The sequence below is a fragment of the Tenacibaculum sp. 1_MG-2023 genome (assembly GCF_030547425.1).
Taxonomy (GTDB): domain Bacteria; phylum Bacteroidota; class Bacteroidia; order Flavobacteriales; family Flavobacteriaceae; genus Polaribacter.
Window position 1 is genome coordinate 1 of record NZ_JAUORH010000022.1, and the last position, 46,690, is coordinate 46,690.

Genomic DNA, 46,690 nt, shown 5'->3' on the forward strand with positions numbered 1-46,690 from the left:
TATTATTAGAATGATTAATAATGAGCCTATGACCTGGAAACAAATAAAACAGAACGTAACTTAATAACTCAATAAAAAGTAATAATAAATTAAAGCTTATTAAAGTATAAGCTCTTGATTATTCCGTCAGAAAGCCCAATTTTAGGAACGTATATTTTTCTTGCACCACTCCACTTCATGGCAGATAAGTATATTTTTGTAGCAGGAATAATTACATCGGCCCTATCAGGGTTTAAACTTAATTCTGAAATTCGCTCCTGATAACTCATTTTTTTTAAGAATTGATACTGAGCATTAAGATAGATGTATGAAATAGGCTTGCCACTATCTCTACCAGACATTTTAAACAATTTATTAATGTTTCCACCTGAACCAATTAAAGAAATACGCTTGTAACTACTTGTGTTTTCTTCAATCCATTTTTGAACCTTTTTAAAAAGAGCTTTGTTTTCTGGTTTTGTATTGTTAAGTAAACGTACAGTACCTATTTTAAACGATTTAGAGTTAATAATTTTTCCTTTAGAAAATAAGGTAAATTCTGTACTCCCTCCACCAACATCAACATATAAGTAAGTAGCATCAGATTCTATTAATTGATTTAAATCAGTAGATGAAATTATTGCAGCTTCTTTTTTACCATCAATAATATCAATTTTCACGTCAGTATTTTCTAAAATAGTAGCGGCAACCTCTTCACCATTTTCTGCCTCTCGCATCGCTGAAGTTGCACAAGCCTTGTATTTTTCAACACCATGAATTTTCATGATTAACTTAAAGGCTTGCATAGCATCAAGCATTCGTTGTGTATTGGCTTCTGAAATTTTTCCAGAAACAAAAGCATCAGCTCCTAAACGAATGGGTACGCGAACTAAGGATGATTTTTTAAACTGTGGTTCTTTATTTTTTTCTTCAATAACGTTGGCTACTAATAACCTTACTGCATTAGATCCAATATCAATAGCGCCGTACTTTTTTATCTTCAAAATGTATTGATTTATCTATGGTTTTTAGGAAACTCTACTAAAATAGTATTTCCTTTTTTAATGTCTTTCCAATGTTTAGTATCAAACTCTATTCCAATAACTCCACAAGTACTTACGTGAGCAATAGGCCTATTCCCAAATTTATTAACAAAACTATTAATACCGTGATCGTGACTAAATACAATAGCACTATTAAAGCTATCATCAAGAGCCTTTACAGTTTTTACCAAATACCCATCACTAAAGCTATATAACTGACGTTTTATTTTAAGATTGGATAAAGGATACCCAAAGTTCTCACAAAAAATAACAGCCGTATGAAGCGCTCTGTTGGCACTACTGGAAAGAAATACATCGGGTCTTTTTATTTCTTCTGCTAGGTACTTAGATAAAAGATGGGCATCGTTAATACCACGTTCTTTTAAAGGTCTGTCAATATCTTTAACACTATCATAATTCCATGATGATTTTGCGTGACGAACGATATAAAGTGTTTTCATTTAATTGTAAAATACTATGTAAATATAAAACTAAGGGGCTAAACGTTCAAGTTTCCAAGAAAAATCTTTTTGTAAAGTGTATCTAATGCGATCGTGCATACGGTTAGGACGTCCTTGCCAAAACTCAACAGAAACAGGTTTTACTAAAAAACCACCCCAATGTTTAGGTCTAGGGATTTCTTGATTCTCAAACTTTTTTTCAAAAGAAGCAAGGATGTTATCCAGCTCATTACGAGAGGTAACTACCTCACTTTGATTAGAAGCCCAAGCACCTAATTTACTTCCATCTGGTCTCGATTCGAAATATCCGTCAGACAAATTATCAGCAAGTTTCTCTGCTTTTCCTTTAATAATTATTTGTTGTTCTAAGCCAGCCCAAAAAAAGGATAAACACACATGGTTGTTATTTAAAATAGCCTTTCCTTTTTCTGAATTGTAATTGGTATAAAAAATAAAACCTTCCCAAGTGTATTTTTTTAATAAAACAACCCTGCTTTTCGGATAACCATCTAACCCAATAGAAGCAATGGTCATAGCATTTGCTTCATCTACCATTTCAGATTCATCTGCAGCAAGAAACCAGTCTCTAAACAATTCAATAGGATTCTCAGGACAGTTATTCTCTAGTAATTCTCTTTTTTCGTAAGATTTTCTATAGTCACTTAAATCGTGTGCCATTGTTGTTAATTTATACTATGTAAAAGTACAACTTTATCAAAAGTATTGTAGGTCTTACGTATTAAAATTTAGCAAGATTTGAATAATCAAAAGCAAGAAAGGTAAAATAAAGGTAGTTAAGTAATCTTAGTTTTAGTGTGCAAAACAATTCATCCGTAAAATTATACAGTTGAGTATTTCTTTTTGTGTTAAAGTTTGAAAAGAAAGCAGTTTTGTGATGTCAAAAACGAACAAAATGAAACATTTATTACTTGTTGTATGTTTTTTAACGCATACATTATTAATTGCACAAACTACTATTGCAGGAAAAGTAACTGATACTAAAGGGAATCCTATTGAAGGAGCAAATGTATATTTAGCGGGGACTTATGACGGAGCTTCGTCTGACGAAAAAGGAGACTTCTTTTTTACAACTTCAGAAGAAGGACAACAAACATTAACAGTGTCTTTTATTTCTTTTGAAACGTATATAAAAACAGCCGAAGTATCAACGTTTAAGAATTTAAAAATAATACTTCGTGAAGATGTAAATACGTTGGATGCAGTAACCATAAATGCAGGAACTTTTGAAGCCGGAGATAATGCCAAAGTAACAGCGTTAAAGCCTTTAGATGTAGTAACCACCGCAAATGCTTTAGGAGATTTTGTTGGAGCCTTGCAAACTTTACCTGGAACCTCTTCGGTAAGTGAAGATGGGCGTTTATTTGTTCGTGGGGGAGAAGCGGATGAAACACAAATTTTTATTGATGGAATTCGAGTATTTACTCCGTATAGTCCTTCTGCACCTAACATTCCCACACGTGGGCGATTTTCTCCGTTTTTATTTAAAGGAATTACGTTTTCAACAGGAGGATATTCTGCGGAATACGGTCAAGCACTATCGAGTGTTTTATTACTAAATACGAATGACGAAGCAATAAAAGAGAAGACAGATATCTCACTAATGACAGTTGGTTTAGGAGTAGGAAACACGCAGGTATTTGGAAAAAACTCACTAAGTGTGAACGCTTCGTATATCAATTTAGCACCTTATCAAAAATTATTTCCCGATAGGAATACTTGGAATAAACCAGTGCAATCATTAAATGGAGAAGCTGTATACCGTTTTAGATTTAAAAATGAGTCTTTGTTGAAGTTGTATGGAGCTTATAGTTATGCTGATTTTGATATGATTCAAGAGGATATTAATTATGAAGATGGATTTCGTTTTGGATTGAAAAATAGAAACTTGTACTTCAACGGGTCTTATAAACAACATCTAGCTAATAACTGGACAGTTACAGGAGGAGTATCGTTTACTAACGATAATTCAAAAATGAATATACTAGATGATAAGGTTGTAGATAATGAAAACTCAGCTCATGTTAAAGCAACATTGAAAAAAAGATTTTCAAACCGATTTAAACTGAATTTTGGTGCAGAATATTTTATAACTGATTTTTCTGAAGATTATAACAGTGAAACAAATGGTAATGCTACGTACGGATTTGACAGTAATATTTTGGGAAGTTTTATTGAAGCAGATATCTTTTTTAGTAAAAAGTTAGCAACGAAAGTAGGAGTACGTATGGAAAACTCTGAACTGTTAGATGAATTTACCATTTCACCAAGAGCTTCTATAGCTTATAAACTAGGAGAAAATGCACAGTTTTCTTTGGCTTACGGTCGCTTTTATCAAAATCCGAAAAATGAATATTTAAAATTCAATACGGAGTTTAAAGCAGAGAATACATCACACTTTATAGCGAATTATCAGTATGTGAAAAATAAACAAATATTGCGTGTAGAAGGGTATTATAAAAAGTATAAAGATTTAGTTAAGTACGATACCTATACAGCTTTACCATATTCAAACTATTCAAATTTAGGAAAAGGCTTTTCTAAAGGAATTGATGTTTTCTGGAGAGATAATAAAAATATAAAAAACACAGATTATTGGGTGTCGTATTCGTTTTTAGATACTGAGAGAAATTATAAAAACTATGCTATAAAAGCGACTCCTAATTTTGCGTCAAAACATAACTTGTCGGTAGTTGCTAAGCATTGGATTGCAGATTGGAAAAGCCAAGTAGGAATGAGTTATAATTTTGCTTCAGGTAGAAGTTATACCAACCCTAATAAAGGTGGATTTTTAAATCAAAAAACAAAGAATTATAATTCTGTAAGCTTGAATTGGGCGTATTTAATTAGCCAACAAAAAATATTGTATTTCTCGGTAAATAATGTGTTGGGTACACAAAACGTATTTGGATATAATTATAAAAACACACCAAACTCAGCAGGTACTTTTAATCGACAAGCTATAATACCATCAGCGGATAGTTTCTTCTTTGTTGGATTCTTTTGGACGATAAGTGATAATAAAAAAGATAACCAGTTAAATAACCTTTAAACAATGACAATTCAGTTATAAAAAGCAACAACTCAGTATAGTATTTTATATAAATAACACCAATAAAAAGATATTTGAAGTATTAATTAAAATCAATTAACATGAAGAAAATTATTACAGTTTTAGTATTAGTATTTACAGTAAGTATATCAGCACAAAATAAATACGAAAAAGGAATGGAAAAAGCTTTTGAGCTTTGGAAAGGGAATAAAACAACGGAGGCAGCTCAATTATTCGAGCGAATTTCTAAAGCTGAAAAAGACAACTGGTTGCCGTCTTATTATGCAGGGATGATTAATATCTTAGAGAGTTTTCAAATAAAAGAAGAAGCATCGTTAATTGCCAAATTAAATAAGGCACAAGAGTTTTTAGATACTGCAAAATCTATTTCACCAGAAAATCCGGAAATATTAATTACACAGGCATTATTACATGTTTCATATATGGCTTTTGATGGACAGAAGTACGGGATGACTATGTCGATGAAAAATGCAGCGTTGTATGAAAAAGCATTGAAAATAGCTCCTAATAATCCGAGAGTTATTTTAAGTAAAGCTGAATCGGATATGGGAGCAGCTCGTTTTTTTGGACAATCTACAGAACCTTTTTGTAATAATGTAAAAAGAGCTATTGAGTTAGGAAAGGAAGAAAAAATAAAAGAAAAATTTTACCCTAAGTTTAATGTACAAAGAGCAGAACAGGTATTGAAAAAATGTATGAAGTCCTAATACTTTTGTACTAACTGAACTAACAAGTTAAAAGAATCTTCATCAGTTACCCATTTTTTATATTTTTTAAAAGGGAGTTGTTGAAGGTTTTTTGTTGGATATAATTGATGAAAAATAGTAAGAGCAGCTACAAAACTTCCAGCAGTTGAAGGATGGAAGTTATCTAGACTGTATAAAGACTCTTTTCCTTTATAGGTATTGTATTCTTTCCATATATTTCCCACAGGAAATAAATAAGCATTGTTCTGTTTTGCGGCAGATTTGTGGTTCTCTATTACTTTGTTAAAAGTATGGTAATATCTAACAGATGGCCATACCATAAAGTAACCAAGTTTGGTGTTATATTGCTCACAAAGTGCTTGTATAGTAGCTCCGTCTTGTATTAGCATTCTTTTTCCTGCTGTTTGTGAGGAAGGGCCTTGTTGAATAATAACGTAATCAAACTGTTTTTTTGCTAATAGTTTTTGAAGTTTTCCGTCATTAATATGATCAATAATAGCATAATTAGGAAAACACAAGCTTTTGGTATTTATAGTTATTCTGTGTTGTTTACCAATATATTCCAACATTTTAGGCATGTTATTCGTATAGGTTAAACTGTTTCCAACAAACAAAATTTGTTGTGCTTGCGCTGAAATTTGCAGAAAGAGAAGTAAGTAAAGTAGTTTTTTCAAAGAAGTTGATATTATATATTTACACCTCTAAATTTAACCTATTTTTTAATTCTATTCTTCCAATAGAGGTAATAATTACTTCTCTAGAGTTTGGTTTTTTACGTAACCAATCTTTTTTTACCATTATTTCAAGAAGAGACGCACCTAATGCTCCTGCAATATGGTGCTTTCTTTCACTCCAATCTAAACATTGATGAGCAAAAGAACGTTTTTTGTGTTGGATAGCATGAATATCTACCCCAATTTCATCAAACCATTCTTTACCTGATTTCGTAACTATGTAATCTTTTCCAGAAATTTTAATGATTTCATTATCTAATAAAGACATTGTTATTTTTACCCCAAGGCTACCTGCCAAATGGTCATAACAGGTTCTGGCATACGTAAAATCACTTAATTTGGGAGCTTTAATTTTCTTGTAGTCTTTATCGATAGAAATTAAACTTGCCATTGATTCTATAACCCATGCAACTTCTTCGTTAGCAAATTTAAAGTAGCGATGTCTTCCTTGTTTTTCAACTGATAAGATGTTTACTGAAACCAATTTTTTTAAATGATTACTTGCCGATTGCAACGATATATTTGCGCTTGCTGCCAATTCTGTAGCAGTGTAGGCTCTACCGTCTAGTAAATTCCATAAGATGATAGCGCGGGACTTATCTCCTAAAATAGCAGCAATTTTACTAAATTGATGTTCTAACTCTTCGATAGTAGTAACTTTTGTATTGTTTTAATCCCATATTTGAGGATATTTAACGCTAAGTGTTCTTAAATACCCTAATATTTGACCTGTATGAACAGCTTCGTGATATACCATTCTATTTAAATAATCTCCTAATGTTTTACTCTGACCTACCTCTTTTCGCTCTATTCGTATGTTCTCTAAATCAGCTTCATTAAATGTCTTGATCATCTCCATAAAACTATTGTGATATTGTTCAGCAAAGCTAAGTTCATTTTTTAAATTTGAGTAGGCCAAATCTACCCAAGGAGATTTATAATTACTTAAATCACCTCTGTTTTTAATAATTGTATGAAACAAATGTTCCCCTTCAAGCGTATGTCTTATCATTTCGATAATCGAAAAGGCATCTGAATCAGGTTTCCAATTTAAAAACTCATCAGGAATACCTTTCCACAGTTTTATACTTCGTCTTCTTGTTTCTGAAAAGTTTAATAATATATTCTCTATAGCGTTCATAGTTACTTATTGTTTATTTGAGTGTAAAAGTACATGACGATTTTATATCTTATTTCATTTTAAAATGAAACATGAAATTTTATCTATTGAAAATATTCTAAAAAAACTAAATGCTTTTCTATAAACAGACAAAGCTGTAAGAAAAGCATTTAGTTGAGTTAGTGTTTATTGCTGTACTATTTTACATCAATTACGAATTCATTTCTAGGAATTCTAACTTTTTTCATTGGTTTAATCCAATCTTTTTCATCGTCAGCATAACCAATGTACATCAATGATACACTTTTTAAGCCCATTTTATCTAATTCTAAAACTTCGTCAACCACTTTATTGTCAAATCCTTCAGCAGGGCAAGTGTCTATTTTTAACTCTGCTGCTTGTGCTAAAGCTAATCCTAAAGCAATATAAGTTTGTCTTGATGTGTGTGCAAAGTTAACTTCATTAGGAAGGTTTAAGTAAGCTTTTTTAAGCATATCAGTATAACTGCTAAATCTACCTCTTGGTAACCCTCTTTCGTCTGTAGTATAGTCGAACATTTTGTCTATTCTTTCAGCCGTATAGTTATCCCAAGCAGCAAAAACTAACACATGTGAACAGTCTTTCATAGAATCAGGGTTTAAAGCTCCTTGTACTAACTTTTCTTTAACCTCCTGATTTGATATTGAAATAACTCTAAATTGTTGTAACCCCGATGAGGTTGGTGCTAATCTAGCAGCTTCAATAATTTTTTCAATATTTTCTTCACTTACTTTTTTATTTGGATCAAAAGCTTTTACAGCATGTCTCCAGTTAAGATTTTCTATTAATGACATTATATTAATATTTAATTATTTGTTGTATTTAATTTTACTTCAATGTTTCCTCTTGTAGCATTTGAGTAAGGACAAACTTGATGAGCTTTTTCGGTTAAGGCTTTTGCTTCTTCTAAAGAAACATCAGGAATATTTACATCTAATGCTACTGCAAGTCCAAAACCACCATTTTCTATCTGACCAATACTTACTGTTGTTTTGACAGTAGTTGTACCAGTATTAATTTTAGATTTTTTGATGACTAAGTTTAATGCACTATCAAAACAAGCTGAATATCCTGCTGCAAAAAGCATTTCAGGATTTGGATAATCGTCATTAGCTCCTCCCAGTGCTTTAGGATGCCTAACATCAAGTTCTAAAACTTCGTTTTCACTTTTTACATGTCCGTTTCTTCCGCCAGTTGCTTTGGCGCTGATATTATAAATTGGTTTTATTTTTTCCATTAACCTGATTTAATATATGTTCTATTATATTTTTGAGTTCTGTTAATTTGTCAACAGAAATATTTAGAGAAGTCATAATTTGACCAGGAACACATTCTGCTTTTTCTTGGATATTTTCTCCCAGTTCTGTTAAATTAATTTTCACAACGCGTTCGTCCGTTATCTCTCTTTTTCTTTCTATAAGTTTTTTGTGCTCTAACCTTTTAAGCAAAGGAGTAAGGGTACCACTGTCTAAATTAAGTTTAGAACCTATTTCTGAGACATTTTGATCTCCTTCTTCCCATAAAACTAACATTACTAAATATTGAGGGTATGTTAAATCTAGCTTTTTTAGTATGGGACGGTATAAACTAATTACTTCTTTCGCTAGCGTATAAACCGGAAAGCATACTTGATTGGTTAATTTTAATTGTTCTGACATAATTGACTTATAAATAACGGCACAAATATATCACGCAATTAAATTGTGTGCAATTTAATTGTTGTAAAGTTATGTGAAAATTATTTTAAGAATGTTAATTGGGGGTATAGATTGATGAATAAAATGACATCGCTTTATTTCGTTACTCTATTTACTTGACAGTTGTAGCATCCGGATATTGCGTTATGTATTTGTATATAAGATACTTCAAGATTGTTTAAAAATAATTGAATCTTATTTCTTAAATCATCACCCCTACAAGTATCCATTTCCTGTATCATTCCATCATTATCATATCCTCTCAAAGAAAGATATCTATGATTGAGAAATTTTGGAATCTCATTAACTTCTAATTTTGGGTTTTTAGCATTTTTTCTCACAAAATAGGTCCACTTGATTGATAAGGTGAATTAGTTTTGTGATGTTTAAAAGGTAATAATATAACTTCTTCTCCTATTTCTGCATCGATGAAAAAGCAGTAAGTCGAGTATCTTTAAAGATTACTAAAAAATAAATATTAACTTTGGAAAATTAGGCTAGTACTTTTCATAGGATAGTGTCTTAATTATTAGTTTTTGTCTTTCTAAGCTCAATTTCCATTGCTCTTTTATAAAAGTCAGCAAATTTTTTTTCGTTGTACTTAACTCTCATAGCAACTAAAACATCTGGTAAACCTAAACTAAACCAATCCCAAAGCATGGTGTCAAAATTGTATTTATACATTTGTTTTCCTACTTCGTTTCTTATTTGTGCTATTTCAGCAGTTGAAACACCATGCCTATTTAGTAATTGTGTTGTCTTAATGTCTTCTTCTGGAGTAAAAGCTGTATCTAGGTATGGTTCTAATAACCAGTTCCAGTTTTTTGTTTCTTTAAAAGTAGCTATGTTGTTTCTCTTTGCAAACTCTTTAAGTGACTCGGTGTGTTCTCTTGAAATAAGTATAACTTCATTATCAATTTTAATTAATGGAGGATAGGATTGATAACAGATAGCTGTTATTTCACTAGCTTTAATCTTTTTATTAGGAAATACAAATGAAGGTTTAAAAGGGTATGCTAAAATTTCAACTTCAGTTTCTAAGATTCTGGCTTTACCAACTCCACAAATCATGTTGTCCGTTTCATAACTTGTAGCTCCAAAAAAGGTTTCTTTTTTACTAAATATTTTCTTTAAAAACTTCAGCATTTTTGATTGGTTGAGTTTTACTCATTTAAGTCATTGATTAATTTTCTAGAAATAACTGTGTCATAAATTATTTTTAGCTCTGTTATTTTGTTTTCAGAATCAAGCTCAATAATATCAACAACATCGAATTCTACTTTTTCATTGTTTTTTAAAGTCCACTTATAGGTAAAGTAAAGAGCTAAATTATTTGAGTCATTCTGTTCAAAAATTCCTTTTAGGAAAAGTTCAGAATTAGAAGTATCATTATTTAATTCACGATAAAATACGTCTGCTTTTTTAATTCCATAGATAGGAGACTCAACAATTCCGTTACTACTAAACAGATCAATTACCTTTTCTATATTTCCGTTTTCGAGATGCTTTAGATATTTTTTTGCGATTTCACTTTTATTCATTGATTCAATATTTACTTACAGTTATATACACAGTCATTCTAAAGGTAAGGTTTCTATTTTTATATAGTATAGTGACTTTTACAAACTTGGTCAGTGTAACTACGAATATAAAAACAATCACTACGAAAACAAACTACTTTTTATACAGTACTATCTACCGTATACATTTGACACTTGTAATTAATAATAAAACATTATATCAAGCAAAGATGGAAGAACAAGTTGCTATTTTAAAAAATAAAGAGTATTCTTTTAGAGAATTCAAAGGAGGCATTGCAATTTTAGATTATATAGGAAAGTCAACTAGTGTTGTGATACCCGACTATATAAACAATAAACCTGTAACGTATATACTAAGGGAAGCTTTTGATGATAAAGGACTCAAAACAGTAACCTTACCAAAATTTTTAGAGTATATAGATGAGGATGCTTTTTATAAGAATGAAATTAAAGAATTGGTAATTCCCTCAAAAGTAACGGAAATAAGAGGAGGGGCTTTTGGGAGAAATAAGATTGAAAAACTTGTTATTGAAGCATCAATTACAACGATTCATATGTTTTGCTTTGTGGGTAATGCGCTTACGAGTATAGATTTACCAGAGTCAGTAACTACATTGTATAACGATTGTTTTGCTGAGAATGATTTTGAAGAACTTACAATCCCAGAGCATATAACAATCTTAGGAAGAGATTCTTTTAAAGATAGTAAGAAGTTAAAAAAGGTGATTTTACCTCAAAAATTAGAAGGTAGTATTACTGGAGCTTTTAGAGGATCAGATATTGAGAATATTGATTTTGCGTTGTACTAGGTAGTATTAATTAGGGCTAACAAAAAGCAGTCACTTTATTAAGTTAAGGTGACTATTTTTTATGCTCAAAATTAAAACTATTCTGTTTCAATAACCAATTCTTTAATCTCTCCTATGTTTTTATTATTATTTGTCTTTATATACATGGCATTAAAGTCTTCAATGGCTTTCATAAAATCTTGTTTTGAAAAATTATTGTCATAAGGAGAAAAGTAAAAATGATATTCCTTATTATTTAAATCAATAATAGGAGATAAAATTCTTTTAAATCCATTATTTATTTTTCTATCTGTAAGCTCTTTACTAGTAAGCACTATTTTTTCGGAGTTAAATACAGTATCTCTACGTCTATTTAAAATATCCATGTATTTCGTTCTTCGCTGTTTTTTGATTTCAATTTCTTCCTTACTCATTTTATAATCGACAACGAGACTGTATTTTTTTATAGAAGCGTCAGTGTAAATAGAATCAAATAAAGTAGCTTGAATAAGTCTTACACGGTTATTGTTTACTATAACTTTATAACCTAGGCTTTTGTCTTGTAAGAATTTTTTAAGCGCATCTGTTTTTGCTTGTATATTTGAATAAGAAGAAACATAATGGTTTGTATAGGGCTCCAAATTAGGATAAAAAGTTGCTTTTAACTTGGAAGTGTCGTTGGTGTAAACATAAAAAGTACTGTTGTTTTTTAGTATACTATCACGATTTTTTTTATAAAGAGTAAAAATGGTATTATACTCACTATATGCTTTTTTTGTAGCTTTTACTATAGGATCTTCAGTATCTAATATCTTAGGAAGAAGAATAAAAAGTACAGGAATAATTATTATAGTTATAAAAATAAAAAACACCGTAAAGCTACTCTTATCAACGTCTTTTTGTATTGTATTTTGTGATGTTTTTTTTTCTTTATTATAGACTAAAACTTCTTCTTCCAGTTCTGAATCATCAATTTCAGGGAATAAACTTTTTATTTGTCTTTTGGTAGTTTCATTATATGGATTTCCGTTAAACCATACCTCCAAACGCTCGATATTTAAACTCGAAAATGATTTAGGCAAAGAAGTTATTTGATTATAACTAAGGTCTAGGTTTGTCAATTGATTAAGCTTTCCTATATTATGAGGTAATTCTCTAATATCATTTTCGCTAATACTTAAAAACTCTAATCGTTTTAAATTGCAAATTGACTTAGGAAGGTATTTAAAGTTATTAAAAGAAAAATTAACTCTTTCTAATTGGTGTAGGTTACCAAAACTTTCGGGTAAATATTCAAAGCAATTTCCTTCTGCCCACAATTCTTTTAAATACCTTAGATTATCAATAGAATTTGGTAAGGTAACGAGGTTATTGTCATCTAAAGAAATAGTTTCTAAATATTTTATCCGTAAAACTACCTCAGGTAAATGATCTAAATTAAGACTGTAGATTCCCAGATCTTTTAAAACATATAATTTGTCAATCCATTTTGGAAATTCAACCAATGGATTAGCACCAATATCAAATTTCTCTAAATTTAGTAGTCTACTAAATGACTCAGGAATAACTTCGATTTGATTTTCAGAAAGTGATAAGCTTTTTAAATTTTTTAATTGTAATACTAGTTCTGGGGCTGTTTTAAAGTTATTATTTCTAAGCTTAAGAACTTCTAAACGCCTTAACTCTGTAATGAAATCTGGTAATTCAGTAAGTTGATTGTTACTTAAATTAAGTTCTCTTAGGTTAGGGTTGTTTAGAATACTTTTTGGTACTTTTTTTAAAGATTTGTGTGATAAATCTAAAATATCTTTTTTTTGATAAGGCATAGCTATTTATGGTGTAAGGTATATACACTTTGTCTACATATTAATATGTATAGGTTTTTTACAATTTTATTGCTTCAAAGATAAAAAATAAACACAAGAAAAAGTGATCTTTTTATAGAGGCGCTACGCTAATTCAGATGAAAAAAACTAGTGGGTTTAAAGAGTTTATAAAACATATTTTATGTTTTGGAATATTTAAATGTTCTGGTATGTAGTCTTTTATATTGTTTTTTGCTTATTTTTAGAATAATTTTTCGCGGAGAATTGGCATATGCTGTGAGTGCCATTAAATGTTCACAGATTAAAATAATTGTTAAAATTTTTAGTATGAAAAATTTAGTAACCTTAGGAAAAGCTCTAAATAAGTTTGAACAAAAACAAATTAAAGGAAGTAACGGTAGTGAATGCTATGAATGTCTACCAGATGCTCCTCCAGAAAGTGGTTTTGCATGTGCGGGAACTGATGTATGTCAGGTTATGCCTGATGGTTGTCATATATGCGTATAAGAAAGATTTAAAAACTAGCGAACCGAAGTTCGCTTTTTTTTTACTTAATCATTGTAAAACATTGACCGCTTCCTGAACAAGACCCAGCACATGTTCTTAAACAGTTGAAATAATTTGGATTATTAAATGGTTGACAGTCATAACCATTTGTAGAGTAACAATCATCACCTTTTCCGTTAATAGATTTCTGTTCAGACTTGTTTAGGACAGTACCTAAGTTTGAAATGTTTGTTAACATAATTTAAGTTGTTTTAAAATTTATCAAACTTATAAATAAATAAAAATTAAGAAGTGGAAAAAAACATAAAAAAAGTAAGGTAAAACCTTATTTATCAGTTTTTAGTGAGTTTTTTGACACAAAAATGTTTTTGTTTTAGCTAGTTCAAAATTTAGTTGGTTTGAAGATTCTTAAAACGAATAAGAATCACTACCTAATAAAAAAAGAATAATTTTAAGAGGCGTTTAATTAATTGCATTATCTTTTGTATAACATAATATCACTTTAAGTGTTGGTTTTTCCATAATACTTTTTCTTTAGCCAAAAGGAAACCCTTACCAACAAAATCAAAGCAGGCACTTCAACCAAAGGACCTATAACTCCAGTAAATGCTTGCCCTGAATTCAATCCAAAAACAGCGATGGCTACTGCAATAGCTAATTCAAAATTATTTCCCGCGGCTGTAAATGCAACAGAAGCTGTTTTGTCATAGTCAGCTCCCATGGCTTTAGTAAAGAAAAAGCCAATAATAAACATTAAAGTAAAGTATATTAAAAGAGGAATTGCAATGATTAAAACGTCCATTGGAATTTGCACAATCAATTCGCCTTTTAAAGAGAACATCACCACAATAGTAAATAATAAAGCTATTAATGTTATTGGTGAAATTGTAGGAATGAATTTATTTGTGTACCATTTTTCCCCTTTTAGTTTCACTAATATAAATCTGCTTAATACTCCCATAAGAAAAGGAATGCCTAAATAAATAGCAACACTTTCAGCAATTGTTTCAATTGAAATGTCTATTATGGCTCCTTCAAAACCAAAATATGGAGGAAGAACTGTTATAAAAATCCAAGCATAAAAACTGTAAGCAAACACTTGAAAAATACTATTTAATGCGACTAAACCTGCTCCGTATTCACTGTTTCCTTCTGCAAGGTCATTCCATACTAATACCATGGCAATACAACGGGCTAATCCAATTAAAATCAACCCAACCATGTATTCTGGATAGTCTCGTAAAAATGTAATAGCTAAAATAAACATTAAAATAGGGCCAATTATCCAATTAAGAATAAGTGAAATCGAAAGAATTTTCGTGTTTTTAAAAACTTTTGGTAATAATGAATAATTAACCTTTGCTAAAGGTGGGTACATCATTAAAATTAGACCGATTGCAATTGGAATATTTGTAGTTCCGCTACTTAATGAATTTATAATATTAGGGAAGCTTGGTATAAAATATCCAAGTCCAACTCCAAAAGCCATTGCAACAAATATCCACAATGTTAGATTTCTGTCTAAAAAGCTTAATTTTTTTGTTGTCATTCTTTATGATTTTATTTGTGAAAAAACGTAAAATAATTCAGTAGCAATTTGAATACTTCTTTCTTTATATTTTTCAGCTTGTTGGGGGGTGTTGTCAAATACTTTAGGATCTTCAAAAGTTATTGGGATACGTTTTTCTGCACCTGCAATGAATGGGCATCCTCCATCAGCTTGTGAGCAAGTCATAACAGCTGCAAATTCAGACTTAGGATTAAATTCATCATCTAATTTTTTTGAAAACCCTATTATTGGATGCTCATTGTCAGCATATTTAATACTGTAAACAGGATTTTCATTTTTAGAAATAATGTTTACCTGAAAACCAGAGTTTTTCAAAGTTTCAGCAACCATAGGAAAAAGTGCTGTAGCCTCGGTTCCGCCAGAATAACAAAAAACGTTTTTGATATTAAAATAATTAGCCATTGTTTGTGCCCAAATTTGTGATAAATGACTTCTACGTGAATTATGAGTACAGATAAAGTTGATACGGATTTCTTTGTTTTTAGAAACCTTTGACTGAATAAAATCAGTTAGGGGTTGTAAAACTACTTTACGTTCGGTTGAAATAGTTAGCGGATTTAATTCTTTGATTTCTTGCTCTATTTCTGAAAATAGGGTTGGTTTTGTTGTTGTCATTTTCTTAATATTTAGTTAGCAACAGTTTTCACCAGGTGAACAACAAGATTCATTATTTATGGTAGATACTTTTTCCATAGGAATCCCACATTTATCTTTTGCCAAACAGTCAGTTTGTTTAGTAGTAAGTAAAAAATTATTACCGTCAAAATCAAGCCCAAACTTTTGGATAGTATCACCTTGGTATTCTACTTCTATTTCTGCATCTTTAAGTTGTAATACTTTTTCAGAAAGCTCAATAATATTCAACAGTTTTTCTGGATGTAATCTGTGGTCATAGTCATTTGCATTCCAAAGTTGGAAATTTATAACTTCTTCGTTTCTTTCAGTTCCACCACAATCAATAAAGTGCTTTGTTATTTTACCAACTTCTGTAACATGAAAATGGTTTGGTACTAATTCTCCATTAGGTAATTGAAAACCAATAGTTCTTAATTCTTTTAATACTGATTTTGTTTGTGATAGTTTCATTGTTATATATGTTTATTGCGATTATACGATTAATTAAGATAAATTTTTTTAACAGCAATTTTCTTTTGTGGTTATATCTTGATTTAAAAACTCTATCATTATAGCTTTCATAGCTATCCAGTTTTCTTTATGAATACAGTAACAAACACTTGTTCCTTCTACATTTCCTTTAATTAAACCTAAATGTTTTAGTTCTTTTAAATGTTGTGAAATTGTAGGTTGAGCTAATCCAATTTCGTTAACTAAGTCTCCACAAACACAAGAATTAATTTTGAATAGGTGCTGTAAAATTGCAACTCTAGCAGGGTGTCCAAAGACTTTAGCAAAAAGAGATATTTCATTTTGCTTATCAGTAAACATTTCAGTTTTTGCTAATCCCATTTTATTTTCTTTATTAATGTATTGCAATATTACGATTAATGTTTTAAAACACAAATTTTATTTACACTTATTACTATCAATTCTACTTGTTAAGTAGTAAGTTTTATTTCTGTTGTTTCTATTTTAATTCTTTTTTATCAGGATTATTTATTCGAGGCGAGAATAAGTATGTTTAATCATTATGTTAATGCTCTTCTTGTAATGAGTTCTGTATTGTTCTTCTACAAAATATCTAATAACTTTTTATTAGTCATATTTTTAGCCAGACGTATAAACCTTTAGAATAACTATAAAATCTATTCAGTTTTGTTTAGGTGTAATTAATGATAAATTAAAAATAAAACTCATCTTATATATCAAGATAACTTTCTGCAAGCATTTTTTCTATATCAGCTATATAGAAAAGTTAAGTTAGTAACTATGTTAAAGTTTCTCTGTTTTTTAAGGGGTATATTTCTAATTCAAGTCGGAAATTTCTTTTTTAAATTAGTAACAATGCCATCTTTTTTAGCTTAAAACTTTTTTTGAGACGATTAGTTAAATATTTATTTAATAGCATGTTTTTTCATTCTCTTCTTCAGTTCTTAGCCAGCGGTTAGTAAAAAGTTAAGACCATTGTTTTGCTTTATATATTTATAACAATTTAGAGGTTTTATATATTTATTATTTAAGGTACTTTGATAAAATACTTTTCAGTTAAAGCTTTATTTTGCCAAAAAGCAAGCTTAAAAGTCCAATATGGTTCATCCTCATATAAAATATGATAATCTCCCCAAGAATATTCAAAGGCATATTCTTTTTGATTTTTCTTACTATATATTGTTCCAAACAAATATGAAGAAGTAGTACCACTTACACGCCCTGTATGTAGTTCTGCTTTATCTATCATAACTTCTGTTCCGATAGGTATTTTTGCAGCTATTTCTAGTCCTGAATCCATCCCATAACCATTTCCATCTTCCAAGTGATATGTATATTTTTCAGAAGCAGGAATATCAGGATTTTTTATAATTAAAATTAACCTTTTAGTTATAAGTTTTTTATTTATAACTGCTGAAAAAGGTTTGTCTTTAGAGCTATTTCTGTATTTGGGTAAAGTAAGTGTATAAAATATTAAACAGATTAAGCTAAAGCCTAATATTAAAAGGATGCTACAACCCAATATTATTTTTTTCATTTTTTATTCGGTTTATTTTTTAATGTTAACTACTGCGCTTAGCTATTAAGAGCAATATAAATTGGTGCTTAACAAGTACAGACTAAACTGAAAACCATGAAAATTTAAGAAATAAACTAGAATAAGCAACTTTTATTACCAGTATTTATTTTTTCAATATCCAGTTTATTAGGTCTTTTTTGTCTACAATAGCCCAACTATGAGGGTGTCGTTCACCATTTGCTCTATATCCTTTGTTTGTGGTTAGTATATACTCAACATTATTAAAACCTTTAGTTTTTAAACTCTCATATAGTTTTTTGATATAGAAAGCATTCATTTGGTCATAATCAGCCATTCTATTCTTTTTCCACCATAAAGTATCAGGTTCTGTATAAAGTCTAATCTTAGTGTTTTTTAATTTCTCTATGTTAGAAATATTGTCTGTACTAGAGGTAAATACAGCTTTTTCCTCGTATTTTTTAATACTGTCTCTAGGATTACCAAAGTTATTACCTAATGTTTCTAATAGCCAAGTACTTTCAAGAATTGAAGGCTCTGAAAAGTTTCGTTCTATATTTTTCTCTGAAGATTTATACAAAGCAACCAAGTCTATTGGAGAATCTACTATAAATACTCCTTTTGGGTCAATATAAAATTGTTTCTTACCAACAATATAATTGCTTATTAAAAGACTTACAACCCCACCGCTAGAAAAGCCTCCAATAAAGATATTGTCAGTAGGCAATTGGTTTTCTGTAATTATAGTTTGTAAACTTTTGGCAAGTTGTTGTTGTTCGTTTTCTTCAAGCCATAGTTTTTGATTAAGATTAGAAAGTATAACTGCAATATTATTTTTTCTAGCAATATCAAGAATTTTAAACTCTCTTTTAATGTCTTTAGCAACTTCTGGGTAACCTCCAAACAGAATTAAAACCGCTTTAATTTCTTTTGTTGGCTTATAAAGTTCGTAATCTTCTTTTATAAGTTCAGTAAACTCAGACTTTTCAGGAGTTACTTGTTGTTTTTCTTGTTTACTCTGCCTACAGGAAACAAATACAGTAAAAGCTAGAATTAAAATTATTGTAAGTTTTTTCATTTGTAATAAATGTTTTGCTAGGGGTAGTAATTTTGGTTAAGAGGTAGGCAAGAGTAAGTAATTACTTGTAACTATTGATATGAGGAGTATTATTTTATAAGTGCTCCTACAAGAACACCAATTAAACCACTTATAGAGCTAATCACTGGCACAACCCACCATCTACTATCTTTCTTATTTTCAAAAGCTCTTGTGTGCAAGTCAATTGCAACGGCTATTAAAGATTGGACTTCTGAACTGTTTAAAGGTGACCTCGAAATTTTTTCTTTCGCCTCAGTAGCTGGTAAATTATTTATTTGGTCTAAAGTTATTTCTTTATTTAGATCAACATGAAACCTTCTTTGTTTACTTCTCCTCCAAGCTAAAGAAACTTTTCCTTCATCACTATTAAATCTGAAAAATTCAGGATGCTCTTCAAAAACCTTTTTCCAATAAGCAAAATTAGATTCATCACCAGAAATCCTCATAGACCAACTTTTAAAATCTAATTTATAAAACTTATAGATAGACATTACTTGAATAGCGGCTAGAACATCAGCTAAACGATTTTCATATTTAATGTATGGAGATTCATTTTTTGAGTGGAACATTTTATTGTTGTTTTAATAAAGGTTATTAATTAGAAAGTTATAGCTAACGGTTTCATAAATAATTATAAGTAATGGGAGTAAATCTAATATTTTTTGACATTAGTAGTTTCAAGCTAACTCAGATACGGTCAAAACTGTCGTAATTACGGTTATAGTTATTCTACAAATTTTAGAATTAACCTACCAATTGAATTAACACAATCTCTGGTGAATTCAGCTAGCCATTTATCAGAATCTTTATCAAAATGAGATTCACTAAAATTATTTCTTGCATTAGATATTGCGTTAGTAATGGTTCCAATTAAATTTAGCATTGGTTCTGGGAATTTTTTGTCAGTTTCAAGAAAACGAGCCTTTAAATCCTCTCTTACAATTTTAGAAATTTTTGATAATTCAGTTTCATCTTTTTGTGAAGGAACTTTTAAGAAAATATACGTCTTGAAAATTCCTTCTAAAGATGAATATGCATAGGTCAAAGTTAGATTAAACTCTTCGTTTCGGATTGACTCGTCCATCTTTCTTAGACATTCTTCAAGCTTGTCAGAATTGTCAATTATATTTGGTATTTCGAGTTTTGGAACGGCAGTTTTGTTTGTACTATCTAATTTTTTAATATCCTCTATTATTGTAGTTGGACAGTTTAAAAGCTCTAAATCTTCTATTATTTCTATTGTATCAAAAGGTTCATTAAGCCAAGTTGAAAATGTTCTTAAAAAATCTCTAATAAATAGATAAAACCGATCGTTGGCTTTTTCTAAGAGATCATTCATTAATATGTTCAAAGTATTAATTGAATCATATTTTTCATAATCCATTTCAAGAGAAATTACTCTACGTGAATTCTTGACATGATTATAGGTGTTTCTCCAATATTCTTCTAGTCCAGCTTGAATTCTTAATCTTTTAAAATCTCTAGATTTAAGAAAGGGACCAACGTTTAATTTTTTTAAGCTGTCAGCAAAGGGCTCAAGTATTGGTAGAGGGTCATTCATTTATTTGATAGTTTTTACTAATTACGCACAACTCGTTATATACTAAATTTTAGTTCTTTTACCCCGATACAAACATGGGATATTATTAAGATATAGCAATTTTATTAACACTCTCAAATATAAAAAAAGTAAGATAAAAAAGTGCAACTTTTTTATCGGGTCGATACCCCAAGCCTAATCGGGTCGATACCCCAAGCCTAATCGGGTCGATACCCCAAGCCTAATCGGGTCGACACCCCAAGCCTAATCGGGTCGACACTCCTTGCCTAAGGGGAGTGTTATTCACTGCCTAAGGGGAGTAACACCAAACAAGTAAAAAGGTAAAATATTCGTATTGTGTAGAAAAATGTTTGTTAGGTGCTGTGGTGTATAAAGAAACCATTTTAAAAACAAATACACCCCAAAGAGAGGTGTATTTAAATGTAAAGTTTAATAAACAGTTAACTTAACAGCTTACAAAAGCACAGATGCTCTTGTTTGTTTCAATTTGTAGCGTAAGTGAGAATTGTGTAATTGTTTTTATACTAAAGGTTCTGCTTTAAAACCTTTACTTTTTACGATAGCAATTACTTCATCCGCAGTAATTCCTTTAGAACTTACGGTAAGAACTTTATCATCAAAATTAGTATCTACATTCCAATGGCAAACACCTTCAGCATTATCTAAATCAGCTTGTACTTTTGATACACATCCTCCGCAGTTAAGGTTTGTTTTGAATTTTAACTCTTTATTATTTTCCATGATATTAAAAATTTATTTGTTATTGAATACTGCAAATTTCAGCACAACAGGTGTGTTTGTTGTTGTACAATTTTAAGATTGATTTGTGAGATTTACAGATTTACTTATTAAGTGAGATTTAAAACATTCCGACACTTGCTAGTGCCGAAACACTTGTTACTTTTTCCATTTTAATCGTAAGCTATTGCTAACCACACTAACACTACTCATAGCCATAGCTGCACCGGCAATCATAGGGTTTAATAAGAAACCATTAAAAGGGTATAAAATACCAGCAGCAATAGGTATACCAATAAGGTTGTAAATAAATGCCCAAAATAGGTTTTGTTTAATGGTAGCTACCGTTTGTTTTGAAAGCTTTATAGCTTGTGGTATTTTACTTAGGTCAGATGATATAATGGTCATTTTAGCAACATCCATCGCAATATCACTACCTTTTCCCATGGCAATACTTACATCGGCAGTAGCTAAGGCAGTACTGTCGTTAATACCATCACCCACCATAGCAACGGTTTTTCCTTGTTGCTGTAACTCTTTTACAAAATCGGCTTTATGTTGTGGTAATACTTCAGCTTTGTAATGTTGAATACCTGTTTCTTCAGCAATAGATTTTGCGGTAGCTTTGTTGTCACCCGTAAGCATGTATAGTTCAATATCCATAGCCTGTAGTTCCTTAATAGCTTGTACTGAGGTTTCTTTTATTTTGTCTGAAATAGCAAGTACTGAAAGTGCTTCTTTACTATTAGCAAACCAAATAACAGTTTTAGCCTGTTTGCTCCATTCTTCCGTCTGTTTTAAAAGTTCGTCCGCTATGGTAACCTTATTTTCAGCCAACAACTTTTTATTACCCACAAAAAAGGTTTCTTCGTTATAATCAGCCTTAGCACCCTTACCTGTAATACTGTCGAAATTTGTTAGTGGGGTAGTGGCAGTATCTCCTAAAAACTTTACAACAGCTTCTGCTAATGGGTGTTCAGATTTCTTCTCAATACTTAAAAGAATATTCTTAGCAGTATCATTATTCTGTAACCAAAATATACCAGTAACTTCAGGTTTTCCTTCGGTAATAGTTCCTGTTTTATCTAAAATAATGGCGTTTACTTTTTTAGCCAATTCAAGGCTTTCAGCATCTTTAATTAAAATACCGTTTTCGGCACCTTTACCCACGCCCACCATAATAGCGGTAGGAGTAGCAAGACCTAAAGCACAAGGACATGCAATAACCAGTACCGTAATACCAGCTAATAACCCTTGAACCACTCCGTTATCTCCACCTAAAATAAACCATATAATAAATGTAATAACAGCAATACTCATAACTACAGGTACAAAAATACTGGCGATTTTGTCAACCAATTTCTGTACAGGAGCTTTACTACCTTGTGCATCTTGCACCATTTTAATAATTTGAGCTAGCATGGTTTCTTTTCCAACCTTAACGGCTTTGAATTGGAAACTTCCTTTCTGATTAATGGTTCCCGCAAACACTTTTTCATTTTCTTCTTTTAGTACCGGAACAGGTTCACCACTTAACATGCTTTCATCTACATACGAGCTTCCTGTGGTAACCATACCATCTACCGCAATTTTTTCTCCTGGTTTAACAAGAATAGTATCACCTACGTTCACATTTTCAATAGCAGTTTGCTTTTCCGTTCCGTCAGGTTGTATCACTACAACGGTTTTAGGCTGTAACCCCATCAATTTCTTAATGGCAGATGAGGTGTTTCCTTTGGCTTTTTCTTCTAATAGTTTTCCTAACAGAATAAATGCAATGATAACTGAAGCTGCCTCAAAATATACATGTGCTTCTAATCCTCTAGACTCCCAAAACTTAGGAAATAACATGTTAAATACACTAAAAATATATGCTATACCTGTACTTAAAGCTACTAGGGTATCCATATTTGCAGAACGATGTTTGGCTTGTTTCCATGCATTGATAAAAAAGTCTTTACCAAACCATAACAACACAGGGGTAGAGAAGGCCCACATAATAGGGTTGGCGTAAGGCATGTTCATAAAAAACATACCAATAATAACAACAGGTAACGAAAGTAGTACCGACCAAATGGTTTTAGTTTTTAATTGCTTGAACTTCTTTTCATGAATAGCCTCGAGGGTTTCTTGTTGTTTGGTTTCGTCTTCAATTAACAAATCATAACCCGCACCTTGTACAGCTTTTTGCAGTTTTGTAGCATTGGTCATATTAGGAAGGTATTCTACCGTTAAGTTTCCACTAGCAAAATTAACCGAAGCACTTACTACACCTGGTTCGTAGCTAACAATACTTTCAGCACTTCCTGCACAAGAGGCGCAAGTCATACCCAATACTGGAAAAACTTTTTTAACAGTGGTTACACCGTAGCCCAAATCTTTTATAGCGGTAACGGCGTTTGCAAGAATTTCTTCGTTAGTAACTGTAATAGTAGCTCTTTGGTTGTTTAGTTCTACTTTGTGGGCTTCAATTCCCTCAACATGTGCTAATCCTTTTTCAACGATTAAAGCACAGTGTTCACTTTCCACACCTTCTAAGGGGAGGTAAATGATATCTTTATTGTTATTTGTTGCCATTTTTTACTGTATTAATTGTACAATACAAAGTTGGCATTAAGTTAGAGAAAATTTATTGTGGAATTTTGGAATCGATTTATAAGATTTACACCTCGTCTAATGGTGTACGTTTGTCTTTACGAATTTTTTTGAAGTGACTCGGCGTTAATCCTGTAACTTTTTTAAACTGATTGCTTAAATATGCTACGCTTGAATAGTGCAAACGGAAAGCAATTTCACTCAACGATAATTCATCGTAAACCAATAATTCTTTTACCTTTTCTATTTTTTGAGCAATAAAATACTTTTCTATGGTAGTACCTTCTACTTCAGAAAAAAGATTGGATAAGTAATTATAATCGTGATGAAGTTCGTTGCTTAATAGTTCAGATAGATTGACTTTTGTTTCACTGTCTTGATGGTGTACCAAATTGATAATTAGATTTTTTATCTTTTCAATAATGCGCCTTTTTTTATCATCAATAATCTCGAATCCTAAGCTAAGTAAGGTTTTGTCTAAATATTCTCTTTCTTGGGTAGTAAGCTCTTTTTCAAGTGTAACTTCACCTAATTTAATATTTTTTACACCCACACCTAGTTTGTCTAATTCATTTTGAATGACTAGGATACAGCGGTTACAAACCATGTTTTTAATAGTGAGCGTCATAGTGTTTTTAGTATAGTTTGTTAGGTTTACAAAGATAGGAATAAGTGATTGCTATAAATCAAAAACAGTTTCAATTTTATAGCTATAAATACTAAGACAGTATTATTAAAATAGAGGATAAAAAAATCCCAAGCATTTTGCTTGGGATTTTTGTCTTATTGGTCTTCGTCTATTTCGGTACGAGACTCTTTTGGTTTTTCACCTTTTTCTATTTTTATAATGAGTTTTTTGTCTTTCTCATTTAAATCCATAAAAATGGTGTCACCTTCATCAAGTTTTGAGTTAACAATTTCTTCAGCTAATGCATCTTCAATATACTTCTGAATGGCTCTTTTTAATGGGCGAGCACCATATTGTTTGTCAAAGCCTTTATCAGCAATATAATCCTTGGCTTTTTCGCTTAAGTTAAGTTTGTAGCCTAGATCATCAATACGGCTTAGTAACTTATCTAATTCAATATCAATAATCTTATGAATATCTTCACGCTCTAATGAATTGAATATTACAACATCATCAATACGGTTTAAAAATTCAGGAGCAAACGATTTCTTTAAAGCACCTTCAATAATACTTTTTGCATGGGCGTCTTCTTGCTCTTTTTTAGAGGAAGTTCCAAAACCTACACCACCACCAAAATCTTTTAATTTACGAACTCCAATGTTTGAAGTCATAATAATAATGGTGTTTCTAAAATCTATTTTGCGACCTAAACTATCAGTTATATGTCCGTCATCTAACACTTGTAATAGCATGTTAAATACATCAGGATGCGCTTTTTCAATCTCGTCTAATAAGATTACTGAGTAAGGCTTACGACGTACTTTTTCAGTTAATTGCCCACCTTCTTCGTAACCAACGTATCCTGGAGGTGCACCTATTAAACGAGAAATGGCGAATTTCTCCATGTACTCACTCATATCAATTCTAATTAAAGAATCGTCAGAGTCAAACAACTCACGAGCTAATACTTTAGCTAACTGTGTTTTACCAACACCAGTTGAACCTAAGAAGATAAAAGAACCAATTGGTTTGTTAGGATCTTTTAATCCAACACGGTTACGCTGTATAGCTTTAACAACTTTGGTAACAGCTTCATCTTGACCAATTACTTTACCTTTTATTAATTGAGGTAATTCTGCTAAACGGCTACTTTCTGCTTCGGCAACACGATTTACAGGAATTCCTGTCATCATCGATACTACTTCAGCTACATTGTCTTCAGTAACAGTTTCTCTATGTAATTTAGAGTCTTCTTCCCATTGCTGTTGTGCAGATTCTAAAGCTGTTTCTATATTTTTTTCGTCATCACGAAGCTTTGCAGCCTCTTCATACTTTTGTCCGCTTACAGCTTTGGTTTTGCGTCCTCTAATTTCTTCTAATTTAGCTTCTAATTCTAAAATTTGTTGAGGAACAACAATGTTAGTAATATGAATTCTAGATCCAGCTTCATCTAAAGCATCAATAGCTTTGTCTGGTAAAAAACGGTCAGTCATATAACGATTTGTCAATTTTACACAGGCATCAATAGCCTCATCGGTAAAAGTTACATGATGATGTGATTCGTATTTACCTTTAATATTGTGTAAAATTTGTATCGTTTCTTCAACCGTAGTAGGATCTACAATTATCTTTTGAAAACGACGCTCTAATGCACCATCTTTTTCAATATTAGTTCTGTATTCATCTAAGGTTGTGGCTCCAATACATTGAATTTCTCCTCTTGCTAAAGCAGGCTTTAACATGTTAGAAGCATCTAATGAACCTGTAGCGCCACCAGCACCAACAATTGTATGAATTTCATCAATGAAAAGAATAATATCGTCATTTTTTTCTAGCTCGTTCATCAGCGCTTTCATACGCTCTTCAAACTGACCTCTATACTTTGTTCCAGCAACTAAGCTAGCTAAGTCTAAAGAAACAATACGTTTGTCAAATAAAATTCGAGATACTTTTCTTTCAATAATACGTAAAGCCAAGCCTTCTGCAATGGCAGATTTACCAACACCTGGCTCACCAATAAGCATCGGGTTGTTCTTTTTTCGTCTACTTAAAATTTGAGAAACACGTTCAATTTCTTTTAAACGACCTACAACAGGGTCTAGTTTTCCTGCTATTGCTAAAGCTGTTAAATCACGTCCAAAATTATCTAAAACAGGAGTTTTAGATTTTTTAACTTGCTTTCCTTTTTGAGACTGTTGCCCGTAAGGGTTTGACTTTTCGTCAGCAAATTCATCATCAGATGGTGTTTCTCCTATTGGTGAAATAAAAGTGTCATCATCTACGTGTAGTTCTTTGTACAAGTTTTTGGTTTGTTCATAATCTACATCATATTTTTGAAGTAGTTTTGTGGTAGGGTCATTTTCGTTACGTAAAATACATAGCAACAAGTGTGCGGTGTCTATTGCGTTACTTTGATATAGTTTAGCTTCTAAAAACGTGGTTTTTATAGCTTTCTCTGCTTGTCTGGTAAGATGTAAACTCTTTCTTTGAGGGCTTGTTATAGATGGAGTTGTAGGATTTAACTTTTCTAGTTTATTGCGCACTAAATCTAAATCAACATCAAAAGTTGTTAATATTTCAATGGCTTTTCCATCCCCTTTCCTAATCAAACCTAACAAAAGATGTTCAGTCCCAATAAAGTCATGTCCTAGTCGTAAGGCTTCCTCTTTACTGAAAGTAATCACATCTCTAACCTGTGGTGAAAAATTATCGTCCATAAATTTATTTTCTGTCTCTGTAAAGTTAGTAAGTTTTTTTCTTAAAAATTACAAAAAAGATGCCAATAGTTTTTTACTGACATTCTGACGAGTAAAATAAGGTGTTTTAAAGTTTTTTTATCTTATAAAATTGTTAATAAATAACGATAAAACAGTTTATATATTTTTTGTGTAAAACTGAGGGTTGTAGTATCTTGCAATGTTTTAGAAAGTGCAGAGAACTAGAAAGCATTTTAAAAGTGAGTTTTATCGAGTGTAAAATTCACTTTTTTGACGAAAATAAATACTAATATTTTAAAAGAAAATATATGGCAGATGGCGAAAAGTTGATCCCTATCAACATTGAAGAGCAAATGAAGTCCGCATACATCGATTATTCAATGTCGGTGATAGTATCAAGAGCATTACCAGATGTAAGAGATGGTTTAAAACCAGTACATAGAAGAGTTTTGTTTGGTATGCATGAATTAGGAATTAAAGCTACTGGTGCATATAAAAAGTCTGCAAGAATTGTAGGAGAGGTATTAGGTAAGTATCACCCACACGGAGATACTTCGGTGTACGATTCTATGGTGCGTATGGCACAAGACTGGAGTGTACGTTATATGATGGTTGATGGACAAGGGAACTTTGGTTCTGTAGATGGTGATAGTCCAGCAGCAATGCGTTATACTGAGGTACGTATGCAAAAAATATCAGAAGAAATGTTATCTGATATAGAAAAAGATACAGTAGATCATAAATTAAACTTTGATGATACGTTGCACGAGCCAACCGTATTACCAACACGAGTTCCTAACTTATTAGTAAATGGAGCATCAGGTATTGCAGTAGGTATGGCAACTAATATGGCACCACATAACTTAACAGAAGTTATTAATGGTACTATTGCGTATATAGCTAATCGTGATATTGAAATTGATGAGTTAATGCAACACATCAAAGCACCTGATTTTCCAACTGGAGGAATTATTTACGGATATGATGGTGTAAGAGATGCTTTTCATACAGGTCGTGGACGTATTGTAATGCGTGCCAAAGCTACGATTGAAGAAGTAAAAGGTCGTGAGTGTATTGTTGTAACTGAGATACCTTATCAAGTAAACAAAGCAGAAATGATTAAGAAAACTGCTGACTTGGTAAATGATAAGAAATTAGAAGGTATTGCTAGTATTCGTGATGAATCTGACCGTAAAGGAATGCGCATCGTTTATGTGTTAAAGCGTGATGCAATTCCTAATATTGTTTTAAATAAATTATTTAAGTACACACAATTACAAACATCTTTTAGTGTAAATAATATTGCACTGGTAAAAGGTCGTCCAGAGCAATTAAACTTAAAAGAGTTAATTCATTATTTTGTAGAACATAGACATGAAGTTGTTGTTCGTAGAACAGAGTTTGAATTAAAGAAAGCCGAAGCTCGAGCACATATTTTAGAAGGGTTAATTATTGCATCAGATAATATTGATGAGGTGATTGCAATCATCAGAGGTTCTTCAAATGCTGATGAAGCTCGTGAAAAATTAATTGAACGTTTTGAACTGTCAGAAATTCAAGCACGTGCAATTGTTGAGATGCGTTTACGTCAGTTAACAGGACTAGAGCAAGATAAATTACGTGCGGAGTATGATGAGATTATCAAAACTATAGCAGATTTAAAAGATATTCTTGCAAACGAGCCAAGGCGTTATGATATAATCAAAGAAGAATTACTTTATATTAAAGAGAAGTATGGAGATGAGCGTCGTTCAGTAATTGAATATGCAGGAGGAGATATGAGAATCGAAGATATGATTCCTAACTCTAAAGTAGTAGTAACTATTTCGCATGCAGGGTATGTGAAGCGTACAAACTTAGATGAATATAAAGTTCAGAATAGAGGAGGGCGCGGACAAAAAGGAGCGACGACTCGTAACGAAGATTTCCTAGAGCATTTATTTGTAGGTACTAACCACCAATACATGTTGTTCTTTACTCAGAAAGGAAAGGTATTCTGGATGCGTGTATACGAAGTTCCAGAAGGAGGAAAGAATACGAAAGGAAGAGCGATTCAGAACTTAATAAACATTGAACAAGACGATAAAGTAAAAGCATTCTTAGTAACAGGAGATTTAAAAGATGAAGATTACATCAATAATCACTTTGTTATTATGGCTACAAAGCGAGGTCAGGTTAAGAAAACACCTTTAGAACAATATTCACGTCCAAGAGCTAATGGTATTAATGCTATTACTATTAAAGAAGGAGATGAGTTGTTAGAAGCGAAATTAACTACTGGAGATAGCCAAGTAATGTTAGCGCTTAAGTCAGGAAAATCAATTCGCTTCGAAGAGGCTAAAACACGTCCAATGGGAAGAACAGCATCTGGGGTTCGTGGTATTACATTATCACACGAGAAAGACGAGGTAATTGGTATGGTAGCTGTAAATGATATGGAAAGTAATATCTTAGTAGTTTCAGAGAAGGGATATGGAAAACGCTCTAAGTTAGAAGATTATCGTATAACAAACCGTGGAGGTAAAGGAGTTAAAACATTGAATATATCAGAAAAAACTGGTAATTTAGTAGCTATTAAAAATGTAGATGACTCTAATGATTTGATGATTATTAACAAATCGGGTTTAACTATCCGAATGGCTGTAGAAGACTTGAGAGTTATGGGTAGAGCAACTCAAGGTGTTAAGTTAATCAATATTAAAGATAATGATGATATTGCTGCGGTAGCAAAAGTTATGCATGAAAAAGACGAAGAAGAAAATGGCACAGAAATTGAAAATGAAACGAATGAAAGTCAAGAACAACAATAAATAAACCATAACAAAAATGAAAAAACAAATCTTAGCCCTTTCTTTAGGATTAATGTCGTTGGGGGCAATCGCTCAAAAATCAGAACTTAAAGCTGCTGAGAAGGCTATAAAAAAACAAGATTTTACTACAGCATTAAGTACCCTTAACGCTATTGAGGGTTCTTTAATGATGAACGGTGAAGATAAATATAAGTCTAAATTTTACTTTTTAAAAGGAAAAGCATTAGCAGCTAAAAAAGATTATAAAGAGGCAGGAGAAGCTTTGAATGCTTTATTAGCAATGAAAGAGAATAAGTATACTGATGAAGCTAAGCCTATCTTAAACCAATTGATTCAAGAGGTTTCAAAAAAAGCGGTTGATTTATATAATAATAAGAAAGACTATAAAAATGCAGCAGAAGATTTTTATTTAACATATGTATTAAGTCCTACGGATACTTCTTTTGCTTTTAATGCAGCGGTTTCAGCTACTCAGGCTAAAGACTATGATAAGGCTATTGAATATTATAGAGAATTGCAAAAAATAGGTTATACAGGTGTTGAAAAACAATATTTAGCTACAGATAAAGCTACAGGTAAAGTAGAAAGTTTTGGTAATGACAAAGCAAGAAGAGATTTAATGGTAAAAACAGGGAATTATGTAAAGCCTGAAGTTAAATCTTCTGATTCTAAATCAGCAACAATTGTTAAAAATGTAGCTTTAATTTTAAAAGAGCAAGGAAAAACAGATGAAGCTATTGCAGCTTTTAAAGATGCTCGTGCTTCTAACCCTAAAGATTTAAATTTAATTTTAAATGAAGCTCAGTTATATGTTGAGATGGGTAAAATGGATAAGTTTGGAGAGCTGATGAATGAGGCAGTAGCTTTAGATCCAGAAAACCCAACTTTATACTATAATTTAGGCGTTGTAAACTTTAACGAAGGTAGAATGGATGATGCTAAGAAGTATTATACTAAGGCAGTTGAGTTAAAACCAGATTATGCTGATGCTTATATGAATTTAGCAGTAGTAGTTTTAGATAAAGAAAAAGCTATTGTTGAGGAAATGAATAAAAACTTATCAAATTTCAAGAAGTATGATGAGTTAGCAGCTAAGCAAAAAGAGGTTTACAAAGAAGCTATTCCATTCTTAGAAAAAGCTGATAGTTTAAACAGAAATGCAGAAACAGTTAAAACTTTAATGAATTTATATGAAGTTTTAGAGATGAGCGATAAAGCTTCTGAATACAGAGATTTATATCAATCAATGAAATAAGAAATTCTTAAAGAATAAAAAAACCGAAACTTTAAAAGTTTCGGTTTTTTTATGTTATAAAGTTAAATAGACTAATCAACTAAACGTTTAATAACTCTAAGTTTATGAGTGTGTTGTTGTGTATCAACATTATAAATACCGCTATGGTCTAATTTGTCAATACGAACTTTACCATGAGCATGTATAATGTTGTAGTCATTCATAATAATTCCAACATGGGTAATTATACCTTCTTCATTATCAAAAAAAGCTAAGTCTCCAGGCTCACTTTCTTCAATAAAACTCAAAACTTCTCCCTGTGTAGCTTGTTGTTTAGCATCACGAAGTAAGTTGTATCCACATAATTTATATACAGTTTGGGTAAAACCAGAGCAATCGATTCCAAAAGGAGATTTACCACCCCATAAATACGGAACATTTAAGAATAAAAAAGCAGCTTCAACTATAGCAGATTTTGCTAATTTATTATTACACACTCTGCCCTCATATAAAAAAGAGGTGTTATTAATATTGATTTTGTTATTTTTAAATAATGGAAGACGAGCCCCCATGGGAATAGTTGTTAAATTACTATTATTATCGGTAATAAAATCGATTAATTCACCAGCATAGTGTTTTTTCTCTTTTGATAAAAGGATGTGTATTTCTTCTGAAATTTCTTCGTATTGTTTATTATCTATATACCCTTCATAGTTATCAAAAGCTAAACGGATTTTACTCCATTTCTTAGTTTTTTCTATAACCTCGAAGTGCTCACCAAAAACAACTTGATTTACCATTTCTGAAGCATCAGAAGGTTCTAATCGAAGAGGAACAATACTTAAATTACAAATACCAAAGGACATCTGCTAGTAGGGGCTTTAAAAAATTAAACTCTTTCAATTACCATTGCACTAGCACCACCACCACCGTTACAAATTCCAGCAGCACCAATTTTAGCATTGTTTTGTTTTAAAATAGAAGTTAAAGCAATAATAATTCTAGCTCCAGAAACCCCTAATGGGTGCCCTAATGAAACCGCACCACCATTGACATTTACCTTATCTGCTGATAAGCCTAAAATTTTCATATTAGCTAAACCAACTACAGAGAATGCTTCGTTTAACTCAAAATAATCAACATCATTAATAGAAACTCCAGCTTTAGCTAGGGCTTTTGGTAACGCTTTTGCAGGAGCTGTAGTAAACCATTTAGGCGCATTTGCAGCATCTGCATACCCTTTAATTTTTGCTAATGGAGTTAATCCTAATTCAGCAGCCTTTTCAGCAGACATTAATACTAACGCAGCCCCACCATCATTAATGGTAGAAGCATTGGCAGCAGTAATAGTTCCTTCTTTTGTAAATGCAGGACGTAAAGCAGGAATTTTTTCCATTTTCACGTTTTTATATTCTTCATCTTCAGAAAAAATAATTGGCTCACCACGACGTTGAGGTATTTCTACAGGAACAATTTCATCTGCAAATTTACCTTCACTCCAAGCTTTTGAAGAACGGTTGTATGATTCTACAGCAAAATTATCTTGATCTTCTCTAGAGAATTCATATTCTACAGCACATTCATCAGCACAAACTCCCATAGCAACTTGCTCATAAGCATCTACTAATCCGTCTTTTTGCATTCCGTCTTCCATTTTAATAGGACCGAATTTAGAACCTGTTCTAGCATGTTGGTAATGAGGAATCATACTCATATTCTCCATACCACCAGCCACTACAATTTCAGCATCTCCTAAAGCAATTGTCTGAGCCGCTAACATGATAGACTTCATTCCTGATGAACAAACTTTATTTACAGTAGTACATGGTACAGTATCTGGAATTCCAGCAAAAATGGCAGCTTGACGAGCCGGTGCTTGACCTAAACCTGCTGAAACTACATTTCCCATAAAAACCTCTTCAACCATTTCTGGTTTTAGGTTAATTTTATCTAAAGCTCCTTTAATGGCTACAGCACCTAATTTTGGTGCAGGTGTAGTTGATAATGTTCCTAAAAAACTACCAATTGGAGTTCTTGCAACCGATACTATTACTACTTCTTTCATGTGCTACTATTTGTTAAATTTTATTTATCCCAAAACTACAAACTAACCAAAATAATAAAGTTGTTAAGTGCTTAATAATTATTTTACGACTATTGTTTTCGTGTATTGGGTGAATTGTATTAAGATTTGTTTTGCGAAAATAACCATTTTATAATAAGTACTCAAATTATAGAGAAAGGTTATATTTACATTTTATAAACATCAAAAATGAACGATTTAATCAATAGACTGTATAAGAATAACACGATAATTTACAAAGTATTGTTGTTTCTAATTACAGTTACTGCCATAGTGTATTTGTTTCCTAAAGGAGGACAGTTTAAATACGATTTTCCGCAAGGAAAACCTTGGCAATATGATAATTTATATGCTCCTTTTGATTTTGCTATTCAAAAAACTTCTGAAGAAATAACCGAAGAAAAAAAGGAGCTTGAAAATGGTTCAAAAAAATATTTTGTAGTTGATACATCGGTAAAAGCTGAGGTATTAAGTTTATTTACTAATGAAGTTACAAACCTTGACTCTTTATCAACTAGTACGATTAGAAATTTAATTAAAAAAGGAGAGAAGCTTATTGATAAAATATACTTGTATGGCTTTTTAGACGATGCAAGTAATGATAAAGCAAGCAGAGGAGATGTAGTAGTGTTACGAAAAGGAAACTCTATTGATGATGTTCCGTTTTCAAGGTTAATACAAACCAAAGATGTGTTAAGTTTTTTGCGAACTAATACAGAAGATCTTCAATATTACAAACAACGCTTACTTATAAACTACCTATCTAGCAATTTACGCCCTAATGTAACTTATGATTATAAATACAGTGAAAAGGAATTAAATGAACGTTTGCAAAGTATTTCTTATGCAAAAGGAAAAGTCTCAAAAGGAGAATTGATAATTTTAAAAGGAGATATTGTTGAAGGAAGAAAGTACAATGTCTTAAAATCGTACGAAGTAGCATCGAGTTCTAGAATTTGGACAAAGTCTAATTATAACTGGATAGTTTTTGGGTATACCATTTTAGTGGCTTTAGCATTACTAATGTTATTGCTCTTTCTTGAAAGATATCGATTTGAAATATTCAACGATAACAATAAAGTAACGTTTATATTCTTTAATGTTTTTTTGATGATTTTTGTGCAGACGATGGTGGTAAAGTATAATTCAGATTATTTGTATGTTGTTCCATTGAGTATCTTGCCAATTGTACTCAAAGCTTTTTTTGATGCTCGATTAGGATTGTTTACTCACGTACTTACAGTGTTGTTGTTGGGTTTTATTGTACCAAATAGTTTTGAGTTTATTTACTTACATATCATTGCAGGAATTGTAACTATTTTAACTGTTTCAGAATTATACAAACGAGCGAGTTTGTTTATGTCAATAGGACAAATTACGCTAATTTATATGGTAACTTATTTAGCCTTTTCTATTTTAAAAGAAGGAAATGCAGATAAAATAAATTGGATGTATTTTGGGTTATTTGCTGCCAACGGACTTTTATCATTTTTAGCAGTATTTTTTATTTATTTTTATGAAAAGCTCTTCGGATTGGTTTCTGATGTAACTTTATTGGAACTTTCCAATACGAATTCAAAACTATTAAGAGATTTGAATGAAAAAGCACCAGGAACATTTCAGCATTCTATGCAAGTGGCTAATTTAGCAGAAGCAGCAGCAAATGAAATAGGGGCAAATTCTATGTTAGTACGAACAGGAGCATTGTATCACGATATAGGTAAAATGGTAAATCCGATGTATTTTACCGAAAATCAATCCACAGGAGTAAATCCGCACAACGATTTGTTACCAGAAGATAGTGCACGCATAATTTTAGATCATGTAATTAACGGAATTGAATTAGCGAAAAAAAATAAATTACCTGATAGGATCATAGATTTTATTAGAACACACCATGGTACAAGTGTTACCTATTATTTTTACAAAAAAGAGCAAGAAGAGAATCCTGAGGTTGATATAAAAAAATTTCAATACCAAGGCCCAATTCCATTCTCAAAAGAAACAGCTATTTTAATGATGTGTGATGCAGCTGAGGCAGCTTCTAAGAGTTTAAAAAATCCAACAGCACAATCTATTGATGATTTAATTGATCGTATTGTAGACAAGCAAAAAAACGATAATCAGTTCATAAATTCTGATATTACTTTTAGAGAAATAGAAAAAATTAAAAAAATTATTAAGAATAAGTTAATGAATATCTATCACTTACGAGTTGAGTATCCAGAATAGCAAATTTTTTTATTAAAAAAGTTTGTAGAAACGTATATATAGTTATACATTTGCACTCGCAATTTTTAGTTCGCGTTTCGACAAGAATTAAAGGAGAGGTGGCAGAGTGGTAATGCAGCAGCCTGCTAAGCTGTCATCCTTCGGGATGCCCGGGTTCGAATCCCGGTCTCTCCGCAATAAATTGCAGATGACCTAATCGGGGTGTAGCGTAGCCCGGTCATCGCGCCTGCTTTGGGAGCAGGAGGTCGCAGGTTCGAATCCTGCCACCCCGACACTGTTTTCGTAGAAACATAAAAACTACGGGCTCGTAGCTCAGCTGGATAGAGCACCTCCCTTCTAAGGAGGCGGTCATAGGTTCGAATCCTATCGGGCTCACTTAAAGCTTCACTAGAAATAGTGAGGCTTTTTTGTTTTTATAGGTTTTATAGTAGCTTAGAGCCCTTTTTAAGGGCTTTCTCTCTATATACTTATATTATATTAGTCTTTTAAAAAGTATACCTTTCTAGGTATCAATTTTTACTTTGAGGTATCAATTTTTGAATAGTGGTATTTAATCAGTAAATATGGACTCTATTAATAATTAACTTTAACATTTGGTGAGCTAAAAATAAAAGTTTACACATGTAAATTGTTTGTAGGTTCTAATTAGTTATTTTCAAAGTGAAAAACAAAAGGTAAAATATAATTTTTCTCATAATACTGTCTAAAGTTAAGATTATTATTCTAATTTTAAACAGTTCGGTTTTGGGGAAGCTTACATAGGAGTTATGCCAAAGCTTAAAACTCTATATACTGGAATTATGACAAGCGAAGATGATTTAGATATATCGGTTCCTGTTTATGGTTATTTCGGGTATCGATTTTTTACCAATCGATTTGAAGAGGTTATGATTAAGCCAAGTATTTTTTTAAAATATGAAGGAGGTGCGCCTTTACAGGTCGATTTGAACATGGCTGTTAATTATAAAAATAAACTTGAAATAGGTACCGGTTATCGAAGAAGTTCATCAATTAATTTCTTAGCAGGTATTTATGCCATAAAGAACTTTAAGTTTGTGTACTTCTATAATGTAGGTTTTAATACTTCTGTGTTAGGAAACAACCATGGGGTTGTTCTTTCGTATACTTTTGATAAAAAGCGTAGAAATTAACATAATCAGATCAAGTTCAAACTAGAGACTTCTTAACCTCTTTCAGATTTTATTATTATAACTTGTATATTTCTGTCAGAATTAACGTTGAATAAGTATGAGTGTAATATGACTGTCATTATTGAGTTATCTTAAGAGATATACATATTTATAACCAACAGTACCTATCTGGTCTAAGATACTGATTGATGGTAAAGTATAGGTAAGCTTAAACACTTAATTCGATTTTTATCAGTTATTGATTGGGACTTGATTTATTCCAAAGTAACCGCCAATAATATTGACCATTATAATAACCCTAAATAAATAGCATGTTTTGTAAGCCCTGCAAGGTTTTTAGCATCTAACTTTAAAAGCAAATTTTTCCGGTAGGTTTCAACGGTGTGTTTACTTATAAAGAGTTTATCAGCAATTTCTATAGTGGTATGTTCGCGTGCTATCAATTCTAAAACCTGCAGTTCTCTTGAACTTAAAGGTGTTTGTTTACTTTCTTGTGTTGAAAATAAACTTTCTTTGTAGGTTTTAAAGATTTTATCAGAAAAATAATTTTCACCTGCTAGAATCACTTCTACGGCTTTTAATAACTCAGCTTTAGAAGCATTTTTATGAACATAACCATTGACTCCGTTTTGTTTTAACTGATGAAACATATTTGGGTTGTTATGCATACTCACCATAAGCATCTTTACTAGAGGAAAATCTTTTTTTATATATTTACTCAAAGTAATACCATCTATTTCGGGCATAGATATATCCGAAATAATTAATGCTATGTCGTTTGTGTGTTTTAAAAACGGTAAGACGGTCTTGGGTTTGTCAGTTTTTAAAATAACATCAATCTCTGGCATATCTTCAAAAATACTCATTAAACCATCTACAAACATTTTATGGTCATCTACTATAATTAGTTTATATATCATTTTATTTCGGTATTAAGGGTAAAGTAATATTTATTAGTGCGCCATGGTTGGGGCTAGTGTCAACAATCAAAGTTCCATTTAAAGTCGTTATGCGTTCATTTATATTTTTTAAGCCAATACCTTCTACTTTTTCATTGTAAACAAATCCTTTGCCATTATCTTCAAAAAGCAGGTTCATCATGTCTGTATGTGCATTGAGTTGAATTTCAATAGTTGATGCGTTTGCGTGTTTTATGGTGTTATTTATGAGTTCTTGTAATATTTTAAATAAATGTGTTTGAATGGTGTTGTTTGTTTTGTTGATAAGTGTTTCGTCAAAGAAAGACATTTCAATTTTTAGATGTGTTGAAGTGACTATTTTTTCTATATGATTTTTAATAAGTTGCGTAAACTCTTTGTCTGCAATTTTTTTTGAAAGCAAATCGTGAGAAATATGACGCACCTGGTTATAGGTCTCATCTAGATGACTAATAATGCTCGATAATCGAGGCTCTTTAGAAGACAGATGGTCTAACTGTAGTTTTATTCCGGCCAAACTTCCGCCAACAGCGTCATGTAATTCTTGGGCTATACGTTTTCGTTCCTTTTCTTGACCCTCAACAGAGGCTTTAATATTTTTTAACTCTTGCTCTTTTTTAAGGTTTAAAATTTGTTTTACGTTTAACTCCTCTTGTTTTTTTGCCAGCGCTTTTTGGGTTTTTAGTTTTTGATAATAAACAAATAATAAGACACTTAATGGAATACTAAAAACAATAAAACCAATGAGATAAGCATTTTTTAATTGTTGCGATTTGCTTGCTTCGGTTTTGGCAAGTTCTCTACTTTTTTTTAGTAGAACGATTTTATTTTTGTTTTCGCTACGGTCTTTTTGTAATTGAAGAATGGTATTTTGATGTTGTGATGCTTCAAGCTCCTTTTCTAGGTTTAGTGTTTTTAAAGCTTTTTCTTTTTGAGAGAGTTCTAATTCGTTCTTTTTCCTTTGAAGTTTTAAAAGGGTGATTTCTTGTTGTTTCTTTTTGGTTTCGTAAGCTATTTTTAATTCTTCAAATTGCTTGTTTTTTTCTGTGTTAAAAAGGCTGTCTTTAACGGTTGCTACTTTTTTTAAATAATAGATACTGCTTTCATAATTTCCAACGTTTTCATACACCGAAGCGTATATTTCATATAAGCTTAACTGATAGTTTAGTGAGGGTTCTTTATTTAAAAAAACAGCTGCTTTATCTAGATAAGTTAAGGCTTTAAATGATTGTTTTGTTTCATGATAGGCGATAGCTAAGTGTAATAATGACGATGTAGTAAGCAATTGTGCACCTACATTTTTTGAAAGTGTGATTACTTTTTCATAATAATCAATGGATTTACTGTAGTTTTTATTTTCAAAAAACAAATTAGCATACCCAATATAAATATGACATAGAGCAACCTGATTATTGTGTTCTAAAGCCATTTTTTTTGCTTTGTCATACTGCGTTTTTGCTTTGTTTTTTCGGTTTGTTTTTGAATATACTTCTCCTAGGTTTAGATGGATTCCCAACTTTAAACCTGGAGTCAAATTTGCATCTAATGTTTTTATAAAATAATTTTCAGCTCCATAATAATCTTCTTTTTCTAGCAACAAAACACCTATTTGGTGTAATATTAAGGAACTACTTTTTTTAGAGTATTGTTCAGAGAATTTTAATGCTTTTTGATAATTTTTCATAGCAATTAAGTGCTTCCCTTTACTTTTATATACATCACCTAGAGCGCGGTAATTGTTTGCGTGAAACTTAACTCTTTTTGTACTGTCACAACGGTTTATAAGTGGGATGTTTTTTAGTAAAATCGATGTGGCTTTGGTAAAGTGTCCCTGACTATTTAAAGCTACAGCCTTTGCATATTTGACTTGGATGAGTAGTGGTAAAGGAGGATTTAATAAAGCTGCTGAATCTAGTGCTTTTATGCCTTCTTGGTAGTTTTGTTTTTGATCAATAAGAGTTAGCCCTTTTTGAAACCACTGTGTTGCCGTTGTTGGTTGTTGCGACCAGCACAGTTGTATAAATAAAAACGCTAGTATGGATAAGTAGATATATTTAAATTGCTGTAACACGTAACAAAAGTGTTTATTGTAGTAAAAAAGCTAAAATAAGAGAATTATTCTTATTCACAAGGAGATGGTAAGTCTAATTCACTAGTAGGTTTAATAGTGTAAACACTTCCTTCAAGACACATAAGTGTTAGGTGTTTGTTATTGCTAAATGTTATTGGGTATAGTTTAATGTTTGTGTTGCTGGTAGCCGTTCTAAAATAAATGTATCTGTTGTTTATCCATACTTTAAGATATTGATGTCCGCTCCAAGTTCTAGTTGTTTTAGTTCCCGTTGGGTGTAATGCAAAGACCTGTAATGGGTTTAAACTATTAAGGTGGAGTTTGTCTTTTGATTCAAAGACTTTGTTTATCAGTTGTTTTGAGGTGTTTTCAAAATAATCCTTTAAAGGATGAATGACTACGGTATGTTTTCTTATAGAATCACGAAAGTTTTTTTGAGGTTTAACCTGTGAGAGTATAACTGTACCGTTTTTAGAAACAATCACATCGGTTGGTGGATATATATCAGAAAATTTAGACTTGCTTAAATCCATGTGTTTCGTTTGATTAGTTTTATACTGAAATCCATTGGCAGCAAACACGAATTGCTCATTTAAGGTATCTAACATAACATAAGAAACGTCGTTTCTATTAAAAGAACCCCCTCCTTTAGTTACTTGAGGAAGGTATTTAGAATTAAAAACAAGTTCTATAGTATAGTCTCTAGTTTTAATTTGCTCTTCTAAAAGCGGGTACTTAACATTATAAAGTTTTGAAATTAGTTGGTTTCCCAAGTAGTATAATAAAGGACTCAAAATAATAATAAGAAAAATATATCTTTTTTTTAATCTCATTTAATTGGATGTTTTAGTATTTGATATATGTGTTTTATTGTTTGTAATAGTCGCTTTTGAACATCTGTTTTTAGATATATTTTCAATTACATTCAAAATTTCTAAAATATCTTCATCGTTTAGTTTTCCATAGAATAGCATCTTGTGTTTATTGTTTTCTGACTGATACATCAGCGTTTTACGATCTATACGTTTTAATTTATTGAAAGGAAGTGTGCTTGTATCAGCGGTAGCGGTTATGTATATTACTGAGTTTTGTTCTATCCATGTGATTTTATGAATGCTATTGGTCGTTATATTTTTGATGTATCCAGTACCATTTTTACCTAAAAGCAATGTCATAAGAGTTGTTGCTCCTTGCATATAATGATAGGTTGTATAGGTAAATTGTGATTCAGCTGTATGGATTTTTTTTAGCAATTCACTTTCATTACGTATTTGTTTTTTGAAAAGGTCATATTGTTTAGCAGACATTTTGGTTTTTAAAAGCTGTGATTGTAGAATTTTAACTGGTTCTTCTTGCTTACTTTTTTGTAAGGTACTGGTATTCTTACAAGAGCTAAGTAATGCTAAACAGAGTATTGTAGTATGTAATTTCACTGTTTTCAAATGTGTTTTATTTTTTATAAAAACTTTGAGCGACTAACCTTCCTGTTTTGTATGTGTAAAGAAAAAACGGTTTATTCCTTTTAATCTTTTCTTTAAAAAGTTTTGAAGGTGTAACTTTTAATCCTAATTGAAGATATTTTGTAAATGACATGTTAGATGATACTGTTCTAATAAGCCTTACTAATACTTTGTTTTTATGGGGGATGTAATTTAGTATAGCATAGCTGTATGGGGTAAAATGATTGTTTTTATACAGTCTTTTGTTTAGTATTCCTAAAGCTTTATTAAACGACTTGCATTTTTTTAACTTCTGTAAATCAATATTTTTTAAAGTATTGATATATGGGTCGTTTTTAAGAGCTCTAAGTAACGATGCTTCTTCAACAAGAAGCAATAAACTATATGGCTCTTGCGTTTTTAAATTTATTGTTTGTACAAAACTATGGGCAGTCATATAACTATAACGTGGCTGTTCCATATTGTTTTTTTCAAAAGATAAAATGTTATCTATTAAAGACAATGGTACATAATCGATGTAATAATACGTATCAGGGTCTCTTTTTTTTAGTTTTTTTATTTCTTTAAAAGCATCGTAAATTACTTTATTTTGGTAGACAACTTTTTTACTGGATAACAACAAAGATTTGGTAACATAAAAAGAAGAATCAATTTCTTTCTGAGCTACTACCTCTAAAGAGGCTCTGCTAAGAAATAGGATAAAAACTATTGTGTTAATGTTAAGTACTTTCATAAAAATAAGCATTAACTATCAATATATAGACTCATGGTAAATTCCTGTTCCTTATTTTTTTGAGGACTCAACGCCTTTAAAAAAGCATTAATCTTCTTACTATCGTAATTTAGCATCATTGAAAAATTAATAGATAGTATTAAGCAGTTTTTACCTTTCTCTTTGTATACTGAAAATGATTTAGAATCGAGTTTAAAGTTTTTAAAATCAACTTTGTTACTTGTTTTGTTGATCTTGTCTATATATTTTTGAAATATATTACCTATTTCCTTGCTTTCTGAAACAATTATAGAACTACTTAACGATATACGTGCTGTTTCTTTTGTTTCTGAAAATATTGATGAATTGTGTTGGCTCCACGAAAAATGGATTGAATACATAGATAAAATTCCAATGAATAGTAACTTGTGATGTGTTTTCATACGATTGTTTTTTTTCAAAAGTATGATGGTTTTTAAGCTTAAGAATCCCTGTTTTCAGGGTTTTTTACTTTTTTAGTGTAATTTTCATTATTATTTATCAATGGCATGTTTGGCATTGTCAATAAGTAACTTGTAATCAAGAATTGCTTTTTTAGGCGTATTAAACACACGTGTTCCTTTCGCTTTAGATATTATTTTTTTGTGTTTCCAGTTTAGAATGTCGTGTGTAACTTTATAGGCGTTGTTCAGTTTTTTGTAATTTAACCCATAAGGTGTTTCTGCAAAAACGTCTTCAGATTCTATAATTTTAATAGGCGTATGGTTTGTTAAATACACCGTAGTTTGTATGCTACCAAAAGAAAGTCCTATGTCTTCTACAATTTTGGAAATTTTACCTTCCTTATGCCAAATTTTAAAAAGGTAACCACCATCTAAAGTCGTTTTTATTTGTTTTAATTGATTTTGCTCTGTTAGTGTGAATGTTGTATCGGCTTCTATTTGCTTTATGTTATTAGAAATTTCTTCTAGGGTTACGTCTTGAGCAAACGTGCTTACATATACTATAAGTAGGAGGGTAGTGATTGTTTTTCTTATCTTCATTAGTTATTGTTTGTATATAAAAGCTGTGCAAACAAATGTAAAGTGACGTTAAAAAAATAATATCCCCTTTTTCAGGGATTCTAGTTATGAAAAATGAACAGATATTTGACATCGTTTTTATGATATAACTTATTATACTATTCAATGAACACACTTTACATAATCTTTTTTTTAGCAGTATTATTTTATTCCTTCTACAATGCCATTGTATATCAAAAAAGAAGAAACAAAGACAGCAAAGCAGCCAAACAAGCTATAAATACACTTACCTACCACCGAGAGCTTACAGAAAAGGAGTGTAAGCTACTAGACGATTTACAAGAGCAAAAAAAGTATAAAAAAACACATAAGCGCCTAGATAATAGAGTGTATTTATTAAATGGAAAGTTTGAACGCCATGGTATAAAAACTCGTTACAATACTATATGGCATAATTTAATTGGAGGGCTAGAAGTAACTTTAGATGATCGAGGGTTTGATTATTTAAAGGAATATAATACTACTGAAGTGATTAAAACAGATAAACTTCCAGTAGTTATAAGTTTAAACGAGAGCTTTTCTCTTTTAAACCATATAATTACTGAAAAACAAATAGAAAAAGGAGAAGTAGGGAAGGTTGCAGGAAGTGATGTTGAGCTTATTCATAATCGTAAGCAAACAAGTCATGAAGTTCAAGCTGTTAGAAAACAATGGCATGGTACCATAGGTGCCTTTCTAATGATTCCAGCCTTGTTCTTCATGGCACTCACAGCTCTTTGGGATGTTTATAGCATTTACGGGGCGATTCCAGAAGGGCTTCTATTTGTAGTAGCACTTTACTTTCTTTGGCGTAAACCAAAGTTTTCAAAGCCAGAAGCCATACGTACACTTAAAGGTGTTATAACGTACTCTGCAACAGTAGATTCCTCTGAAAATATTCAGCAAATAAAACCCTTTATGGGAACGATAGAATTGAAATTTGAAAACAGGTATTGGTTGCCGTTTATGGGGGCATATACAGCTGATGACACACCTGTTGAAGTAGATGTTACTAAAGATGGCTGGTTAATGCGTTTTGGAACCTATTTATCTCTGGAAACAGAAGAAAAGAAGTATCCGTCTCAACCGTGGTATCGTCACGTTATTATGACGGTAACAGCTACCATAGCACTTATAACAGCATTGATTTCAGTGCCGACATTAACTAACAACATAAGACCTGATGCAGCATATTATTCAGTTGTTTTTAAACAATTATACTTGTATGCGCCTGCAATATTTATGGTTTTAAACCTCATCTTAATAACTATTCATGCGCCATTGGCATACAAAAGTTATCATTATAACAAGCAACGTAAAATGAACATCCATAAATACTATGAAAAGGTCATTCCTATTATAAAATAAAACCAGCCTAGACCTATGTTCATCCCCCAATTAGTAGGACAGTACGCTTTTTTTATAATAAGAGTTAAAACATAATAATATTGCTGTTTAAAATAAAATCTATGAAAAAATTATTTTTAGCATCCATTGTAATGTGCTTTTTTTCAGTATCTCAAGCACAAACCAATGAAATTGGTAAACACGATTTGGTAGAACTTACAGAAAAAATTTTTAAAAAGCATTATAAAGAAAACTATACAGCTGATCAAGTGAGAAAATCTAAAAGTCTTTTAGATAGTATCTTTCTTCATACAAACACTTCTCATAGTATAGAAATAAAAGCAGACTACACAACTAAGACACCAAGTATTAAAACAGTAGTTTCGCAAGATAGTAATGTACGGGTAATTACGGCCTACCCACTTAACCTACCCGAAATAAAGATTGTTCAATATTCGAAGAACAAAGAACAGTTGTTTCTTTTTTCAGATTATGTAGTACAATTAAAATTAGAAGGTGAGGTAAGAATGCAAATTGATGCTATTTACAATTTAAATGAAGATACCTATTTATTTAGCTGTACCCGTTTTGGATTTTGGACCAATCCAGAAGATGTGCATGCTTTTACGGTCAATCTAATCTCAGGAAGTTTTAATTCAAATACCAACATGGTTTTTTCTGAAAAATTGGAAACGTTTTACCCTCAATTTCCTCCTGATATTGATACCAAACCTTATTTTAAAATAATCTTCAATAAAGAAGATAAAATCCTTACAACCCCTATTCATAAAGGTGGAGAAATAAAGGGAATACATCTATACAAATATGACAATGTAAAAAAAGAATTTACATCATTGGCCAAAGAAGAAGCTCCCTTAACGCAAAAATAATGTAAAACAGTTATGAAATCATTTTCCTTAAGTTGTTTATTTATAGTTTTAACTCTTGTGGGATGTAAAAAGACAGCCCCTGTTGATGAGTATTTAAAATTATATAAGGAAGCAACACATAAATTTCCCAATACGGTAACTAAAAAAGAACATGCTACGGGATTGGAATTAAACATCCCTTTTCATTACAATATTGAAAATGTAAATGCTCAGTTTAAAGAAGAGTTAAGAACAAACACCACGCCTTCTAAAATTTTTAAATTAGAATCAAACCTAATAAACTTTAACGGTTATGGTGGACGTGTTTATTTAATTGAAAACAGTCAAGCCGATGTAGTTTCAATGGATAAAATATTGAAAAAATATTCATCCCAGATAAAACATATAGTATATCAAGATGCGGAAAGTCTCATTTTTTATGATCGATATATGGTCTATACAATGGTCTTTTTTCATTATATAGAAAAAGAAAGGGTTTACATTATTTTTGAAAGCACCAATGTTAGTCAAGGAAATAGTGTATCTATTGACGGAAAAGGTAATTCACCATTATTGTCACAAGCAATGTACGATTTACAGGTTGCTAAAACACTGGTAGAAGAAAGACCTAAGATAAAATTAGATACGGTATCCTGGAAAACATTTAAAAACAACCTAACAGGTAAGCAACGTCAGGCATATAAAGATGTAGCCTCACAAATAATAAAAGTTGCTGATACCATAGCTTTAAATACGGCTGATGAAAGTCCTTATGGCAAGATCATACCTTATGTAGGAATGATCAAGGTTCAAGAAAAAAGCCCTTTGCTAACAATTTTCAATACAACAAGCTCTGAAAAAGAGATAACCCGATTACTTTCAAAAGAGATTGAAGCTATTGGTTATTATACAACTAGAGAATATAAGGTGCTGTTGTTGAATAGAGAAAAAAATGCCTTGGTTTTGGCTTTGGAACCCATCTATTTATCAGCACAAAGTGATTACGTTCACGTTTCTATTAATTTGTACACCAATAAAAAAGGAGAGCAATTTTTATTATATGTTTTTCCTGAAGATGAAGCCATGGCTTATTTCTATTCAAAATTTTTAGCTATAATCCAAAATACGGGTGAAGAAGTATAATCAGCACTGTTGATGAAGAGTACAAAGCTGCCAAAGAAGTGAAATAATATAATAGCCAACTTCATTATAAAATGAATACAACGAAAATAGACCTAAACTAATCGTCACAAAAGCTATAATTTTTTTGGGTGGATTAACAGGGGTTAGAAACGATTGTATTTATTTTCTAGAAGCTCTTGCTTTTTGAATTTGTTGTTTACGATTTTCTTTTTGCAGGATAATGTCATTTTTTTCTTTATCAAACTCTTGCTGTGTTAAATTTCTGTTTTTTATTTCTGCCAAAGCTTGTTCAATAGCTTCTGGTATGAATTTGTTTTTTTCGTGAAGTATGGTTATTAGTTCTCTATTAGAGTACTCCTTATATAATTTTTGTAATTCAGTCATAACTGTCGTAATGTAAGAACTCAAATAAAAGTTTTGAGTTATTAAGTTACGTTCTGTTTTATTTGTTTCCAGGTCATAGGCTCATTATTAATCATTCTAATAATAGAGTT

Annotated in this window: 47 protein-coding genes and 3 tRNA genes; 14 read left to right on the plus strand and 36 right to left on the minus strand. The window is 31.3% G+C overall.

Annotated features, from left to right (window positions below; genetic code table 11):
• Positions 1 to 89 precede the first annotated feature (89 nt).
• The 3 genes from Q4517_RS13135 to pdxH are packed head-to-tail and all read right to left on the minus strand — an operon-like array spanning position 90 to position 2,161.
• Positions 90 to 986 carry a Ppx/GppA phosphatase family protein gene (locus tag Q4517_RS13135; protein ID WP_115900493.1) on the minus strand — a complete coding sequence of 299 codons (897 nt, stop codon included), beginning with the start codon at positions 984 to 986 and terminating at the stop codon, positions 90 to 92.
• 8 nt (positions 987 to 994) lie between these two features.
• Positions 995 to 1,483, minus strand: coding sequence for a histidine phosphatase family protein (locus tag Q4517_RS13140; protein WP_303510228.1), 489 nt, complete (start codon positions 1,481 to 1,483; stop codon positions 995 to 997).
• Positions 1,484 to 1,513: 30 nt separating this feature from the next.
• Positions 1,514 to 2,161, minus strand: coding sequence for a pyridoxamine 5'-phosphate oxidase (gene pdxH / locus Q4517_RS13145; RefSeq protein WP_303510229.1), 648 nt, complete (start codon positions 2,159 to 2,161; stop codon positions 1,514 to 1,516).
• Between the two features lie 235 nt (positions 2,162 to 2,396).
• On the opposite strand from pdxH, the gene Q4517_RS13150 reads away from it, so the two are divergent.
• Positions 2,397 to 4,553, plus strand: a complete 2,157-nt coding sequence (locus Q4517_RS13150) for a TonB-dependent receptor (protein ID WP_303510232.1) — start codon at positions 2,397 to 2,399, stop codon at positions 4,551 to 4,553.
• Between the two features lie 101 nt (positions 4,554 to 4,654).
• Positions 4,655 to 5,281 carry a M48 family metallopeptidase gene (locus Q4517_RS13155; protein WP_303510237.1) on the plus strand — a complete coding sequence of 209 codons (627 nt, stop codon included), beginning with the start codon at positions 4,655 to 4,657 and terminating at the stop codon, positions 5,279 to 5,281.
• Here Q4517_RS13155 and Q4517_RS13160 read toward each other — a convergent pair.
• The 9 genes from Q4517_RS13160 to Q4517_RS13195 all read right to left on the minus strand — a co-directional run bounded on the left by Q4517_RS13160 (position 5,278) and on the right by Q4517_RS13195 (position 10,412).
• Positions 5,278 to 5,955, minus strand: a complete 678-nt coding sequence (locus Q4517_RS13160) for an SGNH/GDSL hydrolase family protein (RefSeq protein ID WP_303510240.1) — start codon at positions 5,953 to 5,955, stop codon at positions 5,278 to 5,280. The genes Q4517_RS13155 and Q4517_RS13160 overlap by 4 nt on opposite strands.
• Positions 5,956 to 5,974: 19 nt before the next feature.
• Positions 5,975 to 6,664: a helix-turn-helix transcriptional regulator gene (locus tag Q4517_RS13165; RefSeq protein WP_303510336.1), complete on the minus strand. Its 690-nt coding sequence runs from the start codon at positions 6,662 to 6,664 to the stop codon at positions 5,975 to 5,977.
• A gap of 21 nt (positions 6,665 to 6,685) precedes the next feature.
• Positions 6,686 to 7,156 (minus strand): DinB family protein, encoded by a 471-nt coding sequence (locus Q4517_RS13170; RefSeq protein ID WP_303510243.1) that lies wholly within the window; start codon positions 7,154 to 7,156, stop codon positions 6,686 to 6,688.
• A gap of 176 nt (positions 7,157 to 7,332) precedes the next feature.
• Positions 7,333 to 7,968: a nitroreductase family protein gene (locus Q4517_RS13175; protein WP_303510245.1), complete on the minus strand. Its 636-nt coding sequence runs from the start codon at positions 7,966 to 7,968 to the stop codon at positions 7,333 to 7,335.
• Between the two features lie 11 nt (positions 7,969 to 7,979).
• Positions 7,980 to 8,411 (minus strand): organic hydroperoxide resistance protein, encoded by a 432-nt coding sequence (locus tag Q4517_RS13180; RefSeq protein ID WP_408034058.1) that lies wholly within the window; start codon positions 8,409 to 8,411, stop codon positions 7,980 to 7,982.
• Positions 8,386 to 8,832 carry a MarR family winged helix-turn-helix transcriptional regulator gene (locus Q4517_RS13185; protein WP_303510247.1) on the minus strand — a complete coding sequence of 149 codons (447 nt, stop codon included), beginning with the start codon at positions 8,830 to 8,832 and terminating at the stop codon, positions 8,386 to 8,388. Before Q4517_RS13185 ends, Q4517_RS13180 begins: the two co-directional genes overlap by 26 nt.
• Positions 8,833 to 8,966: 134 nt before the next feature.
• On the minus strand, positions 8,967 to 9,212 hold the full coding sequence (locus Q4517_RS15470; RefSeq protein ID WP_368506470.1) for a DUF1203 domain-containing protein: 246 nt from the start codon (positions 9,210 to 9,212) through the stop codon (positions 8,967 to 8,969).
• A 181-nt stretch (positions 9,213 to 9,393) separates the two neighbouring features.
• On the minus strand, positions 9,394 to 10,017 hold the full coding sequence (locus tag Q4517_RS13190; RefSeq protein ID WP_303510250.1) for a hypothetical protein: 624 nt from the start codon (positions 10,015 to 10,017) through the stop codon (positions 9,394 to 9,396).
• Positions 10,018 to 10,034: 17 nt separating this feature from the next.
• Positions 10,035 to 10,412, minus strand: a complete 378-nt coding sequence (locus Q4517_RS13195; RefSeq protein WP_303510253.1) for a nuclear transport factor 2 family protein — start codon at positions 10,410 to 10,412, stop codon at positions 10,035 to 10,037.
• A 209-nt stretch (positions 10,413 to 10,621) separates the two neighbouring features.
• Between Q4517_RS13195 and Q4517_RS13200 the strand changes: the two genes are divergently transcribed.
• Positions 10,622 to 11,221, plus strand: a complete 600-nt coding sequence (locus Q4517_RS13200) for a leucine-rich repeat domain-containing protein (RefSeq protein WP_303510254.1) — start codon at positions 10,622 to 10,624, stop codon at positions 11,219 to 11,221.
• A 77-nt stretch (positions 11,222 to 11,298) separates the two neighbouring features.
• Here the strand turns inward: Q4517_RS13200 and Q4517_RS13205 are convergent, their stop codons facing one another.
• On the minus strand, positions 11,299 to 13,026 hold the full coding sequence (locus Q4517_RS13205; protein ID WP_303510255.1) for a leucine-rich repeat domain-containing protein: 1,728 nt from the start codon (positions 13,024 to 13,026) through the stop codon (positions 11,299 to 11,301).
• A 327-nt stretch (positions 13,027 to 13,353) separates the two neighbouring features.
• Here Q4517_RS13205 and Q4517_RS13210 point away from each other — a divergent pair, with 327 nt between their 5' ends.
• Positions 13,354 to 13,533: a hypothetical protein gene (locus tag Q4517_RS13210; RefSeq protein ID WP_303510257.1), complete on the plus strand. Its 180-nt coding sequence runs from the start codon at positions 13,354 to 13,356 to the stop codon at positions 13,531 to 13,533.
• A 40-nt stretch (positions 13,534 to 13,573) separates the two neighbouring features.
• On the opposite strand, the gene Q4517_RS13215 is transcribed toward Q4517_RS13210, so the two are convergent.
• The 13 genes from Q4517_RS13215 to Q4517_RS13275 all read right to left on the minus strand — a co-directional run bounded on the left by Q4517_RS13215 (position 13,574) and on the right by Q4517_RS13275 (position 27,085).
• Positions 13,574 to 13,771, minus strand: coding sequence for a hypothetical protein (locus tag Q4517_RS13215; RefSeq protein WP_303510259.1), 198 nt, complete (start codon positions 13,769 to 13,771; stop codon positions 13,574 to 13,576).
• A 264-nt stretch (positions 13,772 to 14,035) separates the two neighbouring features.
• A complete protein-coding gene (arsB, locus tag Q4517_RS13220) occupies positions 14,036 to 15,082 on the minus strand; it encodes an ACR3 family arsenite efflux transporter (protein ID WP_303510261.1) in 1,047 nt (348 codons plus the stop codon).
• Positions 15,083 to 15,085: 3 nt separating this feature from the next.
• Positions 15,086 to 15,718, minus strand: a complete 633-nt coding sequence (locus Q4517_RS13225; RefSeq protein WP_303510263.1) for a low molecular weight phosphatase family protein — start codon at positions 15,716 to 15,718, stop codon at positions 15,086 to 15,088.
• A 15-nt stretch (positions 15,719 to 15,733) separates the two neighbouring features.
• Positions 15,734 to 16,189, minus strand: coding sequence for a DUF6428 family protein (locus Q4517_RS13230; protein ID WP_303510265.1), 456 nt, complete (start codon positions 16,187 to 16,189; stop codon positions 15,734 to 15,736).
• Between the two features lie 48 nt (positions 16,190 to 16,237).
• On the minus strand, positions 16,238 to 16,570 hold the full coding sequence (locus tag Q4517_RS13235; RefSeq protein ID WP_303510268.1) for a helix-turn-helix transcriptional regulator: 333 nt from the start codon (positions 16,568 to 16,570) through the stop codon (positions 16,238 to 16,240).
• A 667-nt stretch (positions 16,571 to 17,237) separates the two neighbouring features.
• A complete protein-coding gene (locus Q4517_RS13240; RefSeq protein WP_303510270.1) occupies positions 17,238 to 17,747 on the minus strand; it encodes a hypothetical protein in 510 nt (169 codons plus the stop codon).
• A 145-nt stretch (positions 17,748 to 17,892) separates the two neighbouring features.
• The gene (locus tag Q4517_RS13245) at positions 17,893 to 18,825 is read right to left on the minus strand and encodes a hypothetical protein (protein ID WP_303510272.1); all 933 of its coding nucleotides are present in this window, start codon (positions 18,823 to 18,825) and stop codon (positions 17,893 to 17,895) included.
• A gap of 89 nt (positions 18,826 to 18,914) precedes the next feature.
• On the minus strand, positions 18,915 to 19,415 hold the full coding sequence (locus Q4517_RS13250) for an N-carbamoyl-L-amino acid amidohydrolase (RefSeq protein ID WP_115900516.1): 501 nt from the start codon (positions 19,413 to 19,415) through the stop codon (positions 18,915 to 18,917).
• Between the two features lie 155 nt (positions 19,416 to 19,570).
• The gene (locus tag Q4517_RS13255; protein ID WP_303510283.1) at positions 19,571 to 20,407 is read right to left on the minus strand and encodes a hypothetical protein; all 837 of its coding nucleotides are present in this window, start codon (positions 20,405 to 20,407) and stop codon (positions 19,571 to 19,573) included.
• A 519-nt stretch (positions 20,408 to 20,926) separates the two neighbouring features.
• Positions 20,927 to 21,148 carry a heavy-metal-associated domain-containing protein gene (locus tag Q4517_RS13260; protein ID WP_303510284.1) on the minus strand — a complete coding sequence of 74 codons (222 nt, stop codon included), beginning with the start codon at positions 21,146 to 21,148 and terminating at the stop codon, positions 20,927 to 20,929.
• A 156-nt stretch (positions 21,149 to 21,304) separates the two neighbouring features.
• Positions 21,305 to 23,722 carry a heavy metal translocating P-type ATPase gene (locus Q4517_RS13265; protein ID WP_303510286.1) on the minus strand — a complete coding sequence of 806 codons (2,418 nt, stop codon included), beginning with the start codon at positions 23,720 to 23,722 and terminating at the stop codon, positions 21,305 to 21,307.
• 85 nt (positions 23,723 to 23,807) lie between these two features.
• Positions 23,808 to 24,368 carry an AraC family transcriptional regulator gene (locus Q4517_RS13270; RefSeq protein WP_303510288.1) on the minus strand — a complete coding sequence of 187 codons (561 nt, stop codon included), beginning with the start codon at positions 24,366 to 24,368 and terminating at the stop codon, positions 23,808 to 23,810.
• Positions 24,369 to 24,523: 155 nt separating this feature from the next.
• Positions 24,524 to 27,085 carry an ATP-dependent Clp protease ATP-binding subunit gene (locus Q4517_RS13275; protein WP_303510290.1) on the minus strand — a complete coding sequence of 854 codons (2,562 nt, stop codon included), beginning with the start codon at positions 27,083 to 27,085 and terminating at the stop codon, positions 24,524 to 24,526.
• Positions 27,086 to 27,393: 308 nt separating this feature from the next.
• On the opposite strand from Q4517_RS13275, the gene gyrA reads away from it, so the two are divergent.
• Positions 27,394 to 29,895, plus strand: coding sequence for a DNA gyrase subunit A (gene gyrA / locus Q4517_RS13280; protein ID WP_303510292.1), 2,502 nt, complete (start codon positions 27,394 to 27,396; stop codon positions 29,893 to 29,895).
• Between the two features lie 16 nt (positions 29,896 to 29,911).
• Positions 29,912 to 31,150, plus strand: a complete 1,239-nt coding sequence (locus Q4517_RS13285; protein ID WP_303510294.1) for a tetratricopeptide repeat protein — start codon at positions 29,912 to 29,914, stop codon at positions 31,148 to 31,150.
• Positions 31,151 to 31,221: 71 nt separating this feature from the next.
• Here the strand turns inward: Q4517_RS13285 and Q4517_RS13290 are convergent, their stop codons facing one another.
• Both Q4517_RS13290 and Q4517_RS13295 read right to left on the minus strand, forming a co-directional pair.
• Positions 31,222 to 31,995, minus strand: a complete 774-nt coding sequence (locus Q4517_RS13290; protein ID WP_303510296.1) for a C40 family peptidase — start codon at positions 31,993 to 31,995, stop codon at positions 31,222 to 31,224.
• Positions 31,996 to 32,018: 23 nt separating this feature from the next.
• The gene (locus tag Q4517_RS13295; RefSeq protein ID WP_303510298.1) at positions 32,019 to 33,194 is read right to left on the minus strand and encodes an acetyl-CoA C-acyltransferase; all 1,176 of its coding nucleotides are present in this window, start codon (positions 33,192 to 33,194) and stop codon (positions 32,019 to 32,021) included.
• Between the two features lie 207 nt (positions 33,195 to 33,401).
• Here Q4517_RS13295 and Q4517_RS13300 point away from each other — a divergent pair, with 207 nt between their 5' ends.
• The 5 genes from Q4517_RS13300 to Q4517_RS13320 all read left to right on the plus strand — a co-directional run bounded on the left by Q4517_RS13300 (position 33,402) and on the right by Q4517_RS13320 (position 36,595).
• Positions 33,402 to 35,444 (plus strand): HD family phosphohydrolase, encoded by a 2,043-nt coding sequence (locus Q4517_RS13300; RefSeq protein WP_303510300.1) that lies wholly within the window; start codon positions 33,402 to 33,404, stop codon positions 35,442 to 35,444.
• Positions 35,445 to 35,536: 92 nt separating this feature from the next.
• A tRNA-Ser gene (locus tag Q4517_RS13305) sits at positions 35,537 to 35,618 on the plus strand.
• Positions 35,619 to 35,641: 23 nt separating this feature from the next.
• Positions 35,642 to 35,716 (plus strand) — tRNA-Pro (locus tag Q4517_RS13310).
• 29 nt (positions 35,717 to 35,745) lie between these two features.
• Positions 35,746 to 35,819, plus strand: a tRNA-Arg gene (locus Q4517_RS13315).
• A 392-nt stretch (positions 35,820 to 36,211) separates the two neighbouring features.
• On the plus strand, positions 36,212 to 36,595 hold the full coding sequence (locus Q4517_RS13320; protein ID WP_303510302.1) for a type IX secretion system membrane protein PorP/SprF: 384 nt from the start codon (positions 36,212 to 36,214) through the stop codon (positions 36,593 to 36,595).
• Positions 36,596 to 36,882: 287 nt separating this feature from the next.
• Here the strand turns inward: Q4517_RS13320 and Q4517_RS13325 are convergent, their stop codons facing one another.
• The 7 genes from Q4517_RS13325 to Q4517_RS13355 all read right to left on the minus strand — a co-directional run bounded on the left by Q4517_RS13325 (position 36,883) and on the right by Q4517_RS13355 (position 42,819).
• Positions 36,883 to 37,515, minus strand: coding sequence for a response regulator transcription factor (locus tag Q4517_RS13325; protein WP_303510304.1), 633 nt, complete (start codon positions 37,513 to 37,515; stop codon positions 36,883 to 36,885).
• Position 37,516: 1 nt separating this feature from the next.
• On the minus strand, positions 37,517 to 39,604 hold the full coding sequence (locus tag Q4517_RS13330; RefSeq protein ID WP_303510306.1) for an ATP-binding protein: 2,088 nt from the start codon (positions 39,602 to 39,604) through the stop codon (positions 37,517 to 37,519).
• A 50-nt stretch (positions 39,605 to 39,654) separates the two neighbouring features.
• The gene (locus Q4517_RS13335; protein ID WP_303510308.1) at positions 39,655 to 40,437 is read right to left on the minus strand and encodes a hypothetical protein; all 783 of its coding nucleotides are present in this window, start codon (positions 40,435 to 40,437) and stop codon (positions 39,655 to 39,657) included.
• Complete coding sequence (locus Q4517_RS13340; RefSeq protein WP_303510311.1) at positions 40,438 to 41,046, minus strand: hypothetical protein; 609 nt, start codon at positions 41,044 to 41,046, stop codon at positions 40,438 to 40,440. It lies immediately after the preceding gene.
• Positions 41,047 to 41,053: 7 nt separating this feature from the next.
• The gene (locus tag Q4517_RS13345) at positions 41,054 to 41,797 is read right to left on the minus strand and encodes a hypothetical protein (protein ID WP_303510315.1); all 744 of its coding nucleotides are present in this window, start codon (positions 41,795 to 41,797) and stop codon (positions 41,054 to 41,056) included.
• Between the two features lie 11 nt (positions 41,798 to 41,808).
• Entirely contained in the window at positions 41,809 to 42,219 is a 411-nt protein-coding gene (locus tag Q4517_RS13350) for a hypothetical protein (protein WP_303510318.1), read from the minus strand.
• Between the two features lie 90 nt (positions 42,220 to 42,309).
• The gene (locus Q4517_RS13355) at positions 42,310 to 42,819 is read right to left on the minus strand and encodes a hypothetical protein (RefSeq protein WP_303510320.1); all 510 of its coding nucleotides are present in this window, start codon (positions 42,817 to 42,819) and stop codon (positions 42,310 to 42,312) included.
• Between the two features lie 144 nt (positions 42,820 to 42,963).
• On the opposite strand from Q4517_RS13355, the gene Q4517_RS13360 reads away from it, so the two are divergent.
• From Q4517_RS13360 to Q4517_RS13370, 3 genes are all read left to right on the plus strand, one after another.
• Complete coding sequence (locus Q4517_RS13360; protein ID WP_303510322.1) at positions 42,964 to 44,205, plus strand: IgaA/UmoB family intracellular growth attenuator; 1,242 nt, start codon at positions 42,964 to 42,966, stop codon at positions 44,203 to 44,205.
• 101 nt (positions 44,206 to 44,306) lie between these two features.
• Complete coding sequence (locus Q4517_RS13365; RefSeq protein WP_303510325.1) at positions 44,307 to 45,074, plus strand: hypothetical protein; 768 nt, start codon at positions 44,307 to 44,309, stop codon at positions 45,072 to 45,074.
• A 12-nt stretch (positions 45,075 to 45,086) separates the two neighbouring features.
• On the plus strand, positions 45,087 to 46,196 hold the full coding sequence (locus tag Q4517_RS13370) for a hypothetical protein (RefSeq protein ID WP_303510328.1): 1,110 nt from the start codon (positions 45,087 to 45,089) through the stop codon (positions 46,194 to 46,196).
• 159 nt (positions 46,197 to 46,355) lie between these two features.
• On the opposite strand, the gene Q4517_RS13375 is transcribed toward Q4517_RS13370, so the two are convergent.
• On the minus strand, positions 46,356 to 46,580 hold the full coding sequence (locus tag Q4517_RS13375) for a hypothetical protein (protein WP_303510331.1): 225 nt from the start codon (positions 46,578 to 46,580) through the stop codon (positions 46,356 to 46,358).
• Positions 46,581 to 46,690: the final 110 nt, after the last annotated feature.

Excerpts from the sequence above, each read along its gene's own strand:
- Q4517_RS13240 (WP_303510270.1), bottom strand. The coding sequence starts at position 17,747 with ATGAAAAAAATAATATTGGGTTGTAGCATCCTTTTAATATTAGGCTTT.
- Q4517_RS13170 (WP_303510243.1), bottom strand. The coding sequence starts at position 7,156 with ATGAACGCTATAGAGAATATATTATTAAACTTTTCAGAAACAAGAAGA.
- Q4517_RS13335 (WP_303510308.1), bottom strand. The coding sequence starts at position 40,437 with ATGAGATTAAAAAAAAGATATATTTTTCTTATTATTATTTTGAGTCCT.
- Q4517_RS13255 (WP_303510283.1), bottom strand. The coding sequence starts at position 20,407 with ATGAATGACCCTCTACCAATACTTGAGCCCTTTGCTGACAGCTTAAAA.
- Q4517_RS13180 (WP_408034058.1), bottom strand. The coding sequence starts at position 8,411 with ATGGAAAAAATAAAACCAATTTATAATATCAGCGCCAAAGCAACTGGC.
- Q4517_RS13375 (WP_303510331.1), bottom strand. The coding sequence starts at position 46,580 with ATGACTGAATTACAAAAATTATATAAGGAGTACTCTAATAGAGAACTA.
- Q4517_RS13270 (WP_303510288.1), bottom strand. The coding sequence starts at position 24,368 with ATGACGCTCACTATTAAAAACATGGTTTGTAACCGCTGTATCCTAGTC.
- Q4517_RS13235 (WP_303510268.1), bottom strand. The coding sequence starts at position 16,570 with ATGGGATTAGCAAAAACTGAAATGTTTACTGATAAGCAAAATGAAATA.
- Q4517_RS13295 (WP_303510298.1), bottom strand. The coding sequence starts at position 33,194 with ATGAAAGAAGTAGTAATAGTATCGGTTGCAAGAACTCCAATTGGTAGT.
- Q4517_RS13225 (WP_303510263.1), bottom strand. The coding sequence starts at position 15,718 with ATGACAACAACAAAACCAACCCTATTTTCAGAAATAGAGCAAGAAATC.
- Q4517_RS13285 (WP_303510294.1), top strand. The coding sequence starts at position 29,912 with ATGAAAAAACAAATCTTAGCCCTTTCTTTAGGATTAATGTCGTTGGGG.
- pdxH (WP_303510229.1), bottom strand. The coding sequence starts at position 2,161 with ATGGCACACGATTTAAGTGACTATAGAAAATCTTACGAAAAAAGAGAA.
- arsB (WP_303510261.1), bottom strand. The coding sequence starts at position 15,082 with ATGACAACAAAAAAATTAAGCTTTTTAGACAGAAATCTAACATTGTGG.
- Q4517_RS13230 (WP_303510265.1), bottom strand. The coding sequence starts at position 16,189 with ATGAAACTATCACAAACAAAATCAGTATTAAAAGAATTAAGAACTATT.
- Q4517_RS13345 (WP_303510315.1), bottom strand. The coding sequence starts at position 41,797 with ATGAAAGTACTTAACATTAACACAATAGTTTTTATCCTATTTCTTAGC.
- Q4517_RS13350 (WP_303510318.1), bottom strand. The coding sequence starts at position 42,219 with ATGAAAACACATCACAAGTTACTATTCATTGGAATTTTATCTATGTAT.
- Q4517_RS13190 (WP_303510250.1), bottom strand. The coding sequence starts at position 10,017 with ATGCTGAAGTTTTTAAAGAAAATATTTAGTAAAAAAGAAACCTTTTTT.
- Q4517_RS13155 (WP_303510237.1), top strand. The coding sequence starts at position 4,655 with ATGAAGAAAATTATTACAGTTTTAGTATTAGTATTTACAGTAAGTATA.
- Q4517_RS13360 (WP_303510322.1), top strand. The coding sequence starts at position 42,964 with ATGAACACACTTTACATAATCTTTTTTTTAGCAGTATTATTTTATTCC.
- Q4517_RS13140 (WP_303510228.1), bottom strand. The coding sequence starts at position 1,483 with ATGAAAACACTTTATATCGTTCGTCACGCAAAATCATCATGGAATTAT.
- Q4517_RS13325 (WP_303510304.1), bottom strand. The coding sequence starts at position 37,515 with ATGATATATAAACTAATTATAGTAGATGACCATAAAATGTTTGTAGAT.
- Q4517_RS13275 (WP_303510290.1), bottom strand. The coding sequence starts at position 27,085 with ATGGACGATAATTTTTCACCACAGGTTAGAGATGTGATTACTTTCAGT.
- Q4517_RS13200 (WP_303510254.1), top strand. The coding sequence starts at position 10,622 with ATGGAAGAACAAGTTGCTATTTTAAAAAATAAAGAGTATTCTTTTAGA.
- Q4517_RS13205 (WP_303510255.1), bottom strand. The coding sequence starts at position 13,026 with ATGCCTTATCAAAAAAAAGATATTTTAGATTTATCACACAAATCTTTA.
- Q4517_RS13370 (WP_303510328.1), top strand. The coding sequence starts at position 45,087 with ATGAAATCATTTTCCTTAAGTTGTTTATTTATAGTTTTAACTCTTGTG.
- gyrA (WP_303510292.1), top strand. The coding sequence starts at position 27,394 with ATGGCAGATGGCGAAAAGTTGATCCCTATCAACATTGAAGAGCAAATG.
- Q4517_RS13355 (WP_303510320.1), bottom strand. The coding sequence starts at position 42,819 with ATGAAGATAAGAAAAACAATCACTACCCTCCTACTTATAGTATATGTA.
- Q4517_RS13195 (WP_303510253.1), bottom strand. The coding sequence starts at position 10,412 with ATGAATAAAAGTGAAATCGCAAAAAAATATCTAAAGCATCTCGAAAAC.
- Q4517_RS13215 (WP_303510259.1), bottom strand. The coding sequence starts at position 13,771 with ATGTTAACAAACATTTCAAACTTAGGTACTGTCCTAAACAAGTCTGAA.
- Q4517_RS13150 (WP_303510232.1), top strand. The coding sequence starts at position 2,397 with ATGAAACATTTATTACTTGTTGTATGTTTTTTAACGCATACATTATTA.
- Q4517_RS13365 (WP_303510325.1), top strand. The coding sequence starts at position 44,307 with ATGAAAAAATTATTTTTAGCATCCATTGTAATGTGCTTTTTTTCAGTA.
- Q4517_RS13260 (WP_303510284.1), bottom strand. The coding sequence starts at position 21,148 with ATGGAAAATAATAAAGAGTTAAAATTCAAAACAAACCTTAACTGCGGA.
- Q4517_RS13300 (WP_303510300.1), top strand. The coding sequence starts at position 33,402 with ATGAACGATTTAATCAATAGACTGTATAAGAATAACACGATAATTTAC.
- Q4517_RS13245 (WP_303510272.1), bottom strand. The coding sequence starts at position 18,825 with ATGAAAAAACTTACAATAATTTTAATTCTAGCTTTTACTGTATTTGTT.
- Q4517_RS13210 (WP_303510257.1), top strand. The coding sequence starts at position 13,354 with ATGAAAAATTTAGTAACCTTAGGAAAAGCTCTAAATAAGTTTGAACAA.
- Q4517_RS13185 (WP_303510247.1), bottom strand. The coding sequence starts at position 8,832 with ATGTCAGAACAATTAAAATTAACCAATCAAGTATGCTTTCCGGTTTAT.
- Q4517_RS13320 (WP_303510302.1), top strand. The coding sequence starts at position 36,212 with ATGCCAAAGCTTAAAACTCTATATACTGGAATTATGACAAGCGAAGAT.
- Q4517_RS13250 (WP_115900516.1), bottom strand. The coding sequence starts at position 19,415 with ATGTTCCACTCAAAAAATGAATCTCCATACATTAAATATGAAAATCGT.
- Q4517_RS13175 (WP_303510245.1), bottom strand. The coding sequence starts at position 7,968 with ATGTCATTAATAGAAAATCTTAACTGGAGACATGCTGTAAAAGCTTTT.
- Q4517_RS13290 (WP_303510296.1), bottom strand. The coding sequence starts at position 31,995 with ATGTCCTTTGGTATTTGTAATTTAAGTATTGTTCCTCTTCGATTAGAA.
- Q4517_RS13265 (WP_303510286.1), bottom strand. The coding sequence starts at position 23,722 with ATGGCAACAAATAACAATAAAGATATCATTTACCTCCCCTTAGAAGGT.